The sequence below is a fragment of the Treponema zioleckii genome, assembly GCF_014737315.1.
GTDB lineage: Bacteria > Spirochaetota > Spirochaetia > Treponematales > Treponemataceae > Treponema_D > Treponema_D zioleckii.
The window spans coordinates 1-57671 of the sequence record NZ_JPUF01000010.1; the positions used below are offsets into that span (position 1 = coordinate 1).

Here is a 57671-nt window from a genome sequence, read left to right on the forward strand (position 1 = left end):
TTTCCATTTGGAGCGGGGCTTGGAGACGCTGACGCTGCACCATTTTCCGGCATCGGGGAAGGCTCCTCTGAATCCGATTTCTTTTTCTTAGAAAAATCTGGTTCCGCATAGGAATTCCCAAAATGATAGATGTCGTCATCGCCATAAACAGTGTACCCAGATGATGATGGTTGGTCATAGTCACAACTTTTACATAATAATGTAACACAAAGCCCTATAATTATAGGAATAACTGGTATCGCAAACTCGCCCGTCGGGTCCACATACCTTACCGGGTTGTTCCCCGCGTAGTGATAACAATTGAGATTGATTGGACTGACAGCCCGCAAATCTCAACGGATTTCAGGTACTTTCGTGCCTTAAATTCCCCTTTTTGGCTCCAGAAAGACAAAATCGGCTCAGGTTTTAAAATCCTCCATCAAGAATTTTATCGGCGGAAAACTTCCGTCCGCGAAAAATTCTAAAACCACTCGTCAGAAAATTCGAGCGGTTTTAGAACGGCAAAAACTACGCTATATGTAGCGTAATCCTTAATTTTCCCCGAAAAAGGCGCTTTTTGTGGCGGGCTTTCCGGGGAAAAGTGGATTTTTTTGTTCTTCCTACAAATCGCGATTTGTTGGGGGGAAGAAGCGTTGGTACTATTTTTTCATCCAAAAGTTTTTGCAATTCCGAGACAGGAATCAACCAAGTTCACTCAGAATTCTTTTATTGAAACAGACTGAGTGAACTTACTAAACAAAATCGATTGCCTCCTCTTAACTATAAATCTTATAAAGTCTGCAAATATTTTATTGCCATATATTCATAAAGATATTGAAGGAAATCGGTTTTATAATAAACTTTCGTTTGCAGGTCTTGCATTGCTTGGAAATTCAAAATACGGAATTTTTGCGTTGTATTGTTTTCATCTGTCGTAATATATACAGTGTATATACCTTCGGACGGAAGTGACTTCGGAACTAACAGAGGACTAAGTTTCGGGCAACCATTTTTTTTACCCCAACCAGTCAATGAGTCTCTAAAAATCACAAAAGGATAAGCAGCAGGCTCTTTCTCACTGTCATAAATGACAATGTTTTTACCTTCGTTTCCTCTTTGATTTAGTTCAACTTTTATTGATTTAATTTCGTTTGAGAAACAGAATGTACATGACAGCAATAAAGAAAAAAATACGATTATCCGTTTGTTAATCACAAAACGCCTCCTTAAAAAAATTATTAAGATTATTCCATGCATTTTCAAACTTATCCTTCCAAACACAAGCTCTAATATCATATAAATAATCTGGCAAACTTTTCTCTTGTCGATCAAATATACCAATTGTGTTAAAGGATATAGTTTCGAGAGTATCAGTAGTTCCTTTCCAGCCAACCACATCAACGTTTCCTCCAAAAGCCTTTTCCCACGATTCTTCAAAGTTCCCCTGATGGCAATTTTCAAATATTACAAGCTTAAGATTTTTACTAAGTTTACTTTTGTCAATATCACTTGGTGAAAAATCCAAATTATCTGAAGTGCAAATGCTACCATTCTTACGGCCATGGCCGCTTGTAATTACGGCATAACATTCAGGATCTTGAACGGCTTGTACTATATCATTTCGGGTTCCACGAATTATCATTTTTGCACTAACACCAGACAAAATTGAACCCGTAAAATTTCCAAATTGGGACCATATTTCCGACAGCAACATTTTGTCGTTATCTTCGCCAAATGTAAAAATGAAATAGACATTTTCCCTTCCATCCGGGTCGGTATACCTCACCGGGTTGTTCCCCGCGTAGTGGTAACAATTGAGATTGATTGGAGTGACAGCCCACGAATCTCAATGGATTTCAGGCATTTTCACGCCAAAAATCCGCTTTTAGGCTCCATAAAGACAAAAATCAGCTCAGGATTTTAACTCCTCCATAAAAAATTTTATCGGCGGAAAACTTCCGTCCTCGAAAAATTCTAAAACCACTCGTCAGTTGATTCGAGCGGTTTTAGAACGGTAAAAACTACGCTATATGTAGCGCAATCCTTAAATTTCCCCGGAAAAGGCGCTTTTTGTGGTGGGCTTTCCGGGGGAAAGTGGATTTTTTGGTATTCCTACAAATCGCGATTTGGGGGGAGAAGAGACTACAGTTTCGACGATGACAATATTATTCATAAAAAGGAATATCCTTTTTTATATTCTCTGGAAGAGGTTTTCCAAAAAAAGAATAATTCAATCTATCTATTACTCCTGACTCCATCCATGCAGCTGCTAATTCCAAACCAAAACATTGTTCTCGGTCAACCTTAGTAAACACTGCATTATTTACATTTTTGAAAATAAAAAAATCAGTTCCGCCTGCTGGATTATTATATTTATAGAAAATTGTTTTTCTTTTTTCCGCAAGTTCCTTATTACAAATAATTTTCCATTTATCACTTTTTAAGCAATCTCGGTCAAGCCAGATTCTAAAGACCTCGTCCTTTTCAATCACTTCATTTATATCGTCATCTTCAGAATCTGAATAATAATTGAAAAAAGCCACATCATCTGCTTCCAAAATTTGACAATAACAATGAAATTTTTCATCAAAATCAAATCTGTATATATCGCCAACTTTCTTTCTTCTCGCCATTTTTTTACTCCTGAACTTTTCCAAATCCTGTATAAGGTGCAATATTACCAAAAGCTTTATTTGATGCTTCATGATATGCTGGTCCCAGTGGATTAAATTTGCTTACACCCCTGATTGCATTACCAGATGTACCTTTGTGACCATTTATCGTATCAGACTGCGCACCGCCATTTTTATCTATAAGCTGCTGCTCCCGGCCTCTTATCGCAAGTCTGCCTTGTTCTCCATAGGCAAATTTATCAATCTGCACATTCTTAAATCCTTGCTTTGCCATATGATGATCTTTATGCCGTTTCGCTAAAACTTCAGAAGGAGTTCCATATCCACTAGCTCGTCCTGAATATACAACCCCTTCATCATTGGTCATTGTGTATGTCAGATAAAGTTTTGTCTCTTGCTTTGCTTTAACAGCAGTTTTTACCGCAGCCCCGGCGCCTACTACTGCAGAAGCCTTTAAAACTGTTTGAGGAAGTTGGATATTTCCACCGTAGGCCCCTCCGCAAATGCCACCAAAACAAGTTGCACTACCTGTGTATCCAAACCCCATATCGGAAGAAAATCTTGAATAAGCAAATACGTTAGCTTCAGCCCTTCCATCCGGGTCGGTATACCGCACCGGGTTGTTCCCCGCGTAGTGGTAACAATTGAGATTGATGTGATTAAACACACCGCCCATGCCCGGCAATTTGGAATTATGCTGTTTTGCCTCGTCATTTGTAGGCGCAACAGGGATGTGATCTCCCAAAGCAGGGTCTGTGCTAATCCACATGCGTTTTTTATACTAAATTACAATTCTTAAATGAGTATTAACAGTATAAAACTTGGTTGATTCAATTCTGCAGAACTTAACTGGATTGGCACCGATTTGCGCAGATTCCGAATCAAGTTCGGAATGACAGTACCGCTAAGGAGAGTTTGTCTAAAAAATTGCGTCATGCCGAATTTATTTCGGCATCTATACTGCACATTTTGTATGAAGGACTTCGAAGCAGGTTTGGAATGCCAACGGTCACACACGACTGGCTAGGATGGTCACACATTCCTAGCCAGGATGGTCACACATTCCTAGCCAGGATGGTCACACAAACCTGGCCAGTATGGTCACACAAACCTAGCCGGGATGGTCTCACAAACCTAGCAAGGACGGTCACACAAGCCTAGCTAGGATGGTCTCACCTGACTGTCTAGAACGGTCGTACAAATCTTGTCGGTCAGGCTGAACTCGATTCAGCATCCACGTTTGCCGAGCAAAGTCCCGCACATCGCGCTAAAAGAGTTGGTGATTTTTCATCAAGTCTTTTTTTATGCCGTTTTGATTTTTGGGCTTTTTGGAGAAATAAAAAAAATCAAAAAATTTTATTTATTTTGAAAAAATCTATTGACACTTTTATTCAAAGAGAATAGTATATCTATCGTTCGCTAGCGACTAGTAAACAACAAAATAAAATCTGATCCCTTAGCTCAGTCGGTAGAGCAACGGACTGTTAATCCGTGTGTCGCTGGTTCAAGCCCAGCAGGGGTCGAAAGTTAAGCCATCCAATCGGATGGCTTTTTTATTTCCCTTTTACTGTTTTACAAATACAGACCTTTACATATTCGGTTCAATTTTTTGGGAAAAATTAGACCAAAAATCTAGGGCGGACGCCCTAGATTTTTACAAGGCAAGTTGTTAAAAAAATCGACATTCGACCTGTTAGCTGAGGTATTAAATGCTGGTGCGCAACAAGGCTGATTCGGTGGCGACAAAATCAACTTTTATGTCGTGGGAGTCGGTCGGAATGCTTTGAACGATTTGGCAGTCGAAACAAAGACCGCATAAAGTGAGTTTTTTTGCGATTATTGTCGGAATGTAGCGGTCATAAAATCCCTTGCCTTTGCCGAGTCTTTCGCCGTTTTTGGTAAAGCCGAGACCTGGAATTACGGCGAAGACGTTTTTTTCTGAAAGATTTTCCGGCTCAATTTTTTTGAGCGTGGTGAGCGGCTCCAAAATATTGTAAGAGCCGATTTCTGTTTGGGCGTGGAGCGGAACATCATTTTTTAGGACGAAAAAATCCATTAGGGAAGTGCCGGGGCGAATTCTTGGGACTGCGAGAATTTTATTTTGCTTGCGGGCCTCTTCAATGATTTTGGAGCAGCTTATTTCGTTTCCGGCCTGCAAGAAAGCTAGCACGATGTGAGATTCAGAAAAACTTTTAAGGTTTATAATTCGCTCGTTTGCGGCAAGTGAATTTTCTGTTGGTGCGCCAAAGGAAAAAAGATTTTTTAGGGCGAGCCTGTTTTTTTTTCGCAGAGCGTTTTTTTCTTCGATAACATTCAAACAAAAATCATTTTCCATAAAATTTTACTCCCCAATTTTTTTATTTCCTATTTTCGTGAATCTGCTGAATAAATTCGGATTGGCGGAATCTTTTCGAGCCAAGCCTGCGCGATTACGAAATAATCGTCCTGCAGAGCTTTGTCTATGGCTTCGTACTGGTCAAGATAGAGTTTTGGGTTTTTAAGCTCGCATCCTTTTTGAATCAACTTTACGGTGCCGAGCGCAGACTGAACGTCCGAAAGATTGTTCAGAATCCAAAGATTTTCCATCCGTTCGACAAGTTCGGCTTTTTGAAGGTCGCGGGCTTCTTCATCTTTTTGCGCGACGAGTTTTCGTAAATCCTCGGTCAGTTCGCTCACCGCGTCTTTGTATGCTTTGTCAACGGAATTTGTGCGCTCCACGTTCAAAATCGAAATCCGTGCGAAAGGCAAATCTTTTTCCGGCGGATAAATTTTTACGCTGATTTCTGGATTTTGCTTTTTCGCCTTTTTTGCGATTCTCTCGGAAAGCTCGTAGAGAAGGGCATTGAACAGTGCCGAATCCGTGGAAGAAATTTCTGGCGACGGAAGAACGTACAGAACCGGGTCTAGGAATTTTGTGGTCGGAATGAGAATTTGAGGGCGCGGACCTGCGTCTTCGGCCGCAACGTCAGTCAAAAATAGGTGCGTGAGCTGAATCCGCTTGGTTTTTGCGGAAAAATCCGGCTCCGGAATATTCGCTGGCTTTGCCGCAGTTTCTTCGTGCGTTTCAAGAATCCCGAATGCGTTGTTCAAGATTTCTTTTAGCTCGGAATCCTTTTTTATTCCGCCCGCAAGCGCAATCGAAAATCTTGAAGAATCGAGGTAGAGCGGGTAAACTTCGGAAATTTTGTAAAAATCCATTTTTGAAGGCTTGTCGTTTTTGTCATCAAAAAGCATCGGATAATTTGATTTGCTGTAAATTTGTTTTATCGCTGCGCTCAGAAGCTGAAATTCGCTAGTTCCTTTTTTGAGTCGCCACTGCGTTCGTTCGTCGTAAGTGATTCCGTCTGCAAGGACTGGAGTTATGTCTCCGTAAACGAAGGCGCCCGAAGTTGCATTTATGATTTGAACGAATTCCTCGGCGGCGCAAGTAACGTTTATGTATGCGCTTGAGCTGCCTGTTTTTGCCGAAACGTCGTATTGGCCCTTTATAAATCCGTTCATGTAGAGCAGGTCGATTTGATTTCTGATGTTCACCGCGATTGCGTCGATTAAGACGGTGGCAAGACCGATGTATTCTGGGGCAAACATGTAGTCTCCGCCCTGAATCGAGATTGTGAAAGAAACCGTTTTTGCGGATTTTGTGCGTTTTGCCACGACTGGAATTCCGTTTTTGAGCGTGAATGTTGAGAATGCCTTGCGGTTTTCTTCTATAAATTTGCTCGCCGATTTTGAAATTTCTTTTCCAAAATCAATTGCCTCGATTTTTTCCTGCGAAGGCTGATTGATTTTTTCTTTTAGAAGATTCTGGTAGAAATCCTGCCTGTACCAGGCTCCGTTTTTTGATGTTACGGCTTCGTAACCAGCCTTTTTAAAATTCTTGGCGTATTTGTTGTATGTTCTGCTGTTGACGATTACAAAAACGTAAGGCTCGCTTGAAGCAAGTTTTTTCGCGAGCGAGTCCGCCGAAAGTTTTGCAAGGTCGCTTTCCCGCGAAAAAAACGAAGATTCGTCGTTTTGCGTGGTGAGCCAGAGCGAAAGTTCTTCCATAAATTCTTTTGAATCGTCGCTTTTTTTTGTTCGCTCTGATTTTATTTTTGAGAGTTCAAAATCAAGATAAAATTGGCTCAAAAGATTCTGCGCGTTGATTTTTTTTAAGAAAAGCTCGCTTTGCTCGGCAGGATTCATTTTTGTTTTTTCTAGGAGTGACTGAAAAATCAGGCGCGATGAGCCTTTTTTTTGCGCGCTTGCCACGTTTGCGTATTCGGCTCCGCGAATCGCGAGGTTTTTCTCGCTGATTAAAGACTCTTTGAACGCGGAAAAATCTTCGTCCAGCGTTGCGGCAAGAATATCGCACTCGTTCCGTGAAAAATCAGTGTATTCAACGACAATTTGCGTGATTTCGTCGCTAAAATCCGTGTCGTGAAGAACGAATTTTTTTGCGGACTTTGTATTTTTGTATTTTTTAAGAGCGTTTCGATTTTTTTTGTAGAGAAAGTTTTCTTCGTCAGATTCTTGTGCATTTGGCAGCGAACCGAAATATTTTTGGGCTAGTTTTTCTGCCGCAGATGCTGAAATGTTTCCGCTCACCAACAAAATCGAATTCCTTGCGGTAAAAAAGTTTTTTTCGATTTGCAAAAGTATCGTCCTTGTTGCGGCAACTGAACGTGCGGCAAAAATTTCTGGCGAGATTCCGCTGTCGCTTTTCCACGGAGTTGTCGGTGACATTTTTGCTTCGATTGCGGAATTTATGAATCCTCCGACGCTCGAAGAATATTCTTTTAATTCCTCGTTCATTTTTTTTGTTTCTGCCCTGATTTTTGCGTCACTCGGATTGAGCGGGCTGAGCGCTTTTGAAAGTTCGAGAAATGCTTTTTCGCTGTCGGTGGGAGCCACTGTTTTTACGAGTCGGATTGTGTCCGAACCGATTTCGAGATTTTTGAGTCGGGCGTAAAGCGTAAAAAGTCCCTGATTCTTTTCGTTTTGAGAGCTGATTCCAGTTCTGATTAAAAGTTCCGTGCGAACCGTTGCGCTGGAATTGTCTTCCAGAAAGTACATTACGAGTCCGTTTTCGAATGTGAATTTTTTTATGTCTTCGTTCGAGAATGCGAATATTTTTGCGGCAATAAAAATTGATGCCATTAAAAGAAGAAATTTTTTCATACAAGGATTATAGGATTTATTCGTAAATTTTTAAATAATTCTGTGGGGCTGTTTTTATGGATATGTTGACTTGTCGTTTTTATGTGATTAGTGTAGTATACATTATATAAGGGACGTTTGCGATTTGTGGCGGCTTGCCTCCGATTTCTCATGGATGAAGGAGGCTGTCTATGACAAAATATGAGAAAGCTATGCTAGTCATTGCTGTTATCACTTTAGTTATAGAACTGCTCTCTTTCCTGTTCAAATAGGTTTAAGAGCAAAAAATAGCCCGCCTTGCAAGCTACCAACTTCGGTGGGCAATTAAAATTAACTCTACGGAGGCGGTCGCTCATTCGCGAACGTCCCTGTTTTATATATTACGCTACTTGCCTTTGTTTGTCAATTTTTTGAAATTCGGAATTCAAGAAGTGGAACTTTGCTAAATTGACAAAAAAATCTGTAAGTCTTAGGATTTCTACAAAAATCAAAAAAACGGGATGAATTATGAAAAAGGGCTTTACGATTTTGTATCCTGAATTTGAGGGACTTTACATCAATTTGACTAACAGGTGCCCGTGTGCGTGCACTTTTTGCATTCGTAACAGCGAAAGGGCTGAGTTTGACAACGTTGACACTCTTTGGCTTGAACGAGAGCCAACCGCTCAGGAAGTTATTGCGGCCTTAAAAGAGGAGTCTAAAAAGCCAGAGTTTGCGGATTACAAAGAAATAGTTTTTTGCGGTTACGGCGAACCGACCGAGCGTCTTGATGTTCTTCTTGAAGTTGCGGCGTTTATAAAAAAAGAGCTAAAAAAGCCCACAAGATTGAACACTAACGGCCTTGGCGATTTGGTGAATCAAAAATCGATAGCTCCGCTCTTGGCAGGAAAACTTGACGTAGTTTCAATCAGCTTGAATTCGAGCGACCCCGATATTTACGAAAAGACCGTTCGCCCAAAATTCGGAAAAAAATCTCATGCCGCTCTTATAAAATTCGCCAGCGACTGCACGAAATTTGTTCCGCGAGTCGTTCTCTCCACCGTTGCGACCACGATTTCTGCCGAGGACGAAAAAAAATGCACAGAAATCTGCCACAAAATCGGTGCCGAACACAGAATCCGCGAGTTTGAAATAATCGAAAAATCCTAACCTTTTCTCGGCTTATAGTATTTTCATCTGCTTTCGGCTATAATTTCTAGGCAAAAAGCAGGGGCTTCCCCTTTTTACTTGGAGAAAATTATGTCGCGAGAAAAAATCGTTGTTCTTGACTTTGGCTCTCAGTACGCACATCTTATTGCAAAAAGATTCCGTGCGCTGGGATATTATTCAGAGATTGCGTTGCCTTCCGCGGAGCTTTCCGTTTTTGAGAATGCTAAGGGCGTGATTATGAGCGGCGGACCTAGCTCTGTTTATGAAGAGAACGTCCCTGAATTCAATGAGAAAATTCTTGACTTGGAGATTCCTGTTTTGGGCTTGTGCTACGGACATCAGCTCATGGCAAAAACTTACGGCGGAAACGTTGGCAAAGCCGAGGTTGGGGAATTCGGAATCGCACATTTGACGCAGACCGACGCAGGAAAGTCGTCTCCGCTTTTTAAGGGCATCTCGCCGGAGACTCAGGTTTGGATGAGCCATCAGGACGGAGTTCTTTCTTTGGGCGAGGGATTTGAAGTAATCGGAACTACGAAAGACTGTCCTTTTGCGGCCGTGCAGAATCTTTCAAAAAAGCGGTTCAGCTTGCAGTGCCACTGTGAAGTTAAAGACACGCCGGAGGGAAACAAGATTTTTGAGAATTTCGCGCAAATCTGCGGAATGAAGAAAAACTGGGACGAAGACACCGTTTTGAACGTAATTCTTGAGAATATCAAAAAGGACGCCGGCGACAAGAACGTTCTCTTGTTTTTGAGCGGCGGAGTTGATTCTACAGTTGCGTTCGCACTTTTGAACAAAGCTCTCGGACAGGAGCGCGTGCTCGGCCTTCACATTGACAACGGATTTATGCGAAAGAACGAGTCTCAGAACGTTGCAAAGGCTTATCACGACCACGGATTCAATAATTTTATTGTTGAGGATGCCAGCGAGAGTTTTCTTGCGGCGATTCGCGGACTTACCGACCCGCAGAAAAAACGTATGGCGGTTGGCGAGAACTTTATTGCCGTTCGAGACGCTGTTGTAAAAGCACAGAATCTTGATGAATCAAAATGGATGCTCGCTCAGGGAACTTTGTACCCGGACATCATCGAGTCGGGCGGAACGAAAAACTCAAAGACAATCAAAACGCATCACAACCGCGTTGACGGAATTCAAAAACTTATTGCAGCCGGAATGATTATCGAGCCGCTTAAGGACCTTTACAAAGACGAGGTTCGCTCAATCGGAAAGAAAATCGGGCTTGCAGACGAGCTTGTTATGCGTCATCCTTTCCCAGGACCGGGGCTTTCAATCAACGTTCTTTGCAGCGACGGAAACTTCTCCGAAAAAGACAAAGAAGAGTTTGAAAAGGCTCAGAAAGAGCTTGACGGAGTTCAAATCACTCAGTTCTGTCCAAAATGCACTGCCGGCATGAAGCGTTCGGTTCTTCCTGTTCGTTCTGTTGGCGTTCAGGGGGATTTTAGAACGTACAGATTCCCGGCTTGCCTTACTTTTGCGGATGAGGGCGACGGTTTCTTCCATTATCCAGAGAAACGTGAGAAGGTTGAGTCTGCTTCTTCTAGCATTACGAACAGTGCGACTTACCTTAACCGCACGGTAATCAAGTTGTACCAAAAGCCAGCTTTGAAGGACGAGGATTTTAAATTGCAGGAAGGATATTGCGACAAAGCTCGTCTTGACCAGCTCCGGGAAGTTGATAACATCGTTTTGACGGAACTTCACAAAAACGGATTGTACCACGAGATTTTCCAGCATCTTACGATTGATTTGCCTTATGCGGCTCAAAAAGATCACGCAAGCTTCGTGCTTCGTCCAGTAATCAGCGAGGATGTAATGACAGCGCGTTTTGCTTGGTTCGAAAAGAGTGTGATTACAGAGATTGCAAGAAAAATTTCTGAATTGCCTTTCGTTGACGCATTGTTCATCGACGCGACCAACAAACCGCCTGCAACTTTTGGCTGGGAGTAGGCGCGGAAGAGTTTACTTTGAGATTTTAAGTTTACTTTGCCGCGCTCCGCAAGTTTTCGTTAGAAAACTTGCGGGTGAGCCCGTCTAAAAACTTCGTCATGCCGAATTTATTTCGGCATCTCGTCTATAATATTACAGCACAGTTCTCAGCCTTCATGCCAGAAAACTCAAAATTCAGCCTGATAATTATTAATTTTCTATACGTCCAGGTTTTCTTTTGCCACAAATTCGTATTTCTGAATGCCAAAAAGATTTTTGCACAAGCCCTTAACGTATTCAAAACCGCCGTTGTAGTAGATTTTGCCGCCGGCTGTGGTTACGTAAGTGATTTTTTTTGCTTTGCACAAGCCTACGGCTTCGTTCTGCTCGTTGTAATAAAAAGTAAGCCCCGAGACAGAGACGTTTTCAAAATAAATCTTTAAAATCGCAGGAAAAGACATGTCCCAGAACGGGGTGGCGATTACGATTTCTTCGGCTTTTGCAAACTGTTTTGCGTACTTAAAAATTTCGTTTGAGTAATTGCCTTTTGAAACTAGCTCGCTCCTAAAATCAAGACTTTCCCGTTTTAGCGGCAAGATTTCTTCTTTTTCAAGATTCACTTCCTCAATTTCGTCCTGCGGAAACTTCGCCAAAATCGGGCGAGCCAATTCAAGCGTCCGTGAGTTTTTCCTGACGCAAGCATTCACAAAAAGAATCATATAAAAATCCTCCAGTCAAATTTTCCAATGCCAGTAATTTACTTCTGAATTCCGCATAATTTCCATTCTCCGCTTTCCGAATCCTTGAGTTCGTGCGGCTTAAAATGGGCTTTGTAGCTCATCTCTTTGCAGTCTGCTATCCAGTAGCCAAGATAATAAAAATCAAGGCAGTTTTTCGCGCAATAAAAAATCTCCTGCAGAATCGAAAAAGTTCCAAGACTCCGCTTCATAATTTCTTCATCTGTATCGTAAAAAAAATAATTTGCCGAAAGCGAAGTTTTTCCTTCGTCAAGAACGCTTGTTCCCACGAGTTTTCCGTCAAGAAAATAGTCCATGTTGAACGTTCCGCAAAAAATCGGTGAGTCCAATCGTTTTCCATCTATAGACATAAGTCCGTTCATCATCAAAAGTTCTTCTTCAACTTCCCTGAGCGTTTTTTCTTTGTTCGGCTCGTGCCTTTTGTCATATTTTTGAAGCAGGCGAATTTTTTCTGATGAATAAAAATCGTTTGGATTTTTAGTGATTTTTATTTCGATGTCCTGATTCTTTTTTAGCACGGCTTTCTGACTTTTTGACGGAATGAAATCTTCCGGGCGCACCCTGATTCCTACGCACTTTTTGCAGTTCGGGCAGGTTTCGCGGTAAATTATGTCGGCATTCCGCCTGTAACTTTCGCTCAGTAAAAAATCAAAAGCTACTTTTTGCGGTTCTGCCACATTTCCCACGATATGCAACGATTCGTCGGGGGCCGGAAACAAAAAAATATCAGCTTCGGAGGTTTTTCCCTCAAAATATCCGCAAGGCGACTTGTATAAATTCATAACTATCCCCAAAACTTAAAATTAAGTGAAAAAAAATCTGAAAGTATTTGTTTTATATTAATTCATAGTTTATAATAAGTCGATGTCAAATTTTTACGTTGATGGCATCGTGATAAAATAAAAATCTGCAAGATTCATTTTTGGAGGAGAACATGCCTGTTAACGAATCTGAGACCGCGATTTACGGAAAAAAAGTTTTCTTCTTGAACCCATCTTATACTCTTGAGCAATATATAATCGAGCGTCTTCGTACAATGGAATATGAAGTTTATGTTTTGACTGACTATAAAATTACGAAAAATGTTTTTTTGAAAAATCCTGATTCAATATGTTTTATAAATCCTGATGCTCAGTTGACTTACACTGGTTGGGCAAATTTTGTAAAATCTTTTGCAAGAAATCCCGGACTTGCGTCTGTAAAATTCGGGGCGATTTCTGAAAAAATGAAGGCGAACGCAATTGACAGTTTTAAGTCTTCTTTGCCGCTCGAAGCTGGTTTTAACATGCACGCGGATGGCGAGGATGAGGAGACTTTTAGATTTATAGTCAAGGCGATGGATCAGCTAAAAGTAAAGGGCTTAAGACAGTATCTTCGTGCGTCGTGCAAAGATGATAAATCTGCTGAATTTTTCTGGACGGAAAATACTATTATGCACAAACTCAAGCTGATTGATATTTCGGCGGTTGGCGTTGCAGCGTTGCTTCCTGGAAAAAATTATAATATTCTCGCCGGAAAACAGGAAATTTCCCATGCAGTTCTTGTGCTTGCTGGCAAACAGTACAGTGTTGATGTTGATGTAAAGATGCTCAAGCCTGATGGCGTAAATTTTACGGCTGTCTTTATGTTCAGAATGAATATTGACAAAAAAGTTCTTTCGCACATAAGAAATTATATTTCTGTATCTCTCAATAAAAAACTTTTTGCAAGCATTGAAGGCCTTCCTGTAGATAGGCACGATTATAATAATGAGCAATAACGGGGGCGGCGAAACTTAGTTTTAGAGTTTAAGTTGATTTTGCCGCCCCCCGCCAGTTTTTGAAAAAAAACTGGCGCTTCACTCCGAATCTTTTCTGAAACGACAAAGTTCACCTTTAGAATTTAAGTTGATATTGTCGTTCCCCGCAAGTTTTCATAGAAAACTTGCGCTTCACTTTGAGTCGTATTTGAGGCGGCCGAGTTTGCTTTTAGAATTTGAGTTTTGTTTTATCGCACCCCACCAGTTTTCAAGGAAAACTGGTGCTTCCCTTTGAGTCGTTTATGAAGCGGCCGAGTTGACTTTTAGAATTTAAGTTGATATTGTCGTTCCCCGCAAGTTTTCATAGAAAACTTGCGCTTCACTTTAAATCTTTTCTGAAGCGGCGGAGTTTGCTTTTAGAATTTGAGTGAATTTTGCCGCCCCGCAAGTTTTTTACTTGCTGTCACCCCGAACTTGATTCGGGGTCTCTTTGCAATTTTAAAATTTAAACTGATTTACCGAATCTTTTCCGCTCAGAATAATCCATCTTATGTGATTCGGATTTTCGCCTTCCTGCGAAAAATATTTTTTGTAAACAGCCAAAATCTGCTTTGCCGTTACGGCCTGAACCTCTGCAGAGCGATGCAAATACTGCGTTGCTGAATCCCTGTAAATCAAACTTGAGCTAATGTTGCTTGCAATTCCAGACGAGTTTTGTGACGAACTGAACAAACTCGTAATGTACTTGTTTTTGTAATTGTCGAGTTTTTCTTCAATTTCTGCTTCCGTTTTTGGAAACGAGTTTAATGCATCGTATACAATCTTTTTGATATTTTCTTTTTCAGTCACTTTGTAAAGCGAAATGGCTCCGAGCAACTTTCTTCCGCCTATAATTCCGCAGCCGACCGAATAAAGCGCGCTGTGTTTTTCTCTAACTTCGGCAAATAAAATATCGTCAAGATACATTTCTGTGATTGCAAAAGGAACATATTCTTCGCTCGTGCGCTCTGGGCATTTAAAAATTCCCGCAATGTAGCCGATTTCGCCGGCTTGCTCGTTTGAAATATAAACATTTTCACCGTTGCACGTCAAATCTGAAATTTCTGGGCGGGCGTAAGGTTTTTCTTGGAGAGAGCCAAAATATTTGTCCAAAATCGAAGTGATTTTTGACTGTTCGTCAGAAGAAAAATTTCCTACAATAACGAAACTTATTCGCTTTGAATTCAAAAGTTCTTTGTGAAGATTTTTTACGTCGTCGAGCTTGATATTTTTGAGCGATTCTTCCGTTGCGCTCGTGAACGAAGCGTACTGATGATTTTTGTATACGTTCTTTGCAATTGAAAGGCTCAAAAGGCTTTCCGGCGAAGCGAGTGTTCTGTGCACGCTTGCTTTTTCGTCGGTCATTTGCTGTTCAAAATCTTTTTCAAGGAAAAGTGGATTTAAGATATTGTCCGCAAAAATTCCGAGAGTCTCTTCAATATCGCGTTTGATGCAAACTAATGCCACCGCAGAAAAATCTTTTCCGCTTGAAGCCCCGATTGAAAAACTCTTGTCGTATGAAAGTTTTTGCAAATCGGCGTATGGATAATTTTTGCTTCCGTGAAGCATGAGCTGTAAAGTGATGTCTTCAAGACCGCTTTTTTCTGGCGAAATAAATGGAACTCCGCCTTCAATCAACATTCTTGCAACTGCAATTTTGCTTCCCACATTTTTTTTGAAAACAACGTTGATTCCGTTCGAAAGTTTTGCGTATGAAAAATCGTTGATGTTGTTGTCGTAATACGGTTCTGATTTTGGCGACGATGCGCACGAAATTGAAAGCGCGGAAACTAAAAATGCAGAAAAAGCAGCCAAAATAATTTTTGAGATTTTCATTTATTTTCTCCTGTCAAAGCGTTCTTTTGATTTCCCCACCAGTAGGCATTTTCTTGGGTCAAGATTTCGTATCCGTCTTTTTCAAATTCTGCTTTGTATTTTTCAAAATTTGCAGGATTCAATGAGACAAGAAGGATAGCCGAATCATTCAGAATGTATTTTGAAATAAAATCCTGAATGTCTTTTTGAGTGACTTTTGAAATATTTTTCGTGTAGTCAAAAAAATAGTCTGCCCCGCAAGAAGCCCAAATTCCAGAGAGGGAGGCAAGAATTCCTTCCGCTGTTTCTGTCTGATAAATTTGTGCGTCTTCCATTCTGCGCACCGTCATTTTTATTTCGTCTTCCGTAAAAGAGTCCGCCTGCAACATTCTAGGAATTGTTTTTTGGCGGAGTGTCTTCAAAAATTCATTTGCTTGCTTGACCGGCGTTAAAGCTTGGTTTGGAAGCATTGCCGCATAAAAGCCGATTTGTCCGCTTGCCCGCTGCGTTGAATAATATCCGCCTGTGTAGTCGGAGTCTTGAATCATAAGCGATTTCTCTTCCGTGAGCGAGTTTGCAAAAAATCCGCTCGGATCGTTCAGAAGCGTGCTCCAAACGTCTGCGCCGTATGTGTCTTGCTGGTCGGTTTCGCCATCTGGTCCACGAAGAATATAATTTACGTTTATGTAGTGCGGAGATGTGTTCGGATTTGCGTAAACTATCTTTTTTACGTTGTTTGTTGGGTTTTTGGTCGGCACCTTTATTTTTGGCACGTCCGTTTTTGGATTTTTCCAATCGCCATAAATTTTTTTTACGTATTTTAAGATTTGTTCGTGATTTACGTCTCCGCCAACAAAAATCGCCGCGTTTTCTGGAACGTAATACGTATTTTGGATTTCTTTCAGCTGTTCTACAGTAGCATTTTTTACGACTTCTGGAATTCCGCTTGAATCGAGTTGCCACGGATAATCCGGGAATAGATGTTTTGAAAGTCCCGCAAAGAGAATTCTTCCTGGCTGTGTGTAGTAGCCCATGATTTCTGCAAGAACTACGCCTTTTTCGTTTTTAAGCTCGGTTTCGTCCATTTTTGGAGTTCGCACTGCATAAGACCAGAATTCCAGTCCGTCGTAAACGGATTCTGCGGGAATCGTAAAGAAATAATTTACGCGGTCCAGCCCCGTAGTTCCGTTCCAATCCGAAACGCCGAGTTTGTTCATTGCTTCTGTGCATTCGCGTTCGTTTGCGTATTTTGCGTTGCCTTTGAACATCATGTGCTCGTAAAGATGGAAAAGTCCTGCACTTTCTGGAGTTTGCGTTACGGCTCCGCCGCGGATTGCGATTTCAACGTATGCGAGTGGGGCAGAGTTATTTTCTGCCACAAAAAGTTCAAGTCCGTTTTCAAGTTTGTAGCGGTAAACTCGTTCAAAACTTGTTTTTTCTGCAAACAAAAATGAAATACTTGAAATGACTAAAAATAATAATAAAATTTTTTTGATTTTTTGCATGATAGAATTTTAACACAATTAAACTTTAAAAGTTATAGATTGCGGAAAAATTTTCAAAGTTCCGAATGGCTCAAAATATTTTTTTTAGATTTTTTGATGTAACCCTTACGGAGAAGTGCGGTTTGTATTAGTGATTGCAAGAGCAAGAAACACAAAGTGTTGCTTTGTATTTTTCATAACAATCATTGCAGTTTTCACGATGACAAATTTTTCATCATTTTCTGCATCCTCCTCTCCTTTTGGGAGCCTGCCGTACGTTGTGCGACAGGCTCTTTTTTTGTTTTGTAGAATTAAGGGAACCTCTAAAAAAAATTCAGTTTTTAGAGGTAGCTTTGAAACTTAAACCTTAAACTGATTCAGTTTTTCGCTCATAACATCAATGTTGCCTTTTGTTTCTTTTGCGAGGTCGGCAACATTTTGAGTCGCATTCCTGATTTCTTGGGCACCGGCCGTCATTTCGTCCATGCTTCCGAGAATCGTTGAAGAAATCTGCGTTACAGTATTCATGTCGTTGATAACATTTTTGATTCCGTCCTGCATTCCGCGGGCTTTGTCTTGAACGCCAGCCGACTGTTTTTTTATGCTGCCGAGAGATTTAAAAACCTGCTCCGAAGCCGTTTGCTGCTCTTCCATTGCATTCGTGATTTCGTGGATAATTCTGTCCGTAGTGCTGAGCTGCTCTACAATTGCACCGAAAGCCGTCTGAGATGACTGTGAGAGCGAAACGACATCTTGAATCGAACTTGTGATTCCAGAAAGCTCGGCTGAAATATTTTTTGACTGCACTCCAGAATTTTCCGCAAGTTTTCTGATTTCCTCGGCAACTACGCTGAATCCTCTGCCGGCACTTCCTGCGTGTGCAGCTTCAATTGCGGCGTTCATCGCGAGAAGGTTTGTTTCTGATGCAATTTGAGAAATAACTTTGTTCGCGTCCATGAGCGTCTTTGACTGTTCCGCAATCTGGTTTACTTTTTCGCTTACGTTTCCGAGTTTTCCCCTTCCGTCGTTTACGGTGGCTCCCAATTCAGAGAAACTGCCTGACATTTTTTTTACGGAAGTGGTTACGCTCGAAATGTTTCCGAGCATTTCTTCTATAGCGGCCGAACTTTCGTTGATTCCCGACGTCTGATTTTCGATGAGCGAGAACAATTCTCCGACGTTCTCGGAAGAAATATCCAATACGGAAGATGTGTTCTGAACCGCGTTCGACTGGTTTTCTGACTGTTTTCGCACCGATTCAATGTTTGCAAGAATTTCTGCCGTGGCGCTTGCCGACTGATGCGCGTTTGAGCCGAGATTGAATGCGGCTTCATCAAGATTTTTGTGATTTTCTTTGAGCTGAATAATAATTCCGTTCAAAAGTTCTATAAACTTGTTTACGCCCCAGGCAAGGTGAGAATATTCATTGTTGCCTTGCACCGGAATTCTGAACGTAAGGTCTGCCGTGCCGGACGAAAGGTCGTCGATGGCTTTGGAAACGTTGTTCATTGGTTTTATCATATATCGTATGATAAATAATAGAAGAAGAATTAGGATTATGGACGTTCCAGCCACAACGCTTATAAATACTCTTGAAAATATGTGTTCTTTTACCATATTTATAAGCTCGACTTTTTTTGCCATGAAGATTGTGGTCAGGAAGTTGTCTTCGTTGTCTTGTATCGGAAAGTAAACTCCGATGTATTTTATGTTGTTGATTGTTGTGACTTTTGAAGTGATTTCACCGTTTTTTGCCGCGAGAATCGGGCTGTTGTCTTCGATTTTTGTTCCAATCATGCCTTTGAGCGTCGTGTAGATTCTGTATTCACCGTCAAAAATTGTGGCTTCGCAGGCCGTGTATGAATGAATTGTATCTAGAAGCTCAGCGTTCGTTACGGTTTTTACTGCTATTAGCGCGCCGAAAATTCCGTTTTTGTTTTTGAGCGGCACTCCGACGTATGTAACTACATCTTGTCCGAGCTTAAAAAAATCACTTTTTACGTTTCCTTTGAGAACTTCATCTACGATTTCTTTTTTGTCGAATGTTCCGTAGCGTGAGTCTGAGACCTGATTTCCGTTGATGTCATAAAATACAGAAGCCCTCGTGCCGTAATAATAGGTTGCCCGAAGAGCTAGCACTTGCAGAACCTGCTGATTCCATCCTTCGTTTTCATTGTGGATTTCAGCATAAAAATCAGCCATGAGCCGAACGTCTTTTGTAAGGACTTCGCATGAGTAATCGATTTCTTCTTGTGCTATAGAAAGCTGGGATTCAATTTCATCCGTAAAATAGCCCGAAAGCTGACCGGTCAGTTCTTTGTTTACAATCAAAATTAGAACTGCAGAGTAGACGAGTAGGGCAATAGCGATTAAAAGACAGATTAATTTTGAAATGGATTTTCTTTTTTTCATATTTATGGCTCCGTGTTTTAAAATTTTTTATTTGTGTATTTTGAAAATAGTTAAAATTCTGTTTTTTCTATAAGATTGTCTTAAAAGTGACATTTTTTCAATTTTCAGAACAAACCTATGTTAATTATCGCACCGTTTTGTTAGTATTTCTATTATTTTTTTCGGTTAGATTTTACCTAACTTCGAAAATCTTCATGTCAAGCACATTATTGTGAACTTGTTGTGTCAAAAAATCGTATGGCGATTCGCTTCGGCGTTTCTATAAAAATAGATGACGACCGTAATGGGTATCCGACTCCCTACGGTCGCGAACGGTCGAAATTATTTTTCTGCCCCGCCTACGCTACTGCCCATACGATTTTTGGTCAGCTTTTTCGGGAATGTGGTTGCCATGAGAAAAGTTTGTAGACAGGAGTTGAAAAAATTATGAATTTTATTGATGTTGAAATGCCTAAGGCGGGCGACACTGTTGTTGTAGGAATGAGCGGTGGCGTTGACTCAACTTTGGTTGCGACTCTCCTAAAAGAGAAGGGCTGCAATGTGATTGGCGTTACGATGGCTCTTTGGAAAGGCGATTTGCCTCCGCTTCCGAACGGACAAAAGCTTCACAGTTCGTGTTACGGACCTGACGAGAACGAGGATATTGAGCAGTGCGAGAAATTCTGCAAAGAGCATGGAATCGAATATCATGTGATTGACGTAAAAGATGAGTATCACAATCAGGTCCTTGAATATTTTAAGGCTGAATACCGTGCCGGAAGGACGCCGAATCCTTGCATTCGCTGCAATTCGCTCATAAAATTCGGCGCGCTTTTAAAAGGCGTTGAGAACATGGGAATTCATTTTGACTGGTTCTGCACTGGCCATTACGCAAAAATCGTTCATCCAGAGACAGGACTTTGGGGAACTGACGAAAAACCTGCGATGATTGCTTGCGCGACTGATATTACAAAAGACCAGGCTTATTTCTTGTACAGAATTCCTAGCAAAACTCTTGAAAAAGTTCGCTTTCCCCTCGGATTCACCGAAAAGAAAAAGGTTTTTGAAATGGCAAAGGAACGTGGACTTGCTGCGGCTGAGCGAAAGGAAAGCCAGGATTTTATTCCGCCTGAATTCTTCAATGAACTTTTTAAGGACAAACCTGGTGTTCCTGGCGACATAATCGATTTGGACGGTCATGTTCTCGGTCATCACAAGGGAATTGAGCATTATACTATCGGGCAGAGAAAAGGACTTGGAATCAGTTCTACCAGGCCGCTTTACGTTCATTCGATTGACGCAAAGAAGAATCTTGTGGTTCTTGCCGACAACGACGATTTGCTTTGCAGCGGTCTTATTGCTGATGATTTTGTTTGGCCTGCCGGCGTTGCTCCAAAAGAAAAATTTGAGGGAATGGTAAAAATCCGTTTGGCTTCAAGACCCGTAAAATGCACGATAGAGCCTTACACTCCGCTTGAAGGTGAGTCGTTCAACGGAGATGCGTACAAGTTTACTTTTGCGGAATCTCAGAGGGCCGTGGCACCTGGACAGAGTGCCGTAATCTACATAGACGGCGTGATTTCTGGCGGCGGAGTTATAAATAAGAGTCTTCAAGAAAAATAAACTTTTGTTATAAACAAAAGAAAAATCGGAAATTCTGCTGATTTTTGGAAATTTTTGGACAAAAAACGGAAGTAACCAATATAGATGCAAATCTGGAGGTTATTTTATGAAAAAAGTAAGTGGAATTTTCCGATTTTGGAGTATTGTTGCAGGAATTTCTTCGTTCGTGCTGGCCAGTTTTCTTCCTGTTTCGTGCAAAATGACCGAAGACGGAATTACGATTGACGATGCCGACGTTGAAGCTCCTGCAATTGTTTCTTTTCGTGTAGAAAGTGCTGAGCGGGTAAAAATCGTCTGCTCCAAAAAAATTGAATTTGAAAGTCTTGCCCTTTCTAAGTTTGGAAGCAAAGAGCCTGCCGGGGAGGTTTCTGTTTCTTATGATGAATCTGGTGCGTCTGCGGCGATTTTGTTTGCCCAACCGACTCTCGTCGGCTCAAAATATGTTCTTTCGGGCATTATAAAAGATTCTCGCGGAAATACATTGGAATTTACTAAGCCGTTTGTTGGTTTTAACGCAAATCCTGCTCGTTTGGTTTTGAGCGAAATTCGGCCTGGCTCATCTGGAAATAAAGTTGAATTTGTGGAAGTTTATGCTCTTTCGGACGGAAATGTTTCGGGGCTTTCGATTGTGAGTGGACTTTATGGCGAAAAAAAGAGATATCATTTCCCTTCTGTTGAAGTGTCTAAAGGTGAGTACATAACGGTTCACATGCGCACAAAAGATACTGAAAAAGATAAGTGCATTAATGAGACGGGAAGTGAGCTTTCGCGTTCGTCAGCTACTGATTCGTCTTCATCACGTGATTTGTGGAAGTCTACGAGTGAGCGTTATGTGGCTTCAAAGGATGTTCTTGCCCTGATGAAAGACTCAGACGGAACTCTTCTTGATGCGATTTTGTATTCTCAGAGCGGTAATAACGAGCCGTGGAAAAGTAATGTTCAGAAAGCAATTGCTAAGGCTGCCGTTGAGTCTGGCGTTTGGACTGGTGGCGTAGAGCCTTCTGAAAATGGTTTTGCAGACAACATTACGAACGCCGCAACTAGTCGCTCACTTTCAAGACAGAATATTGCGGAACTTTCTAAAATGAAAGAAATCCCTGATGTTATTCCTGCAGGTCCGTCTGATTGGCTGGTCGTAAAAACAGTTACTCCTGGAATGAAAAATAGCAGTGAGCCTTACGTTAAGAAATAAGGTGACATTCTAAAAACTGTGCTGTCGAATGAAAATCTGTTTTTAGATTTCTAACGCAGATAAACACGGACATTCGCAGGTGGGGCGGAGATAATTATTAAAAATATGTTCTCTTTTACGGTATCTGCGTCCTATCTGCGTGTTTCTGCATTCATCTGCGTTAAAAACTTATTTTCATTGGCTGTCATTCCCGTTCTTGACTTGGTGACTTTGCTTTTTTAGCATAGGGGCACCTCGAAAAACTGAAGTTTTTCGAAGTGTCCATAGTCTATTTTAAGAATGGGTTGACTTTGCCGTTTCTCATAGTAAAATGTATTCGTAAAAAGTATGAAAATTCAAAAGTTATTCAAATTTGTGCCAGACGAATACGACGTCACAAGCAAAAAATTTATTCCGTGCTATGATGATTTTTATGGAACTATCACTAAAATGATAACTTCCAATATCAGTCAGCCTGGGTCAATTCTTGATTTAGGAGCGGGGTCCGGGCTTCTTTCGCGGTTTTGGTTTCAGGAATTCCCTAATTCAGAGTTCGTGCTTCTTGACCGTTCCGAAGATGCGTTAAAAACTGCCCGAAAGCGTTTTTTTGAATTCAACAACGTAAGCTATCGCACGATGGATTACACAAAGGACTTTCCTGCGGAACTTTTTGATGCTGTAATTTCATCGCTTTGCGTAAATAATATCGATAACGAGCGCAAGCCAATTCTTTTTAAGAAGATTTTTGAAAAACTCCCGGAAGGCGGAATTTTTGTTGATTATGACCAGTTCACTTCAAAATCAGAAAAAGTTTCTGTAATGGCCGACAAATATTGGGAAAAGCAGATTTCATTCCGTGGGCTTTCGGCTCAGGACGCTTTTCGCTGGAACGGAAACAGAAATCTAAAAAATGAGTGTTCCGTTCATCAGATGATTGAAATGCTGGAAAATGCAGGCTTTAAGGAAGTTGATTGCATTTATTCTTACGAGAAATTTGCGGTCATAATTGCAATAAAATAGAAGATTCCTTTCCTGATTTACTGACGAATCTTAATAATTCTGATATTATCGGCATGAGATATTTTTTTTATGAGGATAATTTATGTCAGAACTTTTAGCACCGGCAGGAAATATTGAAGCTTTGGACGCTGCAATCGGCGAAGGTGCGGATGCAGTTTATCTTGGATTGAAAAGTTTTAACGCTCGTTTACGCTCATCAAATTTTGCATGGAATCAGTTTGAGGCTACCGTTGAGAGTCTTCATCGTCAGAACAAGAAAATTTATGTTACTGTAAATACCGTAAGTGAAGAGAGGGAACTTGAGAGACTTTACAGATTCCTTTCCTATTTGAACAAAATTGGTCCGGACGGTCTTATCGTACAGGATTTTGGCGTTGTTCGAATGTGTCAGGAATTCTTTCCGAACCTTGAACTTCACGGTTCAACTCAGATGAACGTTGAGAGTGCGGCTGGAGTGAACCTTTTGAGCCGAGAGGGACTGAAGCGAGTCGTTGTTGCACGTGAGCTTGGCCTTGAGGAAGTTAAAAAAATCAAGCAGAGCACGAACGCTGAGCTTGAGATGTTCGTTCACGGCGCACTTTGCGTAAGCGAGAGCGGTCTTTGTCTTTTTTCAAGTTTTCTTGGCGGAAAATCTGCGAACCGCGGAATGTGTACGCAGGCTTGCCGACGTTTTTATACGGCTGATAGCGAAAGCCGTGGCGAGACTCAGGGATATTATTTTTCTCCGTGCGACTTGCAGCTCATTGAGCATATTCCGGATCTTATGGATATTGGAATTGACTCATTCAAAATCGAAGGCCGCATGAAGAGTGCGGAGTACGTTGGCTCTGTCGTTGCCGCTTACCGATACCTTATGGATCACTATCAGGAAGACCGAAAAGGCGCGCTTGCAACTGCAAAGCGTATGCTTTCGACAGATTTTGCGCGCTCAAAAACAAATTATTGGTACAACTTTAAGACGAACGATGAGGGCGTTGAAAAAGCCGGCAGTTTGATTCTGAACCCGAATCAGGCGGGCGGAACTGGAATCTATCTTGGAAAGATTATTGCGGTTGAAGCTCCGAATGATGAAATAAAAAGTAAGGTCCGAGAATCTGCTGTTTTGCAAGAAGGTATTGATGCCGAGCCTGATGTTCCGCAGGTTGTAATGGCTCGTGTTGAGGGCGGAAGTTATGAGCCTGATCCTGGCGATTCAATTCGATTGCACAAAAACGATGATACTGGTCGTGTGAGCCACAAAGTTCGCGGTGTTTACATTGATGATGACGGTCGTCGCTGGATTGACATTCCTCGCGGATTCAAGCACGGCGACGAGGTTTATCTTCTCCAGACAAAGGCTATGTCTAAACGCTATCCTCGCGTGCTTCCTCGCGACATTGGAAAGTATCGTCAGCAACCGGGCGCGGAGGTGCTTCCTGTTCTTGACCTTACCCCGATTCAGAAGAACGAACTTTCTTATTTTCCTGCGGGCGTTTATATTCAGGTTTCTACCGTGGAAGATGTTTTTGCGGCTTTGCCGTTCCATCCGGTTCGCGTGGTTCTGGAACTTACAAACGAAGTTCGCGAAGATTTGATGAACCACAAGACGACTTTGCCGTTCTCAAAAAAGCAGATTGTAATTTCGCTTGACCCATATTGCCCGGCTTCAAAAGAAGATGAGCTTTCTCAGACTCTTGACCAGCTTGTTGCTGATGGATTCAAGACTTTTGTGGTAAACAATGTTGCTCACATTGCAATGCTCCGTGGAAAAGGTGCGAACGTTATTGCGGGACCATATCTCTACACTTTCAACCGTTGGGCAGTTTCTTGGCTCGAAAACCAAAACATCGGTGCGTTTATCACACCTCTGGAAAATTCATGGGACAATATAAAGGCAACTTACGAAATGAACGTGCGAGACCGCGTTATGATTACGGTTTACGCATATCCGGCATTGTTCCGAATGCGTTTTAAATTGCCGGAAAGCTATGATTTTATGTACTTTAAGGATAAGGAAGAAATGATTTTTAAGATTTCTACAACTTCCGATGGTACGGTTGTAATGCCAGAGAATCCGTTCTCGGTTGCGGACAAAGTAAGTATGCTGAATACGGATGGATTTAACAGAATCCTTATTGATTTTTCAAAGACAAAGTTGACTCGCCAAGAAATGAAGGGCATTACGACTTCAATGTTGAAAAAACAGCCTGTTCCTGAAACGTCAAGATTTAATTGGCGCGACGGTTTTTATAATCCTGAGCGGATTGAAGAGTACAAAGCCATGAACGAGCGAGCTTCTGAACGAAAATCTCAGGAGCGTTACGGCGGTTATGGAAAGAACCGTGGTTCTTATAATTCAGGTGGATACGGCCGTGGCGGAAATAAACGCGGAAACGCGACTGGAGGAAGAGGACGCTCTCCGCGTTCATCAAAAAAACGCTAAGATTCTATTACATCGAATAACGGAATCTGTAATTCTCTGACACAGATAGCCACAGATACACACAGATAGGACACGGATTTTCTATTCTATCTGTGTCTTATCACTGTTCATCTGTGTTAATCTGTGTCAATAAACTTCAGACGAAATCTTGTGTCTGTTTAGAATACAGCCTCCTCTTCTTCTGGAATTTCAAATTGGTCGTAATCTTGCTCAATTTCGTTTCGTATTCCTGCAGCTGCTGTTGCAAGGTTTTCCATTTCTTTGGCTTCCTGGGAGAGAGGTGCGTTTTGGTTTTGTTCGTCAGCCTTTTTGTTTTCTGCCTTAAAGTCAACGTGTTCCGCAACGATGTAGGTTTTGCTAAAATTTTTTCCGTTGGTCTTCCATCGGTCTTGCTTTAACTTTCCTACGATTCTTACGCCTCGTCCTTTTACACCATTTTTTATTACGCGCTCGCAAAAGTTCGGACCGTTCGCATAAACGTCGTAATATCCTACTTCGGAAGCGAAATTTCCGTTGCGGTCTTTGTAATATTCGTTAATGGCTACGGACATTACTGCGTATTTTGTGCCCCAAGGTCTTTCCTTTCCTTCGCTGTCACGGGTGAGGCGACCTTCAATAATTACTTGATTCAAACATGCCATTTAAAACTCCATTGTACTCGGCCGAGTTTTTTTGATTTAGAGGATTCCTTTTGTAAGCGTTTTTTGCTTACATAATAGTTACTTCCGTTTTTGAGGATGGAATTTCAAAAAAAAGATAAAAAAAAATAAAATAATAACGAGAAGTTATATTTTATGTCGAAAAATGCAAAAAAAATACCCAAAACGCGATTAAGTTCACTTTTTGGGATTCATGCTTATTTTATGTTCAGCGTAGGAATGTTTTTAACCAGCTTTACGATGTAAAGTTTTGTGTACATTAGAAGTGCGTCATGCTCACCGATTTTTTGCATTGCAGGTGCTTTGCAAAGTGTTGCTGCAATTGCATTTACACGGTCAGGTGTAAAACCAGAAGGCTTCATTGTTCGCAAAACCGTTCTTATGTAGTCGCGGATAAGGCAGTTCACGTCTTCCGTAAGGTTGTCGCTCTGGGTTTTTCCAATCAACTTGTTCCACATATGAAGATATGAGTCAAGCTCGCGGTCGAGAGTTGACGATGCAGGGACGAATGAACTTTCGGCTTCGCGTGCGGCTTCTCTAAGAGCTACTTTTTTAGAAACGCTTGAATGCTTTCCTGCAATCATTGCCATTTCTGCATCTTCATCACTCTTCTTTGATTCGTTTTCATGGTAAATCTCAGCACTTGTTTTTTCTGCTTTTCGGCGCTTTGATTTTGGCGGCCGCAAAATAAGTTTTGCAATCCAAGAGAAAACCGGTAGCGTATACCAGAATGGAAGCAAGATTTTTGTGTCGTTGTACAAATCTTGTCTGCTCATAAGCAAAAGTTCGCTGTACGGCATTAACGAGCCGCCTGCAAAAAGCGTGATGCGTTCTTCGCTGTTTTTTTCGTAACTGAGCAACGGAAGGAATGATGCCGTAAGGAGCGCGTGGAGAATCGGAGACTGAATTTCAATCTCGTTTTCAAGGCAAGCCTCAAAAGCCGCCTGCTCGTGCATTTCTGGAAGAACTTCGAAATTCTTCATGGCTGTCTGCCACTTTTGTTTTATTGCTTCCCGGACTGATGTTCTTGCGTCAGTGCAAAGACGCAAAATCAACTGTAAGACTTTTGATTTTAAGATAAAATAGCGTTTTTCGTTGTCTGCGACTTTGAAAACCAAAAGTTCTGGAAGTTCGTGAGAATCTCCGCCCTGAGTTTTTTCGTGCAAGAAATCTTTTAGTTCATCCTCGCTGAACTGTCCCAAAAGTGGAATTCCGTTCGTGTCTGTAAAACTTGCGATTGTTTCGTAAGTAAAATAATACGGAGGCTTGTCGAGAAGCTGTTCGAGGCACTTCAACGCGTTCTGTTTTTTTGTATTTACGACAGCTTTGTTCTTAAAATAGTTCGAGGCGATTTCAAGGACGTAAACTGCCTGCAAAAGTGCCGTGTCTTCCTGGGTAAAATCCTTTACTTTTTCAAAATCCTGTTTGATAAAATAGCAAAGTTGGTGCCAGAGATAAAAATTGTCCGTGGATTCGCTAAGAATGTCGATTGTCGCATCCTGTCGGTCGATGAACGCATTCAAGAAATTCTTGGAAGTCATCTCCTTGCCAGGGTTTGAAATACTTATTTTTTTGATGAAATAATCGTGATATTCATCTTTTCTCAGCATGTACTGAAGTTTTGCTAGAGAATCTTCAATGAGTATTTTTATTGAAATTGATGACGGAAAGAGAATTGCCGGAGCTTCATGAGGAAGTACCAGTCCGTAAAGAGTGCTGTCATTCAAGTTCTGATGGTCAAGGAATTTTCCAATCAAGTCTGACGCACTTTCTCTCGTTACGACTTCGCGCGGGGTTTTTTTAGGAAGGTCTGTCTCAGACGGAAACGGAAGAACCGGGCTGCCTGCAATTTCTGTGTAGCGTTCCGCAACTTTTTCGATATAAAAAGGAATTACGATGATTGACTGCTTTGTAGCTCCTGAATCAAAAATTACGATTTGTTTTGACAGGATAAGCTTGTCAAATTCGTTTTCAAGAGAGCCTGAAAGGTCTCGCAAGTACATCTCCAGCTGAGGAACTTCTTCAATATGATGCTCTGCATATTTTCTTATATATTCAGAGAACTCGTAATAATCAATAATTGCACTTTTTTGTTTTGATGCAAAGAATTTTAGCAATGAAAGAATGTTTGTTGTCGTAGCCATAATTTTTATTGTAACGAAACTATTTGGAATAAGCAATTTTTTGGAAACTAGTTATTAAAAAAATCTTTAAATTTTCTGTTATATTTTTAAGAAATCTTCAAAAATTTGCGCTTTTGAATTTTCAGTCATATACTGATTTCAGCTGCTAAATACTAGGAGGTAAATAATGGCTAACAGAATCATGCTGAATCAGACTTCTTACTTTGGTAAAGGAGCGATTAACGAGATTGCAAACGAGGTAAAAAATCGCGGATGCAAAAAAGTTCTTCTTGTTACGGACGAAAGTCTCATTAAGTTTAAGGTTGCAACGAAAATTGCAGATTTGCTGGATGCTGCCGGAATAAAATATGAAATCTATGACCGAATAAAACCAAATCCTACTATAGAAAATGTAAAAGATGGTGTTGAGGCCTGCAAGAAGGCCGGTGCGGATGTTATCGTTGCTGTTGGCGGTGGCTCTGCAATCGACACTTCAAAGGCAATCGGAATTATCGTTACGAATCCTGAGTTTGCGGACGTTCGCTCGCTTGAGGGCGTTGCTCCAACAAAAAATCCTTGTCTTCCGATTATTGCTGTCTCAACAACTTCGGGAACTGCGGCTGAAGTTACGATTAACTACGTTATTACCGATGTTGAGAAAAACCGAAAATTCGTTTGTGTTGACCCTCACGATATTCCTGTCGTTGCAGTGGTTGACCCTGACATGGTTGCCTCAATGCCTGCCGGACTTGCCGCTTCTACCGGTATGGACGCCCTCGTTCATGCAATCGAAGGCTACATTACGAAAGGCGCGTGGGAAATGACAGACATGATGCACTTAAAGGCAATCGAAATTATAAGCCACTGGCTCCCTCGTTCTGTAAAGGGTGATGCCCTTGCCCGCGAAAAAATGGCTCTTGGCCAGTACATCGCCGGAATGGGATTCTCGAACGTTGGTCTTGGAATCGTTCACTCAATGGCCCATCCGCTTTCGGCTCTGTACGATATTCCTCACGGAAAAGCGTGCGCTATGCTTTTGGTTCCTGTTTTGAAATACAATGCCCCTGTTGCCGGCGAGCGATACAAGGCAATCGGAAAGGTGATGGACGTTCCTGGAATTGACGGAATGAGCAAGGATGAAGCTGTAAAAGCTACTCTCGACGCAATTCAAAAACTTGCTGATGAGGTTGGAATTCCTCGTCACATTGGGCCTGAGGGCGTTAAAGAAAAGGACATTGACTTCCTTGCAGAGAGCGCAATGGCCGACGCTTGTACTCCAGGTAATCCGCGCGATCCAACAAAAGAAGATATCGTAAAGATTTACACGGAAGCACTGTAAGGGCTTAAGAGTTCCTCGGAAGACGCTGTTAGTTTTCCGAGGTGACCGTCGTCCAGCCTTCGCTCCCTAAGTTCTGGGTGACAAGAAATTGTGGTTACGAACGTGGCTAATGTTTTCTGCCGCGCTTTCGTTTTGCAGGTTTGTCTTTTACGCGGTTGAGCGATTTTAAGTTCATTACGAGATATGCAACGGTCGCGCTCACTACGCACAGAATCGAGAGACAGATAAATCCCGTCCATGATGAGCTGGTGCTCCACGGCAGACGGATATTCATTCCCCAGAAGTTCGTGATGAACGACATAATCATCAATACGAGCGAAATCACGGTGAGTTTTTTCATTACGATGTTCATGTTGTTCGAGATTACGTTCGAGAACGCGTCCATAGTGCCCGCGGTAATCGCGCTGTAGGTGTCGGTCATTTCCATAGCCTGTCGGTTATCGATTTCTACGTCGTCAAGCCATTCCTGGTCATCTTCATCAAGTTTTAGAATCTTTGTGCGCCGAATCTTTTCAAGAAGAAGCTGATTTGCTTTGAGCGAAGTCTGGAAGAACATGAGCGATTTTTCCATGTTCAAAAGCTGGATAAGCTCGGTATTTTCGATAGATTCGTGCAATTCGTTCTGAATAGAATTCGTCCTTCGGTTTATCTCTTTTAGGTATCTCAAAAACAAAATGTCGGAGCGGGAGAGCAACCTGATTATGAACGCAGGAAAATCCGAAAGCTTCAAGCCTTTTATTCTGTTTGCCGACAAATCTCTGAGAACTTCGCAGTCCGTCCAGCAGACCGTTATGATTTTATCTGGAAAAATAATCGCGCCGAGCGGAGTTGTCGTGTAGCTTACGTCGGAATTCGGGTTAAAAACCGGAAGTCGCATAATCACGAGGTTAAAGTCGTCCCACGGCTCGATTCGCGAAAGCTCGTCGGGGTCGATAATGTCCATCAAAAGCTCAGGGTCAAGATTGTACTCAAATTGAAGTTGCTTAATCTCGTCCTGCGTGATGTTTCTTGCGTCAATCCAAATCTTTTCGTTAGCGTCAATTTCTTCTTTGGCTTTTCTAATTAACTGTAATCCGTCTTGCTGCCAATAATTAATCATTTTTCACCTATTTTCAGACCGGATTTTATCATAAAAAAGCGTAATTGTCCTTAAAATTTTCTGTGAGATTTTAGAAAAATATAAACTTTTGTTATAGATAAATTTTCTCCCTCTGTTTTTGAAATTTATTTACAAAAAATGGAAGTAACCATATAGAGCAAGAAGTTTGCAGTCTAAAAGGTAAATCAAAAATCAGCTCTGGCGGTAGCGAAGACGAATAAAAAATGATTCTGACCGTTCGCGACCGAAGGGAGTCGGATACCGCTTACGGTCAGCCATCATTTTTTAGGCGGCGTAGCGAACGACAGAGCTGATTTTTGCACCTGCAAGTTTGTAATGCGGATTTTTTTGCTGTATAGAGGTTTTTATGAATATCAAAAAGTTTTGTTATAGGGCCTTTGCATTGATTCTTTTGCTGGGAACTTTTTCGGGGCGAATCTTTGCGAAGGAATTTGAATTCGTAAATCGTGACATAAAGGACATTTTGTATGCGATTTCGATTTACAAGGAATTTCCTGTTTGTGCGGACGACACAGTTTCGGGCAAAAGTGATTTTAGGATGTCGGGAAATGACTTTGATTTGGCTTTTAATTCATTTTTGCGGCAGTCGCGGCTTTATGTTGAGAAGAATGCGGACTCTTGGACGGTGAGCAAAATTCACGTTCAGCATAAAAATGAGTCTGGCAAGGATTTGTATTCACTTGACGCTTTTGATGTGCTTCCTGTTCAGCTTTTTGAGCGCAGTGCCATTGCGACAGGGCTTTGCGTAACTTACGAGTCGCTTCCGGGCATGAGCGTTAGCATTCATACGGGATTTTGCACGGCAGAAGAAATCTTTAGGCGGATTACCGGGCTTTGCGCTGGATTCGAGATTAAAAAGGAGCCTTCTGGATTCTTTCATGTTTCAAGGCTTTCTGGGCAGGTTCTTGGTTCTGCAGGTGCGACTGGCAAAGCTGATTTTGTAAAAAATGCTGACGGTTCCTGGACGTGCGACGTTCAGAATGCGCTTCTTTCGTATTCAATCGAAAAAATCTGCGAGATGAACGGTTCCGAATTTTGTTTTGCGTTCGGCAATGAGTCTCGAATCTTTCGCTCGTACTTTACGGCACCTTCGTTTGAGGAAGCTCTGGGCACTTTGTGTGTTCAAGGCGGGGCAGAGTGCATTTTTAAAGATAAAATCTGGTATTTTTCTTCCTTAAAAAATAAGAATCAGCTTGTGAGCGCAGGAAAAAAATGGCAGAGCATAAATTTGCGCTACACAAAAAGTGCGGTCTTACAGCCGTTAATCGCAAAGCGCTTCCCGGAAATCGAAGTGATTTTTGTTGGGGACGAAAAAATCATGTTTCTGAGCGATGAAAAAAAATCCGTGGATTTTAGGAATTTTGTTTTGGAAGCTGACTCGAAGAAAGAAAGCTATTTGGTGAACCTAAAATATATCCGCACGAAAGAATTTTTGGAGCATCTTCCGCCGTTCGTGGAAAAATCTCAGATTGTGGACAGCGGCAGGGGAGACAGTTTTTATTTTTGCGGCTCGGGGGAATCGTACAAATATCTTCTTTCGAGAATCGATGAATTTGACAAGCCTGTTAACCGCATTTCATACGACCTTCTGATTATGCAATACCAAAGTACCGACGGAAGCCGTTGGACACCGAATTTTCGGGCAGAACGACTCGAAATGGGTGACAGAAATGGCGTTACGACTCAGCTCGGAAGCGTTCTTGATTTGAATCTTGATGTGGTGGGTGCCTTCGGAATGAAGTTTGCGGCGGAATTGCAGGCGGCGATTACCGAAACACGTGCGCAGGTTTTTGCGGATACGACTTTGAACGGTGTGAGCGGAAGCACAATCAGTTTTCAGAACACGAATACGTACCGTTATCGCGACAACAACCTGGACCCAGAAACCGGAAAGCCGGTTTATTCGGGCGTGACCAAAGAAATTACGTCGGGATTGAAGCTTGAAATTACTGGAGTTGTTACTGGCGACGGAATGATTACTTCAAAGATTACGGCGTCTGTTTCGCGGCAGGGAAGTGACTTGAGTGCGACCACAGGAAATCCTCCGCCGTCGAGCGAGAAAGTGATTACGACCGAGGTGCGGGCAAAATCCGGGGAGCCAGTCGTTTTGAGCGGGCTTGTTCAGAATGAGGACACGGAGACGGTTTCGCGAACCCCGCTGCTTTCTCGTATTCCGCTTCTTGGACACTTGTTCAAGTCGAACGAAAAATCAAAAGAAAAGACCGAACTTGTGATTTATCTTGTTCCGACTTCGGAAAAATCTTTTGGCGAAAAAGAAAACAATTCTGTGAGTTTTGAGCATTTGCGGAATCTGTACGGGGAGTTCGTTGAAAAATCAGAAAATCAGGACGGTGAAGAAAATGGAAAATCATTATGAAAACAAATTTGAGCTTTCGCTTCCGTTCAGCATTCATAACGGTGTGGTCGTCATTGAGAATTCAAAATCATTCGTAAAGTTTGGCGTAAGGAATTCCCGCGATTTGTCGCTTAAAAAACAGCTTGAAAAGGCTTGGGCTTCTTACGCGCGAAAAAATTATTTTTCCGAAAATTCAGAAAATCTGGAGGCGGGAAAAATTGAATTCGTGGAGCTTTCAAAAGAAGAACTAGACAAGGCGATTCTAAAAAATTACGGGCAGAGCGGGAATCTTTCTCGGCGGACGGAAAAATCTGGGGCAGAAAATTCTGGGACGAATGAAAGCGAGAAAAAAGCGGTTGCTTTGCTTTTTGATTCGTTGCTTTCGGAGGCACTTGGGCGGCAGGCAACGGACATTCATATAGAAGAAAAATGTGTGCGCTTTCGTGTGAACGGTTTGCTTGAAAAAATCTGCGAGCTTTCTGTTGAGCGGAGCGTTGAGCTTGTACGCCGTGTAAAAATCCTTTCGAACCTTGATGTTATGGAAAATCGCCGCGGGCAGGACGGGCAGTTTGTGAGCGAGCTTGAAGACAAAAATGGCGGAAAAACTTGCGTTTTTGTTCGCGTCTCGTGCCTGCCTGCGGTGTCTTCGTCGTTCAGGGGCGAAGTTGGCGAAAATGCGGAAAGCGTGGTTTTGCGGCTTTTGGACGCGAAGCGAGTTCCGCTTGAAGTTGAAAAGCTCGGTTTTTCGCTACGGCAAAGTGATTTTTTAAAGAAAATGTCTTTGCTTGAAAACGGCTTGATTTTGGTCTGCGGGCCAACTGGGGCGGGAAAGTCCACGACGGCGGCGGCTTTGCTCAACGAAATTGAAAAAAGTTTTTTAGGCAAAAAGAAAATCGTGACGATTGAAGACCCGCCCGAATACGTGCTTTCGGGAATGACTCAAATTCGGGTGGATGAAAAAATCGGGGTCGGATTTGACGATGCTTTGCGGCTGGTTTTTCGGCAAGACCCGGACGTGATTTTTGTGGGCGAAATCCGTGACGAAAAAACGGCTCTGACGGTGATTCGGGCGTCTCTTACAGGGCATCTTGTGATTGCGACTCTTCACACTTCTGATTTTTTTGGGGCGTATGCGCGAATGCGAAATCTTGGCGTGAATTTTGAGGAACTCAATTTTGTTTTAAAAGGAATCGTTCTTCAGAAACTTGATTTTTTTGTTGGCGAAAAAAATTTGAATGCGAAGATTCTTGATTGCCAGAAATGTTTTTTTGATTTTTTTGAGACGGATTTTACGGAGAAAAATTTCTTAAAGGTTGCGGAGAAAAATATTTTATGACTGAAAAAAAGTGTGTTTTGATTTTTACGGAAAATCTTTACGAACTAGTTTCGTCAGGAATCGAACTTTCAAAAGCGGTGCATATTATTGAAGAAATTAACGGAATTCCTAAAAAAGTTCGTAAAACTTGCGCGGAGATTCGAGCGGAACTTGATTTTGGCGAGAAATTTTCTTCGGCACTTTCTTCGTGCACAAAAATCAGCTTTGGAGAATCCTACATTGCATTCGTGGCGGCTGCGGAAATCTCCGGGAATCTTTCTGAAACTCTCGGCTATCTTTTGCGCAATATTCGCGAGCAATGCGAAAGTTTTGAGAAATTCGTTGTTGCGGCAGTGTATCCGCTTGTGGTGTCTTTGCTTGCGGCTTTGGTGAGCTTTGGGGCGATTAATCTCATGCAAGGAATTTTATGTTCTCGGCAAACTTCCTCTCAGGCGTTTTTTGCGTGGATTTTGGGCGGGGTTTTTATGATTTTTTGTTTGTGTTCGTTCGTTTTTGCGCTTCGAAAAATCATTGAGCCGGATGCGTGCGTGGTGTTTTTTAAGTCGATCGCATTTTTGGCGGAACATGGGATTCCTCTTGTTGCGGCGATTGATTGCTCGCTTCAATTAATAGAAAAAAAATCTGCGTTGTGTTCGGCCGTTCTTGAGATAAAAGGCGGAATTTTGAATGGCGAAAAAGTTTCTGATGTTTTTGGCACGTGCCTCGAAAATGCGGGTTTTAAATACCATTCAATGATTCTTTCTTCAAATTTGGCTCTTGCGGAATCTTCCGGGAATGCGAGCGCTTTTTCTAAAACGGCGGCGAGCCTTGAAAAGCGGCGTGAAAAAGTTCGGCAAGTTTTCTTTTCGCTGGAACAGCCGCTTTTGATGACCGTAATTTCGGTTTATCTGGTCATCGTTCTAAAAAATACAGTGATTCCAATTTTAACAGGTTTTGGAGGTGTTTTATGAAAAAAATAATTTTGAGAGCAAAGAAAATATTTGAATCCGCTTCGCTTAATCATGCCCGACGTTTGAAGGCTCAGGGCGTGAGCGACGGCAAAAATGCAGGATTCACCTTCGTTGAAACTCTTGCGGTGCTTGTGGTTACGGGGCTTCTTGCCTCTCAGGTTGGAATTGCGACAAATTCGCTGATTCAGCGGGCAAAAGTTTCGTCGGCTAAAAATCAAATCGAAATGTTCAAGGTGGCGCTCCAGTCCTATTACATCGACTGCGGGCGCTTTCCGACCGGGGAACAGGGGCTTTCGGCGTTGTGGGAAAAGCCTTCGATGTATCCTCTTCCCGAAACCTGGAACGGACCTTACGTTGAAAAGAAAATTCCGCTTGATCCGTGGGGAAATCCCTACATTTATTTTTCGGCGGACGGAGTGGCTTTGAGCCTTGCGGGAACTTCGGCTCCGGAAGGCCTTCCGTATGCGATTGTCTCATACGGCGCGGACGGGGTTTCTGGCGGCGAGGGAGCGGAGCGTGACGTTGTTTCGTGGGAATAAAAAAATCGACGCGGGGGCAAAGGATTCTGCGTTCATTCTTGTGATGACGCTTGCTGTGCTTCTTGGACTGTCGGCTTTGTTTTCGGCAGTCGCGTGTCTAATTCAAATGAAATCAAAATTGATTGAAAAAAAATCAGCGTCATTTTACGAGGCGCTTGAAAGTGAGTCTTTGATGATTCAGTCGGAATGGAAAAATGAGATTGATTGAACTTGTTGTTTCTGTGTTCTGTGTTTCGCTTTTTTTAGGAATCTGGGGAAGTGCTTACAAACCGATGCGGGGAATTTATGAAGATTTTAGTGAAAAATCTGCCGTTTTTGAGCGTGATAAGTTTGTTGCGGATTCTTTTAAAAAATTGTGTTCTGAAGGAAAAAACTGCGTTGACGACTTTGAAGACTGGAAGTCAATGTGCGCTTTGATGTGGAATTTTGAAAACTTTGAAGTTTGCGTTGCGGGGCGGAAAGATAATCACGTTCTTTTTGTTTGCAAATTTGACGGACATGAAGTGTCGGCGGTTTCTCATTCTGAATGACGGAGAAATGACAAAAAAGTAAAGATTTTAAAATCGAGGTGAAAGTGAAAAAAGTTCTTGTGAAAAATTGCGATTATGACAGGTATTCGATTGCCTTGCCCCTAAAAATTGCAATTAAACGGCACGGAAAATCTTTTTTGTTCAAGGAATTGGAAAAAAGGCATCCGTGTTTTTCAACTGGCTGTTGCACGGATACGCATTATGCCCTTCGCGGTGGCAGACTTACCGCGGAAGTTACCGTGATGGAACGTGCTCGGCTCTCGGAATACAGGCGGCTTAATCCGGGGCGGAATCTGTATCTGGAGGATGAGCCGTCTTTTGCGGTGTTCAAAACTCAGGGCGAGAAAATTAAAGTTGCCGCATTGTTTTTTTTGCTTCTGATGGGAGGTGCGTCTTTGATGTTTGTAAATCGAAATATTTATGGCAGTTCAAAAAATGCGGTGCAGGCTTTGGCGGATTCTGGGGCGGCAAAAATCGAAAATTCGACCGAGACGGATTCGGTTTTGCTTGCACCGACAGAAATTTTTAGTTCAGTTTTTTCTTCAATAAAAAATGCTGGCGGAAAAATCACTAGTTTTGTCTGGAAAAATGGCGAGGCGAGCATGAATATTCGTGGCTGCAATATTGAAGAAATTGCAGGTGCCAGAAATTGCGTCGTTTCTTACAAAAATGACGAGCCGTGTTTTTCGCTCGTGCTTCAAACGCCAACTCAGAAGAAAAATCATTCGGCAACGGCGGCGGGGAGCGTGTCTTTTTCGCCAGAAAAGCAGCTTGCGGAATTTGAAAAGACGCTGTTCGTGCCTCAAATTCGCACGATGCTCAGAACCGAAAACGTGGAGCTGGTTTCCGAGTATCGCTCGGAAGATTTTGTGGAGCTGTCGTTCAGCGTAAAAAATTCTTCCCTTGCAAAGGCACTTAAATATTGTGCGGGGCTTTCCAGCGGAAACGGCTGGCAGGAAGATTCCCTTTCGATTTTGTGCGGGGAAAATTCCTGCGCGGTAAAAGTGAGTTTTGTGCCGGTAAAAAAAATCGGCTCTTCACAAACCGACTGTGAAAACTCGCCTTTGATGCAGGCTTTTCTTTTTGCGGAAATATTTATTCCAGAAGAGAAGTGTGAGCCGATTCCGTTGGCGCGGAGAGCTAGGTCTTCTGCAACTGCTCTTCAAAGAGTTCCCGTTATCAAAGCGGAAAAATCGGAAAATCCCACCGAGTCTGATTCTCAGGGAAAAATTGGCGAGATTCGGCGTAAGGACGGTTCGGTTTTCGTTTATTACAGAAACAAACACGGTCAGTTTGGCCATGAAGTAAAAAAAGAGGCTAGTAATGAATAAGTTTTTTAGATTTTTTAGCGTGACAATTGTTTTGACAGGCTCGCTTTTTTCTTTTTTGGGGTGCGCCACAAAAGGTTTTGAAGGAAAAGCCGTCTGCTCTGGGCGAGTTTGCAGTCCTGACGGAACGGCGGTTTCTGGGTATCACGTTTCGTTTGGGGACGGTCTTGAGGCTGTTACCGGAATTAACGGCGTTTTTATGATTCCCGACATGAATGCCGGGGAATACGTTTTGACTGGCGGCGGAAAAGGCTGGGCTTCTGTGTCCGAGAAAGTTGTTTTTTCGGACAGAAAATCCATCGTTACGGTGCAGGTTTCTTCGATGAACGACGTTTACAAAAATGTGGAAAAGCTGATTCGTTCTTATTCTTTTGATTCTGCGGAAAATCTTTTGGCTTCACAGAAAAAATACAATCAGGATGACGATGTTTTTGATTTTTATTGTTCGTTGGTTTCGTTCTGCAAAAATCAGTCCGAACAGGAAAAACTCACAATGAAAAAGATTCTGGAGGCAAAATGATGAAAAAAACTTTTTTTGCAGGTTTGATGCTTGCGTTTTTCGCGTTTTCGGGTTGCTCGACTTTTGCGGCGATGGAATGCCCGTATGTAATCGAAAAGCCACATGTTGTTTTGGGCAAAGTTTCGGGAAAGCACAATTTTGCGGGCGCGTATTTTAACGTTTTTAATGATTCTCAAAAAAGGGTTGATTCGCTGACTTTTTCGTTCATGGTTTATGACAAAGACGGTCAAAATCCCTTTGTTGGCAGCAACAATATTGTTTCGAGGTGCGATGATTTTATTGAAGCGAGTTCGGCGAAAGAATTCTGTGTGAATCTTGATTCTTATTTGAGCGTGGTTCCGGATGAGCCTTATTTGATTGATTTTCTTTACTTGCGGGAAATCCATTATTCGGACGGTTCATCTTGGAGCGACCCGTTCGGAATGTATGCTTCGAGAGAGGTTTTTGAATGATTTTCGTAAAAAAAATGACTTTTCTTAAAGTTTTTCATTTCGTTATGCGTTTGGCTTTTGGGCTTTTGGCAAGTTGTCTTCTATATTCTTGTGCAATGGAAGCTGATTCTTATGCTTCTAGCGCGCCGGTGGTTTTTCAGGAAAGCGAGGCTTCGCAACGGGAAAAATCTTGGACGTTCATCGTGTACATGGCGGCGGACAACAATCTTGAAGGAGCCGCAATCGACGACCTTAACGAAATGGAAGAATCCTTGGGCGCGGCTTCTATGAATGTGCTCGTTTTGCTCGACCGGGCGATGGGCTACGATTCTTCAAACTACGACTGGACTTCCACGCGGCTTTACAAAGTCAAAAATGATGATGAGCACAACAAAATCAACATTGCGAGCGAACAGCTTGAGTGCCCGAATTTGTGTCTTTCACTCGAAAAAGAAACTGAACTTGATATGGCAAAAAAATCCACGTTGGCGGGGCTTCTTTCCTTCGCGTGGGAAAATTATCCTGCTGACCATTACGGCTTGCTTGTTTGGGGCCACGGAACTGGCTGGCGCGCGGAAAATGGCAGCAGCGATTCTGCCGGAAAAACAGGGGTTTTCCGAGCCTTTGCGGTGGATTCTTCCTCGGACTCGTACATGACGATTTCGTCTATGCGCGAGGCGATTGAAGAAGGTATGGGCGGGCGAAAGCTTGATTTTATTGGCTTTGACACCTGCTTTGGCGTTTGTGCGGAATCTGCGTATGAATTTCGCGACGTTGCGGAAATTATGGCAGGCACGCCGTCTATCGTTTCTTCATCGGGCTGGAATTACACGAAGGTTTTTGATTATTTTGCTTTAGAGGATTCTGAATTGGTGGATTTAAGCGATTCTTCCCGCGGGAATGCGAAGGATTTTGCGGCGGCGTGTCAAAAACAATTCCGCGAGCAATATCAGCGCGAATCCTCGTCGGTGTTCTGCCAGATAAAGCTTTCAAAAATTCAGAAGGCAATAAATCTGTTTGACGACTTTGCAAAATCTGCGGCGGATTTGATAGATTCCTATGAACTTCGGGACAAGTTTACGGAAGTCTTTCAGAAAAAATCAGTTTCGTATTATTCATCAAATTCTTCCACGGATTTTTACGTTGATTTGCGGAGTGTCGTTCAGAACGTCCTTGAAATCGCCCCGGAACTTTCAGAAAAAGGAACTGCGTTCTTAAAATCCCTTGACGCGGCCGTTTTTGATTCTTGGTCTGCGAACGGACGTGAGACTTCGCTTGGCGTTTTTTATGCGACTTACGCATCTTACGGCGTTTGTTCGACGAGCCATCCAGATTTGTACATAAACGGCGGAATTGAGACCGGGGCAAGTCAGTTTGTAAAAGATTGTTCAGGCTATGTTCCGACAAAAGAAAATTCTGGAAGTCTTTTGGACAAAATTTTTTATGCGACTTTCGATTGATTCAGTTTGCCATATCATGCTGAGCATTCAATCTTTGTCATGCAGAGCTGTCAATCTTTGTCATGCTGAGCTTGTCTCAGCATCTGCATTTTGAGATTCCGAAACGAGTTCTGAATGACGTTTTTCGGTTCGGGATGGACTTTTGAAAGTTAAAAAGATTAAAAAAACGAATTTAAGGATTTAAAGAAGATTATGATAAAAAAACTAAAATCGATTTGGGCGAAAGGGATTTTTTTCTGCGCGTTCGCTTTTTTTGCATCAGGCGGGCTTTGCGCGGAGGAATATGTTGAGGACACCGGCGAGGATGAAGGCTGGCCGGATAGCTATTATGAAGACGGCTACGCTGATTTTTACAGCGGAAATTATGATTACTCAACGCCGTATAATGAAGATTCTTCCTCGTATGCGAGCTGGCTTAACGAGGCGCTTTCTGCTTACGCGGAGGCTGTGGCGGCAAACGCACCTGCAGAGGAATTGGCGGCTTTGCAAACGTACGTGGATGCGGCAAAAGATGCCATGGATAATTATTGCAGTTCCCACGGGCTTACTTATTCAGTGGGCGGGGACAATGCCGTGACCGTCTACAATTTTGACGGAATGCCTGTAGGTCGAGCAGGCGACCCTGTAATCATTTCGAGCGGAATTTTTATCCTTGAGGATTCCGATATTTCCTTGCAGGCTGGAAACTGTTCTTTTGATGTAAAGCGGGCTTTGTTTTCAGGAAAAACTTTTGATTCTGCGGATTTTGGGCGATTCTTCGGGCAAAATTGGATTTCAAATCTTGATACGAGAATTATTCGCGGGTATTCGCAAAAATTAATCGATGAATATCCGAATATTCTTTCTGCGATGGAGACGCTTCGCCAAAAAGTCGATGTGATAAAAGGCTATGCTGATGAGGATTCAAACTGTACGGAGACTTATGAAAAGGCAAAGGCTCTGCTTGAAGAGGCCGAATCGAATCTTTGTCTCATTGAAGCCGAAATCAGTCGGTCAAAAAGTGCGCTTGAAAAAAATGCGCATGTTCTTTACGGCGTGCCAGGAAAACTTGGCGGCGGACTAAAATCGGGTTGTTTGATTTTTGTGGATGAGAGCGGAACTCCAATCATTTTTGAGCGAGTTTTGAATGATGAAAGTGAATATGGCGATTACGCACCGAAAAACAAAAAGTTTGTTCAAAAATATTCTCTTTTCTGCGATTCCAATGGATTTTGCCTTTCAAACAAACTAACTGGCGAAAAAAAATATTTTGATTCCTGCGGGCTTCCTTCAAAATTTGTTTCGATGAATAAAGGTTCGGTTTTCTTTGAATATGATTCCGAACACAGGTTGAAGGAAATTTCCCTCGACAAAAAACGGACTTTTAGGCTCTTGTGGAGTGGTGACCGCCTTTCTTCGGTTTCGGACGGACTCAGGTCTGTTTCGTATAAATATGCTGCGGGCAAACTTTCCGCCGTTACGGACTGGGAGTCTGACACAAAAAGATTTGCTTATGACTCAGACGGAAATCTTTTAAAACAGATAAAAGCCGACGGCAGTTTTGTCGGTTTTGCCTACACGAAATTTAACGACGGGCTCAGGACTGTTTCGACAACCGATGAAAATGGGGCGACGGAACACTTTGCATATAATATAGAAGGAAAACAGACTATTCATACCGACCATGACGGAGTTAAAGCCGAATACAAGTATGATGAGCGCGGGCTTACCGTTTATGAGCGATTTTCGGACGGTTCTGTTTTTTACTATGAATATGACGAGAATGACCGTCTTTCCAAAAAGCGCGACAACCATTCTGCGGAGTCTTTCTCTTACGATGCCGACGGAAATTTGCTTTCAAGAAAATACAGCGACGGCTCAAGCGAAGAGTGGACTTATTCGCAAGGAAAAATTGCCTCCTACAAAGACCGTGACGGCGTTTCGATTGAGTTTTCCTACGATTCAAACGGAAACCAAACAGGCGTTTACAGAAAAGGGCAGCTTGTAAATGCTTTCGAGTATGATTCAAACAACCTTCTTTGCGTTTCAAAAGATTGCTTTGAAAATCGCACCGTTTATTCTTACAATGAATGGGGCGACCTTGTTGAAAAATCTTTGTACGCAAAAAATTCTATAATTTCCGCTGCCACCGAAAAATGGGTTTATGATTCAATCGGGCGCATTCAAAAATACACCGATGCGGCAGGGCGAACCTTTAACTACAAGTATGCTCCACATGCAGTGAACATTTCTGTTTCAACCGGGCTTGAAGTAAAACTTTGCTATTCATCAAGAAAAGATTTGATTTCTAAAACTGTTTCGGACACAAAAACTGGCGAAAAACGCGTTTATGAATATGAATACGACAAAATGCATCGGCTCGTTTGCAGTTATGTTTCTGGAATCGATTCTCAAAAAAATCAAGTTCCAAAAACCAAGCTGAATCAATTTGCCTACACGCCGGAAGGCAGGCTTTCTTCCCACAGGATTTTTGACGCACTTACCGCAGCCGGAGAAAATCCTAAAGATGATTGTTGGTTCTTTGATTACAGTTTTGATTTTACGGGCAATGCCTCTCAAGTTGATTTTGGATTCGGCGAGTCGGCAGAAAAATCATTGCTTAGTCGCAGCAAAGATGAGCGTGGAATTTTGTTTACTGAAACGCTTTGTGGCGGACGAAAAATCACACAACTTTACGACAAGCAAAATCGGCTTGTGAGCGAAACTGAAAACGGCACCGAAAAATACAAGTATGATTTTTCGCCGGCGGGCAGACTTTTAAAAATCTCTTGGGACGACAGAGAATCGATGCAGTTTGCTTACGATTCTTTGTCTGGAAGGGTTGCCTCTTTGAAGGCAGTGTACGGAAACTATGCTTCCCACGAAAACAGTTTTTTCCCGAATGGTTTTGTAAAATCTTCTAAAGGTCGGGATGGGAAAACTTGCGTTTACGAATACGATGTTTTCGGCAATGTTTGCAAAATCAGCTCTGAATCAAAATCAATCGAGACTGCTTACGATTCTGTTGGAAGAGTCACTTCGCACAGAATTAAAAATGCGGAAGGCAAAATTGTAAGCAAGGAAAGTTTTGAATACAGTGATGATTTTAGGTTTGTAACGCGGGTAAAAGGCGGACTTTTTAAAGAAAAATTTGTTTTGAACGCATTTTCTGAAACTGTGGCGATTGTCGATGCGGACGGCAATAAAAAATCTTTTGATTACGACGTTTTGGGCCGACTTTGCCGCGCGACCGACGCTTATGGAAATTCAACTTGCCTCGAATATGACGGCATGAATCATCTTGTAAAAAAGACGTTCGCAGACGGCTCTTTCAAAAAATATGTTTACGACCATCGCGGAAATTGCGTCGAGATTCGGGACTCTCTCGGAAAAAATTGGTGCGGAACTTACGACGCGTCAGGAAGGCTCGTTTCGTCATCTTCCCGTCCGTTTAGTGAAAAAGAGTGCTACGAATACGATGAGCTTGACCGCGTTGTTAAAGTCCGACGGGGAGGTTCAACCGTTTTAACGAACTCTTTCGGTAAAAAAGGCAAGTCTTACGTTAGAAAGGATTCCAGAGGAAATGAGTCTTTCTTCGGCTTTGACGGATACGGTCGCCTTGTTTCAAAAAAAGACAGGCTCGGAAATCTTTCTGAGTCAAAATACAATTCGGACGGCACTCTTTCTGAGGAAGTCGATTTTAACGGAAAAAAGGCTCTTCACACTTATTCTGCTGGCGGGCTGACTCACAACGTAACATATTCGGACGGCACTTTTGAAAAATTCACTTTCGATGCCGCCGGAAATCTGCTTTCTGCCATCAATTCTGATTCTGCACTTTACTTTTCTTATGATTGTGCGGGGCACCTTGTTTCGCAGTATGACGAAAAAACTTGCGAGACCGTAAATTTTACTTACGATGCTCGCGGCTTGCTTTCAAAGATTCATGGAGCAGGACGCAACATCACTTATATCTACGGAAAGAATTCTGAACTTCTAAAAATCGTGGATTCGATAAAGACTTCGCTCACCGATAAAGTCACGGAAGTGGATTTTTCTTACGACAAGCTTGGTCGCGAAATCTCAAAGAGTTTTTCGACCGGTGAATGCGAAAAATCTTTTTACGACGGCGCAGGTCGGCTTGTCCTCAAAACCGGGTATTCCGCTGACTCTAAACTGATTTTTGTGGACGGCTCGGTTTATGATGCAAGCGGAGCTAAAATTCTTTCCCTTGATTCAAATCTTGGGCTTACGCGCTTTGAGTATGACAAAATGGGACGCATTGCGTCTGTTTCGTACCCGTATTCAGAAAGCGTGGCGGGGCATCTAAAAAAAATCACTTCTGACGCGGGTTTGCATTTTAAGGATTCGGATTTGGTTTCTTCAAGGCTTTCTTTGAATCCTTCTGAAATTTCAGAAATCGAAAAACTCTGCAAAATGGCTGGCCTGCATTTTTCTTCAATTTCGCTTTCGGTGAATCAGGCGGTTTTAAAAGAGTCGTTCGTTTATGACAGCGAAGGCAATATGATTTCTCGGACGACACCTTTCGGAAAAATCGATTATTCTTACGACAAGGAAAATAGGCTTGTGGGCTGGGGGCGTGGTTGCACGGCGTCTTACGACAAAAACGGCAACATCGTTCAAAAAAAATTACGTTTCAAAGACCGAGCAGTATGCGTATAATCCGCAAAACCGAATCGCCTATGCGACGGTTTACGATTACGCTGATGAAAAAAAATTCCAGCTTTCCTACAAATATGACGCGCTTGGCCGCAGAACAGTAAGTTCTTCTAATGCTGACGGAGACACTCGAACGGTTTACGAAGGGGTGTCGCTTAGGGAACTTTGCACCAAGCAGATTCCTTCGTCAGAAGCGTGGTCAAGCGAAAATTTTAACGGAGACTCGCGCTATGCTTGGATTTCAGATTCTGCCCAAACCCGATCCGTAAAGACTTCAAAACCGGTTGAGCCTACGCGTTCGCACTTTATAGCGGAAGCTCCGCTGTACGGAAATGGTTTTTCGCCGATTTCTTTCGCGTCTGCGGATGCAGTTTACGGCTGGAACAAAAACGTGCTTCTTTCTGACTCGCTTGGCAGCGTCAAAATGAATCTTTCGGAAATAAAAGCCGCTGAACTTTACGGTTATGATGTGTTTGGCTCTCCGTTGGAAGAACCGTTCTCGTTTGGTTTTGCAGGAAAGAAATTTGATTCCGTTACTCAAAAATACGATTTTGGATTCCGTGATTACATGCCCGATTCTTCAAGATTCACTTCTGTGGACCCGATTCTTGACGGAAGAAACTGGTACACCTATTGTGCCGGTAATCCCGTGAACTATTTGGACCCGGACGGACTAAAAACAATTTCGCCACAGGCGATTATAATGCAGGATTCTCCGTGGGGAAGCGAGAGCTTAGGTTGGGCTTATGAAACTTATATAGACAAAAATGGCGTTGAACAGCCTATGACTGTTGCGACTCATGGGTGTCTTGTTACGTCAATGTGCGAAGTTATTTCGGAACTTTTCGGGGAGAATGTTACTCCGCACGATTTAAATTCGCAAACGTCACTTTTTGACGCGCAGTATCTCAATACAATAAAGACTGCTGATGAATACGGTATGTTTAGAACCTCTGTTGGGTCTGCGCCAAGTTGTGCTTTTACAGACTCAAGGTTTGCTTCAAAGCTGTCGGAACAGGGCGTTAACCCTACTGGCGATAGATGGGCGGACGTAATAAATTATTACAATGGCGTTAGCAGGGATGTGGGGCAGATTCTGCACGTCGAGTGGAATACTGCAGGAAAGATGCATTTCGTCGGCACTACAGGAGAAATCATTAATCGGAACGGAACAAATTATGCAGTTATAGTTCCGACGTCAAAGTCGGATACACTTGCGAATAATATGAAAGATGGGAAAGAAAAGCAAACTTCTCGTATCGTGGCAGGCTGGCATGTTATTGATGGAAAAATGTGCGTTCCGACATCGCTCATACATCGTGTTGACGTTTATACCCAAAAGGACTTTGACAAGGTATATCAAGCAAATAAAGCAAATTAAGATGAAATTAATTCTTTTTTTAGACATTTTTAACATTTTTTTTAGATTTTGTGTGGACTTCTTAAAAAGACGTAAAATTTATGTTTTTTTTAAGAAGTCCAATAACTGGAATTTATAAAATGAAAGAATCAAAAAATCATAAAACTAAAAAGAGGAGATTTTATGAAAAAAAGTATTTTTTTAGCGGCCTGTGTGTCAGTCGTGTATCTTGGGATAATGAGTACGATTCCCGTTTCCGCCCAGGAGAGTGAAAGTCAAACTGAAAATAAACTTTGGGCAGGCGAAATGAGTGGTCTATATGTACGCAATGTGTATACAGATTCCGTTGCATTATTGGTGAGACCTAACAAAGATAATGTAAAAGTGTACTCAGCTCCATCATTGAATGGAAAAGTTGTTGGAGTCACCGACAAAACTTGCTTTTTCTTTATACTTGGCATGAAAGAAACTGAAGATGTCGTAAACGGAGTTAAAGGTAACTGGTTGAATGTTAGCAGAGGCTTGTGGCCAGAATGGGAGGCTACGTATTGGATTTTTTCTGAGGACGTGGATATTGGTGACAAACTTAAGCCTAGCAAAATGAGTTTTGTTGAATTTTGCCCTATAGTAGAAAGACACTGTCCTATGGTGAAAATCAGTATAAAACGAAATGCCGATAGAAAACCTGTTGAGGTTGAGATTCCGGTGGGAGGACGTGAATTTGTTTGGAATTTTGATAATGATGGTGCATTTTTTACGGATCCTGTAGGAATTTTCAGAGTTGAGGAAGATGGTACTATAAAGCATTTGTCACATTTCGGACATTCTATGGAATCTGATTTCTTTTTGTCAGAAAGCGGAAACTATATCATAAGCCCTCAGGGTACTTGTCCTGGTGTATGTGGCGTTGTGGTTTTTGATGCTCAGACCTACCTTAAAATTTTTTCAGGTGATTACTACATTGGAAAAAATTTTCGTCTTTTTGAAGGCGATACTCTTTATTGCGTCCATCCGTATAACATTCTTGAACCTAAAAACGAAAAAATTGCCGAGTACATAAAAAATAATCCCCTGCCAGAGGAAAAGAAAAACTCAGGATTTGACTGGATTCTTGTCGAGCATTATACACATAACCTAAAAACTGGCGAAGAAAAGTCGTTAGGTTATGAGTACGTTATTACTCAGTAGAATTTACTTGCAGAACGGACAGGTGGTTGTCTTTTTGCATTCTTCGCTTGCTTTTTCGCAGCGGGGTGCGAATGGACAGCCTGGTTCTGGATTTGCCGGGTCGGTGACGCGCCCTGAAATCGAAGCGAGCCTTTGCGTCGTATAATGCGTTCCGAATTTTGGCGTGGAGGCGAGCAGTGCTTTTGTGTACGGATGGCGTGGCGAGTTCATAATTTTCTCGCTGGTGCCTTTTTCCATTACGAGGCCGCCGTACATTACTATTATGTTGTCGCACAAATCCGCAACGAGGTTGATGTTGTGGCTTATAAATATGATTGAAAGCCCGCGTTTTTGGCGCAGTTCTTTTAGCAGGTCCACGATTTGCGCTTGAATCGTAACGTCCAGCGCCGTTGTCGGCTCATCGGCGATTAAAAGCTCGCAACCTTGTGCCAGAGAGAGCGCGATTCCGATACGCTGGAGTTGCCCGCCCGAAAACTGGTGAGGAAAGTTTTTGAGTCGGTTTTCGGGATCTGGAAGCCCTACTTCGGTAAGCAATTCAACAGCTTTTGCATGGGCAGAAGTTTTCGTGATTTGCGGATTTGAATTTCGTAAAGTTTCGAGGAATACGCTTTCCATGTTTTGGAGCGGGTCAAAGGAGCGTCCCGGCTCCTGAAAAATCATTCCGATTTTCTTTCCGCGGTATTCGCGAAGTTCTTTTTGCGTAAGAGAAGCTAGATTTACAGTTCGTGGAGAATCGTTTTCGTCGTTTCGGCTCGTAAAAAGAATTTCTCCAGTTATCGTTGCGTTCGCGGGGTGTAGTCCTGGAATTGCCGTCGTTGTTACGGTTTTTCCTGAGCCTGACTCACCTACGATGCCGAGAATCTCGCCCTTGTTCATGCTGAAAGAAACTCCTCGCACAGAATTTACGATTGTCTCTGTGTTACCGCGTCTGATGTTAAAGCTTACGTGCAAGTCTTTTACCGAAAGAAGTGCCGATTCTGTGTCATAGATTTTTCGTTCATCGGCACGAGATTTTTTTGGCTGCTTTTTTCGCCTAAAGAAGTCTCTGAGCGACGGAACGTAGGCGTGGTACGGGTCGTAAAAATCTCGCAACGCGTCTCCTATAAAGTTGAACGCCAGCGTTACGGCAAGTAGAAGCCATACAGGAATGAGCAGCCACGGAAAATTCTTCAAGTTGCTCAGAGTCGAAATATCGCGGTTTATGAGAGAGCCCCAGCTTACTGCCGGGTCTGCAATTCCGAGTCCGAGGTAGCTCAAAGTCGTTTCGCTCATAATGAAGCCTGGGATTGCAAGCGTTGTGCTTACGATTAAAAGACTTGTTATTTGCGGAATTATGTAGCGGAAAATTATTACGAATTTTGGAACGCCTTCCAAAAGTGCGTCCTCAACGAATTCTTCGCGTTTGATTGCGTGCACCATTCCTCGGAGCGTGCGTGCAGTTCCCGGCCAGCCTACAAGGCTCAGGATAATCGTAATAATCATGTAGCTCTGCCCCGAATCCATATTCGTGTTTAGGAGGGAACGCAGGAACAAAATAAGGTAAAGGCCCGGAATGAGCATGAAGAATTCTGAAAAGCGCATTATTCCCCAGTCGGTGAGCCCGCCGTAAAAGCCTGCAAGCCCGCCGAAGACTATGGCCAGGAACAGAGAAATCGCACTTGCCACAAATCCGATTGTGAGCGAAATCCTGCTGCCGTAGATTATGCGCGAAAACAGGTCCCGACCGAGATTGTCTGCACCCAAAAGGAAGACTGGATAGATTTCTCCTGTTTTTTCATCCGGGAGAGTGCCAAAAAGATGAGTTTCGCAGGGAATCAGACCGAAAAGCTTGTACGGCTCACCTTTTACGAAAAAAGAAACTTCGTGGTACAAGCCCTTTACTCGGGCATACCGCCAAGTTATGGGATTCAAAACACGGTGTTCTTGGACGCACACGCCCCGCGAAGTTATCGTGAGGTTCGCCGGATGAAAAGAATTTTCTTCGAACGAGCGAGTCTGTGAGTATGGCGCGATGAATTCCGCAAAAATCATAAACAGGTAAAGAATTGCCAGAACTATGAGCGAGGTTAAAGCCATTGGTCGTGATTTTAAGTATCTAAAAATCGTCTTCATATCTATCCAGATTTTGGGCAGCGTATTTTGCCGCCCGAAAGATTAGACCTGTTCGGAAAACTATGTTTCCTACATGTCTATGCGAGTTTTTCAGGCTAAAGCCTTGCAAAAACTCAGTTTTTAATGGAAGAAGTTCGAAAAGCTGAAGTTTTCGAACTACTCTATTTATTTTGTCAAACCGAAGTTGCTCAAAGGAATTTCTTTTGAGTATGCGAGCGGAATGTTCGAGATTCCAAGCTCCGAAAATGAAACTCCGCTGTCGAGAGAGAACGTCGGATTCGTTCCGGATTTGTTTAGAATCTGCGTGATGAATTTTCCGGCTTTGAGCGTGTTTAGCGTAGCCGTGAGCGGAATCGTTCCGCTTGAAGAGGAAATTGAATTCGCGCCGGAAGAAACGTCGAGGTTTATGAGCGAACTGTCAGCAGTTTTTATTGAGCATGATTTTAAAAGATAGTTCCATGCCGCTCCGCCTTCGTTTTTTACGCCGAGATTAAAGTTGAGCTTCATGTTGAGATTTACGTTGTCGAATACGTTAGAGTCAACTTTTTTGCCAGCAAGAATATTTGCAGCCATCGAAGCCGCCGAAGTTGCGTTCATTCCGCTGGATTTGAACGCGCTTACCATTTCCGAGAGCGTCGGAAGAACCAGTTTTGGGTTTGAAAGCGAAAAAGTCGGTTTTATGACCGGAACGTTCACTGTTTTTGAGAACGGAAGCGTCATTGTTGAAAGCAAAGGAATGTTTTTGAGCGAAGCATTTCCCGTAACTTTAAAAGGAAGAGTTTTGCTTGAATTGTACGATTTTGCAAAATTCAGGAGAGAAGTGTATGGAACTTTAAAATTGAAAGAATTAGACGATGATTTGTTTGCAGAAAGCGAAACTCCCTTGTTTGCCGTGAGCGACGTGAACGGAGATTCGTTGCAGGTGATGTTCGCATCGACTTTTGCGAGCGAAAGCGAAACTGGGTATGGATTTTTAATCGCATAGTTGCACTTTAGCGTAACGCCCTCGGTGTCGAGCGAAGCGAACTGAATCGAATTGAACGAAAGTGTCGGTTTTGCAATCGATTTTGTTAAACTTGAGCAAGAAATTGCAGCAAATCCTGTTGCCGCAAAAAACAAGCCCGCAAGAAGATAATTGATTTTTTTCATAAAAACTCCTGTATGGTTGTTGAAAGCCTAAAAAATCTTTTTAGAGTTTCAGTCTATTTGTATCTGATTCGAGGGTCCACGATTGCAAGAAGAATGTCTGAAATCACCATGCCCGCAAGAACCAGCACGCTCATGAACATGGAATTTGCGAGTACGAGATTTACGTCCTGCTGCATTACGGCTTCGTACATGAGCCGCCCGATTCCCGGGTAGGCGAAGATGATTTCGAGAAGTAGAGAGCCTGAAAAAAGACTTGCCAGAAGATTCGCGCTTCCCGTAATGTAAGGATTCAGCGTGTTCCTGAACGCATGGTTTAGATAAACTCGCCGCTCAGAAATTCCTCGCGCGCGCAGGGCCGTAATGTAAGGCATTCCCATTTGGTCGAGCATCGTTGAGCGTATCATCCGCATAATCGAGCCGATTCCGCCAAGAAAAGATGCCAGAAGCGGCAAGAAAATATGATGCGCGTAGCTAAAAGCGAATTGCGCCGGTGCCGAGCTGAACGGAAAATCCGGGTAGCCTTTTACCGGAAAAAGCGACGTTGCCGAAGCAAAAAGCTGAAAGAGAATCAGAAGGAGAATTCCCGGAAATGCGTGAAAAAACAAAGCGAAGAAAGTTGCCGCCACATCGATTTTAGTGCCCGCCTTGCTCGAAAAATACACGCCGAGCAGGAACGAGAAAATCGTTATGAATATGAGCGAAATTATGTTCAGAATGAGCGAGTTTATGATTCGGCTTTTTATTAAAAATCCTACGCTGGTCCTTGAAATAAGGCTGATTCCCAAATCGTGATGAATCAGAACGCGGTTGAGCCAGCTGAAATACTGGAGCGTGAACGGCTTGTCGAGTCCGAGTTCTTCACGGAGCTTTGCCATTTGTTCCTGCGAAAAGTTGTTGTCCCCCGTCGTGGAAGCTGCGTTCATGCTTTGCGAGGTTGATGTTTGGTTCAGGAGCTGCTGCGTCATCATCTGGTCCACAATGTCGCCCGGAGCCAGTGCCATGAGCGCAAAAAGTGCCCAGCCGAGCATAAAAAGTATCGCAATCATCGTGATGACTCTTCCGATTATAAAAGATGCCAGCGGTGACTTTGCCCTGAACGCGCGCCACGGGGCCGCCACCGTCGCAAAAAGTTTTCTTAAAAATGCCATAGAAATCATCATATCACAAAACAGTCTGAAAGTGTTGAATTATGCGGTAGTTTTATTTTACGAATTTGGTGATTTTACTAGACTTTTTTCATTGTAGGACAACTTGTACTATAGCAGGATTGTAAAAATTTCATAAGCTATTATGAAATTTTTCGTGGCATTACAGCTGATGGTTCGTGGAATGACAGTAAACGAAACGTGGCATTACAGCTGATGTTTTGTGGAATAATAGTAAACGAAACGTGGCATTACAGCTGATGTTTTGTGGAATAATAGTAAACGAAACGTTACATTACGGCTGATGGTTCGTGGCATTACGGCTGAAGGTTCGTGGAGAGACTGGCTAGTTCAATAAATTTTCTTTTGTAATAATTGTGATTATCGCTACCTCATGTTATATTTTACGAAATAGGAGATGCAATTATGGTTACAACTTATACAATGTGGCCGTCAGAGCTGACGATGGATTTCATTCGCTCAATACAGGCAATTTTTCAGAACAAAGAAATCGAAATCAGTATTCATGAAGTCGCTGATGAAACAGACTATTTGCTTTCTTCTCCTGCCAATAAAAAGCATCTTTTCGCTTCACTTGCAGAAGCAAAAAAACACGAGAATTTTGTTAGGGTCTCAGAAGAGAGTTTATGATTATTTCTTTTACACAAACAGCCTTTGAAGATTATCAAAATTGGTCAAAAGAGGATGATGAGGTTCTTGTCGTTTCCTGCATGTATCATTATAAGTGATAAAATTATCTGCACGTTTTCTTGATTTCTTCTATATTGTATACTCAAAATTGTTGCCAGTTGTGAAATACTTATGCAACGTTCGTATACGAAGCAAAGTCCACCACAGAAAGTTTCTACATGCGTTGTTCGGTTTCTCAAAAAGCAATTTTTGCAATGCGGTGGAATAAAGTAAAAAACATTTTGCCACGCACGAATATGGCTGAAGGTTTTTACTCATTTCCAAGTTTGTTCACAAAAAAATCAATGCATTCTTTGGCTGGAAGAGAAAGCATTTCGATTTTTTTAATGAGCTGACGGTATTTCTGAAATAATTTGATTTCCTGCTCAATAATCCTGTCAGAAGATTCGCTAGTTTTTCCTGTTACAAGGTATTCAACCGTAACACCAAGAACCTGAGCGATTTTTACAGCATTTTCTGCAGAAGGCATTTTAGCGGCAGATGAAAGATATTGGTCGATTGTTCTTCGGCTTATTCCGCTTTTTGCGGCAAGCTCTTTTACTTTTATATCTTGAAATTCCAACTCACTTTTTAAGTTTTCCCGAAATGCCATGAATATAGATTACTTCGATTTGCGTAAAGTTTTTCTTGAAATACCACAATAGAAAAGATAAAATGAAGATTACGCAAATAGAGGTTAGAAATTTTGCTCTGACTTCTATCGAAATAGTTTTTTATCTATGAAGCCTTGAAACACGGAGGAAAGTGGTAATGGCAAAAAATGAGGTATCAAAAACAAACCGTAATCTGCCTGCTTATAAGCAGAAAGATTCAGATACGAAGGTAACGACAAGTTTCACACATGGGGAACGTAGGACTTACGGTAAAGATGTGTTTATACAGGAGTCCTTTGATCAGATGATTGTGACTCAGGAAACAAAGAACAGTAAGAAAAAATAATACATGGAGAAATTTGAATGCCTAAAAAAACTACAGATACAGTGACCCAAACTCAAACCCATACCGAAGAAAACGTAGACCTCACTAGAGAGGAAAAAATTGGACTAGGTATGAGGCGTCATCATTTTAAACGCGTAAAAAATGAGCGCGACAAAGCTAGAGATGAGATTGACCGATTAAAAGCTGAGAAAAAGGAACTCCAAAAACAACTTCGCGCTCTGAAGAAAGAAAAGTAAGTTTTTTGCAATAACGGACATCTGCAAATTGTCTCATGTCTGGAGAAACTTCTATGCCGAATTTTCTCCAGATTTATTCGTGACTAGGTAAATAAACTTTAAGGAGATTTTTTTATGGAAATCGTTATAGTGAATGCAACCCGGACTCATATGCCTTCTGGGCTTTGGAAGGCAGATCCTGTGCGTGCGAGTAAGGCTGATTATCTTGTAGAAGAGCGGAATGGAAAGGTTTATGCGGTATACGAATTTACTGGCGTAACACGGCCTAATAATGATGGGCGCTTTTCATTTCAAGGTCTGAAAGATGTATCTAATAGCCCAGTTGGAAAAGATATAAAACAAAAGTTGAATTTGTCTAGGCAGCAAGGAGAAGCTAATCCAGTTCGATATGCAAAAATTTAGTTCTTGAAAACAAGTGCGTTATAGTTTTCAATTTTGAGTTTTTGAAAATAGGTCATTTGTAAGTTCGAAATGACCTATTTTTTCAATCTTCTCGCTTTAATTATCCAGTTCTCGCCCTCAAAGCAAAAAAGCAAAAAATCGCGACGACGATTTTCTCTGATTTGAGCGCGGAGAAAGTCACCGCCGAGGATTTGATGGAGTTTCTTATGTGAGTCAGCTAAAAATCCTAAAAAAAATTCAAAATTCCATTTCACTCTGTCACGTAATGACATACTGGGACAGTTATAATGCGCTTACAAACTAAATCAAAAAAAGGAGAAAATCTTATGAAAAAACTTGCACTGTTTTTGCTCTTGCTTGCACTGTTCGTGTTTACCTCGTGCAGCTCGGACTCGGAAAGCGAGCCTGAGAAAATTTTTTATACCGTAACGTTCAACTCGGCAGGTGGAAGCGAGGTTGCTTCTCAGACTGTTGAAAGCGGAACTCTCGCAACACGCCCGGAGGCACCTTCAAGAACTGGTTACACGTTCTCTGCCTGGCTCTGCGGCGACGCTGATTTTGACTTTAACTCAAAAATTACCGCCGACACCACGCTCACCGCAAAATGGACTGCGAACACCTACACGGTTACGCTCGACAACAACGGCGAAACAACAGAGATTCTCGCGACTTACGGAGAAAAGCTTCCAGACCTCGAAGAAGTTCCAGCATTAGCGAACAGCAACTTTGGTGGATTCTACACCGAAAAGTACGCAAAAGGAACGAAGTTCATCGACTCTGAGGGCGAAGGGTGCAAAATTTGGGAACTCGTAGAAGATGCGACCTTGTACGCAGCATGGGGATACAAAATCAGCTACGAGAACATTAAAGACGTAGAGAACCCAAATCCGGAAATTTATACTGGCGAAGACTATGTTACGCTCACCGATTTGAAGAATATTGTGGGGTTCGTGTTCTTAGGTTGGTACGATGCCGAAACCGGTGGAAACAAAGTCGAATCGATTGCGGCGGGCAGCACTGGCACAAAGACGCTGTATGCACGGTGGCAGGAATACAGTTATACAGTAAAGCACCTTTTGCAAAACATTGAAAATGATGAATATACGCTAGATACAGAAGAAAAATTTTATCTAAATCCTAACGAAACAACCTCAGCCGCTGCAAAAACTATCGAAGGATTTGACGCACAACCTTTCGAGCAGAAAACTCTTACCGCTGACAACTCGATTGCTGTTATCGAAATCAAATATAACCGCAAAACCTACAACGTAGAATTTGACGCAAAAGGAGGAAGCGAGGTTACCACGCAAACAGTACGTTATGGGGCAAAAGCCACTGCACCAACATCGGAGCGAACTCCGTACGATTTGATTGGCTGGTACACTTCCAACGACGGCGGAGAAACACTTGCAGAAAATTCATTTGATTTTACCACACCGATCGCAGCTTCTGTAAAGCTATATGCTAAGTGGTATCTGGATTTATCAAACTGCACGGCGGATAATGTCGTCGAAAAAATAAACGCAATGACAGAAAGCGATACTGTTATCTTTACAGGCGAAATTTCTTATTCAACCATTAATGCTATAGGAACTGCAATCAATAAAAAAAGTTTCGGAATCGGGCTTGATTTGAGCGGAACGACAGGATTAACAGAAATTTATAGCTGCGCGTTCTGGAACTGCAAGGGACTCACCAGCGTCTCTATTCCGGCCAGCGTAACCTCTATCAAATACGATGCGTTCAATAACTGCACGGGTCTCACGAGCGTCACAATTCCTGCCGGCGTCACCTCAATCGAAACCCGAGCGTTCGCTGATTGCACGGGTCTCACAAGCATCACGATTCCTGCCAGCGTCATCTCAATCGGAAACACCGCGTTCGCTGATTGCAATAAGCTTGCAAATATAACTTTTGAGGGAACTGCAATACAGTGGAATGCGATTGAGAAAGGGGACGACTGGCACTCTGAAGTTCCAAGAACAACTAAAGTCTCGTGCAGTGACAGGGATGTGGCTTTATAGTAGAACCACCTTCATGGTCACTGCCCACGAAGAACCAATCTTATTACGAGGAGGAAAATTTTATGGCTAAAAGAAAAACAGTATGCGTAAAAAGTTCAAAGCGGAACGAAAGAAATACCAGACCTAATGCATCGAAAAGCAGAAGTTTCAACAAGGCTAAAGAATTTGATGACGAAGATGAAGTCGATGAAGATGACGGAGATGATTCTGAACTTCCTGATATTTTCTCCAGTTATAATGGGTGGAATGTCTGGATTGAAAAAGATCCTGTTCATAAATTTATAGTTACGGCAACTCTCGACAGTGAAAATGAAATTGAAATTGACAGAATCGAAATTTATGGCGATGAAATTGATGAAGGGGCTGATATTGAAACCATCGTTGCTGAGAAAATCGATGAACGCGACGAGGAAAGAGCGTCAATGGAGGATTGGAACAGGCATTATGGAAGTTACATGGGGTTGTCTGAGGATCCTGATTGGTTTGATTCTTACGCTCCAGACTAATTTTGTTATTCCTTTTCCGAACAAAAAATTCGGCTTTGAATAATCTAGAATTTTGATTTTGCCTGTTTGAGAGATTTTCCCGAATAGGCAAAATCTGCGGGAAGCTCTATTATGGAAATTGATATGACGAAAACTTCTGAAAAGACGGACTTCATAATACAAAGAATGCGGCTGCGCAACAGCGAAAAAACTTTTCTCTTGCTCAGACGCTACAAGGGGAATGAGAGCGTCGTTACGATTCCCGACGGTGTAGAAAAAATCGGCGACAATGTTTTTGCCGACGACATCGAGCCGAACGAGACAATCACAAAAATCATCATACCAGATTCTGTTCTGGAAATTTCTGAAAAGGCTTTTGCTTGGTGCAAGAGTCTCAAAGAAATTGAATTTCCAAAGGCTATCAAGTCTTTCTGCATAAGTTTTGCGACCTGTCCAAAAATGAAAGAAATTTTTGTTCCAGAGAGCGTCGAAGAAATAGGATTCCCGTCAACGAAGCAGAATTATCACATTGGGGAGAACATACGGAGAATTCTTTTCGTCAAAATGATAAAGCAGGATTCAGTTCTCTCGTCTCTCAAAAAATGGATATGCGCTCAGTTCGCCAATAATCCGGCATACATATTGCAGAATGATTTTTTTGTGAACAAAAAACATCGGAGCACGCTTTTTTACATGAATACGAGCGAAGAAGCGAACGTACCCGAAGGAATTGAAACTGTCTCTACCACCACATTCTACGAGTTTCTTTTGGACAAGGATTCTGTTCCGGTCAAAAAAGTGTATTTGCCTGGCAGTGTCAAAAAAATTGAGTATGCCACGTTTTTAAGCTGCTCACATCTTGTTAATGTTACTTATGACGGTCTTTTTGCTGATTTGGATATATGTAAGTGGGGATTTTTTACTTGCCTTCACTTTGGCAAGGACGGCAGGGAGATTACCTGCAAAGACAGAAAGCCGAAAGTCGAAAAACTCGGAAAGGGGCTGCAGTTCGAACGCATAATCTTCATTCATCACGTCTTCAAAAATGGCGGTTGCATGAACAAGAATCAATTGCAGAAGCTTTTAAAGGACACTTTTGGCGAGGAAAAACTTTCTATTTCTACAATCGGCCGCGACATCGATTTTCTGCGCGACCGCTTCAAGGCACCCATCGTCTTCTCCCGCGACCGAAACGGCTACTACTACACAGACCTAACTTTCAGCATCGACGCCGATTAGTGAACTTTCCTCACACCCCC

The 57671-nt window shown here is 42.3% G+C and carries 45 protein-coding genes, 1 tRNA gene and 1 pseudogene; 29 read left to right on the forward strand and 18 right to left on the reverse strand.

All coding sequences use genetic code 11. The features are described 5' to 3' along the window. Window positions 1–768: 768 nt before the first annotated feature. From JI65_RS03980 to JI65_RS17740, 4 genes and pseudogenes are all read right to left on the reverse strand, one after another. Window positions 769–1194 (reverse strand): hypothetical protein, encoded by a 426-nt coding sequence (locus JI65_RS03980; RefSeq protein ID WP_191014090.1) that lies wholly within the window; start codon window positions 1192–1194, stop codon window positions 769–771. Beyond that, window positions 1187–1765 carry a hypothetical protein gene (locus JI65_RS03985; protein ID WP_191014091.1) on the reverse strand — a complete coding sequence of 193 codons (579 nt, stop codon included), beginning with the start codon at window positions 1763–1765 and terminating at the stop codon, window positions 1187–1189. Before JI65_RS03985 ends, JI65_RS03980 begins: the two co-directional genes overlap by 8 nt. Window positions 1766–2144: 379 nt before the next feature. Continuing rightward, window positions 2145–2612, reverse strand: coding sequence for an Imm26 family immunity protein (locus tag JI65_RS03990; RefSeq protein WP_191014092.1), 468 nt, complete (start codon window positions 2610–2612; stop codon window positions 2145–2147). Window positions 2613–3201: 589 nt separating this feature from the next. Beyond that, a pseudogene (locus JI65_RS17740) lies at window positions 3202–3390 on the reverse strand (RHS repeat domain-containing protein); the annotation flags it as partial. Between the two features lie 672 nt (window positions 3391–4062). On the opposite strand from JI65_RS17740, the gene JI65_RS04000 reads away from it, so the two are divergent. After that, window positions 4063–4135, forward strand: a tRNA-Asn gene (locus JI65_RS04000). A gap of 182 nt (window positions 4136–4317) precedes the next feature. On the opposite strand, the gene JI65_RS04005 is transcribed toward JI65_RS04000, so the two are convergent. Both JI65_RS04005 and JI65_RS04010 read right to left on the reverse strand, forming a co-directional pair. Then, on the reverse strand, window positions 4318–4947 hold the full coding sequence (locus tag JI65_RS04005; RefSeq protein ID WP_191014093.1) for a 5-formyltetrahydrofolate cyclo-ligase: 630 nt from the start codon (window positions 4945–4947) through the stop codon (window positions 4318–4320). A gap of 29 nt (window positions 4948–4976) precedes the next feature. Then, entirely contained in the window at window positions 4977–7772 is a 2796-nt protein-coding gene (locus tag JI65_RS04010; protein WP_191014094.1) for an insulinase family protein, read from the reverse strand. 486 nt (window positions 7773–8258) lie between these two features. Here JI65_RS04010 and JI65_RS04015 point away from each other — a divergent pair, with 486 nt between their 5' ends. Then, window positions 8259–8900, forward strand: a complete 642-nt coding sequence (locus JI65_RS04015; RefSeq protein WP_191014095.1) for a TatD family nuclease-associated radical SAM protein — start codon at window positions 8259–8261, stop codon at window positions 8898–8900. A gap of 90 nt (window positions 8901–8990) precedes the next feature. Continuing rightward, the gene (gene guaA, locus JI65_RS04020) at window positions 8991–10871 is read left to right on the forward strand and encodes a glutamine-hydrolyzing GMP synthase (protein ID WP_191014096.1); all 1881 of its coding nucleotides are present in this window, start codon (window positions 8991–8993) and stop codon (window positions 10869–10871) included. 197 nt (window positions 10872–11068) lie between these two features. On the opposite strand, the gene JI65_RS04025 is transcribed toward guaA, so the two are convergent. Further along, window positions 11069–11569 (reverse strand): NAD(P)H-dependent oxidoreductase, encoded by a 501-nt coding sequence (locus tag JI65_RS04025; RefSeq protein ID WP_191014097.1) that lies wholly within the window; start codon window positions 11567–11569, stop codon window positions 11069–11071. A 38-nt stretch (window positions 11570–11607) separates the two neighbouring features. After that, complete coding sequence (locus JI65_RS04030) at window positions 11608–12390, reverse strand: arginyltransferase (RefSeq protein ID WP_191014098.1); 783 nt, start codon at window positions 12388–12390, stop codon at window positions 11608–11610. 152 nt (window positions 12391–12542) lie between these two features. Between JI65_RS04030 and JI65_RS04035 the strand changes: the two genes are divergently transcribed. Continuing rightward, a complete protein-coding gene (locus tag JI65_RS04035; RefSeq protein ID WP_191014099.1) occupies window positions 12543–13367 on the forward strand; it encodes a hypothetical protein in 825 nt (274 codons plus the stop codon). Window positions 13368–13844: 477 nt separating this feature from the next. Here the strand turns inward: JI65_RS04035 and JI65_RS04040 are convergent, their stop codons facing one another. The 3 genes from JI65_RS04040 to JI65_RS04050 form a co-directional block, all read right to left on the reverse strand. Then, window positions 13845–15221: a M16 family metallopeptidase gene (locus tag JI65_RS04040; RefSeq protein ID WP_191014100.1), complete on the reverse strand. Its 1377-nt coding sequence runs from the start codon at window positions 15219–15221 to the stop codon at window positions 13845–13847. Next, window positions 15218–16648 (reverse strand): M16 family metallopeptidase, encoded by a 1431-nt coding sequence (locus JI65_RS04045; protein ID WP_191014101.1) that lies wholly within the window; start codon window positions 16646–16648, stop codon window positions 15218–15220. The genes JI65_RS04040 and JI65_RS04045 overlap by 4 nt, the downstream gene beginning before the upstream one ends. A 396-nt stretch (window positions 16649–17044) precedes the next feature. Further along, window positions 17045–19096: a methyl-accepting chemotaxis protein gene (locus tag JI65_RS04050; protein ID WP_191014102.1), complete on the reverse strand. Its 2052-nt coding sequence runs from the start codon at window positions 19094–19096 to the stop codon at window positions 17045–17047. A 426-nt stretch (window positions 19097–19522) separates the two neighbouring features. On the opposite strand from JI65_RS04050, the gene mnmA reads away from it, so the two are divergent. From mnmA to JI65_RS04070, 4 genes are all read left to right on the forward strand, one after another. Next, window positions 19523–20698: a tRNA 2-thiouridine(34) synthase MnmA gene (mnmA, locus tag JI65_RS04055; RefSeq protein ID WP_191014103.1), complete on the forward strand. Its 1176-nt coding sequence runs from the start codon at window positions 19523–19525 to the stop codon at window positions 20696–20698. Between the two features lie 106 nt (window positions 20699–20804). Continuing rightward, entirely contained in the window at window positions 20805–21890 is a 1086-nt protein-coding gene (locus tag JI65_RS04060; protein WP_191014104.1) for a lipoprotein TP_1001-related protein, read from the forward strand. A 327-nt stretch (window positions 21891–22217) separates the two neighbouring features. Beyond that, complete coding sequence (locus JI65_RS04065; protein ID WP_191014105.1) at window positions 22218–22889, forward strand: class I SAM-dependent methyltransferase; 672 nt, start codon at window positions 22218–22220, stop codon at window positions 22887–22889. 82 nt (window positions 22890–22971) lie between these two features. Next, window positions 22972–25311, forward strand: coding sequence for a peptidase U32 family protein (locus JI65_RS04070; RefSeq protein ID WP_191014106.1), 2340 nt, complete (start codon window positions 22972–22974; stop codon window positions 25309–25311). Window positions 25312–25469: 158 nt separating this feature from the next. On the opposite strand, the gene JI65_RS04075 is transcribed toward JI65_RS04070, so the two are convergent. Further along, a complete protein-coding gene (locus tag JI65_RS04075) occupies window positions 25470–25952 on the reverse strand; it encodes a single-stranded DNA-binding protein (RefSeq protein WP_191014107.1) in 483 nt (160 codons plus the stop codon). 215 nt (window positions 25953–26167) lie between these two features. Continuing rightward, window positions 26168–28114 carry a hypothetical protein gene (locus tag JI65_RS04080; RefSeq protein ID WP_191014108.1) on the reverse strand — a complete coding sequence of 649 codons (1947 nt, stop codon included), beginning with the start codon at window positions 28112–28114 and terminating at the stop codon, window positions 26168–26170. A 166-nt stretch (window positions 28115–28280) separates the two neighbouring features. Here JI65_RS04080 and fucO point away from each other — a divergent pair, with 166 nt between their 5' ends. Continuing rightward, the gene (gene fucO / locus JI65_RS04085; protein ID WP_191014109.1) at window positions 28281–29432 is read left to right on the forward strand and encodes a lactaldehyde reductase; all 1152 of its coding nucleotides are present in this window, start codon (window positions 28281–28283) and stop codon (window positions 29430–29432) included. Window positions 29433–29538: 106 nt separating this feature from the next. Here the strand turns inward: fucO and JI65_RS04090 are convergent, their stop codons facing one another. Then, window positions 29539–30531: a magnesium transporter CorA family protein gene (locus tag JI65_RS04090; protein WP_191014110.1), complete on the reverse strand. Its 993-nt coding sequence runs from the start codon at window positions 30529–30531 to the stop codon at window positions 29539–29541. Window positions 30532–30898: 367 nt separating this feature from the next. On the opposite strand from JI65_RS04090, the gene JI65_RS04095 reads away from it, so the two are divergent. The 13 genes from JI65_RS04095 to JI65_RS04155 all read left to right on the forward strand — a co-directional run bounded on the left by JI65_RS04095 (window position 30899) and on the right by JI65_RS04155 (window position 47209). After that, complete coding sequence (locus JI65_RS04095) at window positions 30899–32929, forward strand: type II secretion system protein GspD (RefSeq protein ID WP_191014111.1); 2031 nt, start codon at window positions 30899–30901, stop codon at window positions 32927–32929. Then, on the forward strand, window positions 32913–34244 hold the full coding sequence (locus JI65_RS04100; RefSeq protein WP_191014112.1) for a GspE/PulE family protein: 1332 nt from the start codon (window positions 32913–32915) through the stop codon (window positions 34242–34244). Before JI65_RS04095 ends, JI65_RS04100 begins: the two co-directional genes overlap by 17 nt. Next, window positions 34241–35194 (forward strand): type II secretion system F family protein, encoded by a 954-nt coding sequence (locus JI65_RS04105; RefSeq protein ID WP_191014113.1) that lies wholly within the window; start codon window positions 34241–34243, stop codon window positions 35192–35194. The genes JI65_RS04100 and JI65_RS04105 overlap by 4 nt, the downstream gene beginning before the upstream one ends. Beyond that, on the forward strand, window positions 35191–35733 hold the full coding sequence (gspG, locus tag JI65_RS04110; RefSeq protein WP_191014114.1) for a type II secretion system major pseudopilin GspG: 543 nt from the start codon (window positions 35191–35193) through the stop codon (window positions 35731–35733). The genes JI65_RS04105 and gspG overlap by 4 nt, the downstream gene beginning before the upstream one ends. Next, window positions 35717–35941: a hypothetical protein gene (locus tag JI65_RS04115; RefSeq protein ID WP_191014115.1), complete on the forward strand. Its 225-nt coding sequence runs from the start codon at window positions 35717–35719 to the stop codon at window positions 35939–35941. The genes gspG and JI65_RS04115 overlap by 17 nt, the downstream gene beginning before the upstream one ends. Continuing rightward, entirely contained in the window at window positions 35928–36263 is a 336-nt protein-coding gene (locus tag JI65_RS04120; RefSeq protein WP_191014116.1) for a hypothetical protein, read from the forward strand. The genes JI65_RS04115 and JI65_RS04120 overlap by 14 nt, the downstream gene beginning before the upstream one ends. A 44-nt stretch (window positions 36264–36307) precedes the next feature. Continuing rightward, window positions 36308–37594, forward strand: a complete 1287-nt coding sequence (locus JI65_RS04125; RefSeq protein ID WP_191014117.1) for a hypothetical protein — start codon at window positions 36308–36310, stop codon at window positions 37592–37594. Beyond that, window positions 37587–38111, forward strand: a complete 525-nt coding sequence (locus tag JI65_RS04130; RefSeq protein WP_191014118.1) for a carboxypeptidase-like regulatory domain-containing protein — start codon at window positions 37587–37589, stop codon at window positions 38109–38111. The genes JI65_RS04125 and JI65_RS04130 overlap by 8 nt, the downstream gene beginning before the upstream one ends. Then, a complete protein-coding gene (locus JI65_RS04135; protein ID WP_191014119.1) occupies window positions 38108–38563 on the forward strand; it encodes a hypothetical protein in 456 nt (151 codons plus the stop codon). The genes JI65_RS04130 and JI65_RS04135 overlap by 4 nt, the downstream gene beginning before the upstream one ends. Further along, window positions 38560–40002, forward strand: coding sequence for a clostripain-related cysteine peptidase (locus tag JI65_RS04140; RefSeq protein ID WP_191014120.1), 1443 nt, complete (start codon window positions 38560–38562; stop codon window positions 40000–40002). Before JI65_RS04135 ends, JI65_RS04140 begins: the two co-directional genes overlap by 4 nt. 192 nt (window positions 40003–40194) lie before the next feature. Further along, window positions 40195–44664, forward strand: a complete 4470-nt coding sequence (locus tag JI65_RS04145; protein ID WP_191014121.1) for a DUF6531 domain-containing protein — start codon at window positions 40195–40197, stop codon at window positions 44662–44664. Then, window positions 44582–46042, forward strand: a complete 1461-nt coding sequence (locus JI65_RS04150; RefSeq protein ID WP_191014122.1) for an RHS repeat-associated core domain-containing protein — start codon at window positions 44582–44584, stop codon at window positions 46040–46042. The genes JI65_RS04145 and JI65_RS04150 overlap by 83 nt, the downstream gene beginning before the upstream one ends. Window positions 46043–46204: 162 nt before the next feature. Then, the gene (locus tag JI65_RS04155; RefSeq protein ID WP_191014123.1) at window positions 46205–47209 is read left to right on the forward strand and encodes a hypothetical protein; all 1005 of its coding nucleotides are present in this window, start codon (window positions 46205–46207) and stop codon (window positions 47207–47209) included. Window positions 47210–47212: 3 nt separating this feature from the next. Here JI65_RS04155 and JI65_RS04160 read toward each other — a convergent pair whose 3' ends face one another. From JI65_RS04160 to JI65_RS04170, 3 genes are all read right to left on the reverse strand, one after another. Continuing rightward, window positions 47213–49321: a dipeptide/oligopeptide/nickel ABC transporter permease/ATP-binding protein gene (locus tag JI65_RS04160; RefSeq protein WP_191014124.1), complete on the reverse strand. Its 2109-nt coding sequence runs from the start codon at window positions 49319–49321 to the stop codon at window positions 47213–47215. 165 nt (window positions 49322–49486) lie between these two features. Next, complete coding sequence (locus JI65_RS04165; protein ID WP_191014125.1) at window positions 49487–50470, reverse strand: LEA/WHy family protein; 984 nt, start codon at window positions 50468–50470, stop codon at window positions 49487–49489. 53 nt (window positions 50471–50523) lie between these two features. Then, a complete protein-coding gene (locus JI65_RS04170) occupies window positions 50524–51618 on the reverse strand; it encodes an ABC transporter permease (protein WP_242457158.1) in 1095 nt (364 codons plus the stop codon). A gap of 423 nt (window positions 51619–52041) precedes the next feature. Between JI65_RS04170 and JI65_RS04175 the strand changes: the two genes are divergently transcribed. Continuing rightward, window positions 52042–52266: a type II toxin-antitoxin system Phd/YefM family antitoxin gene (locus JI65_RS04175; protein ID WP_191014127.1), complete on the forward strand. Its 225-nt coding sequence runs from the start codon at window positions 52042–52044 to the stop codon at window positions 52264–52266. A 310-nt stretch (window positions 52267–52576) separates the two neighbouring features. Here JI65_RS04175 and JI65_RS04180 read toward each other — a convergent pair whose 3' ends face one another. Then, a complete protein-coding gene (locus JI65_RS04180) occupies window positions 52577–52918 on the reverse strand; it encodes a helix-turn-helix domain-containing protein (RefSeq protein WP_191014128.1) in 342 nt (113 codons plus the stop codon). 158 nt (window positions 52919–53076) lie between these two features. Between JI65_RS04180 and JI65_RS04185 the strand changes: the two genes are divergently transcribed. From JI65_RS04185 to JI65_RS04210, 6 genes are all read left to right on the forward strand, one after another. Continuing rightward, window positions 53077–53265 (forward strand): hypothetical protein, encoded by a 189-nt coding sequence (locus tag JI65_RS04185; RefSeq protein WP_191014129.1) that lies wholly within the window; start codon window positions 53077–53079, stop codon window positions 53263–53265. A 17-nt stretch (window positions 53266–53282) separates the two neighbouring features. Next, window positions 53283–53501, forward strand: coding sequence for a hypothetical protein (locus tag JI65_RS04190; protein ID WP_191014130.1), 219 nt, complete (start codon window positions 53283–53285; stop codon window positions 53499–53501). A 114-nt stretch (window positions 53502–53615) separates the two neighbouring features. After that, window positions 53616–53903, forward strand: coding sequence for a hypothetical protein (locus JI65_RS04195; RefSeq protein ID WP_191014131.1), 288 nt, complete (start codon window positions 53616–53618; stop codon window positions 53901–53903). A 326-nt stretch (window positions 53904–54229) separates the two neighbouring features. Continuing rightward, window positions 54230–55927, forward strand: a complete 1698-nt coding sequence (locus tag JI65_RS04200) for an InlB B-repeat-containing protein (RefSeq protein ID WP_191014132.1) — start codon at window positions 54230–54232, stop codon at window positions 55925–55927. Window positions 55928–55989: 62 nt separating this feature from the next. Then, on the forward strand, window positions 55990–56433 hold the full coding sequence (locus JI65_RS04205) for a hypothetical protein (protein WP_191014133.1): 444 nt from the start codon (window positions 55990–55992) through the stop codon (window positions 56431–56433). A 123-nt stretch (window positions 56434–56556) separates the two neighbouring features. Beyond that, a complete protein-coding gene (locus JI65_RS04210; protein ID WP_191014134.1) occupies window positions 56557–57651 on the forward strand; it encodes a leucine-rich repeat domain-containing protein in 1095 nt (364 codons plus the stop codon). Window positions 57652–57671 lie beyond the last annotated feature (20 nt).

Bases quoted from the DNA above. Each gene is read 5' to 3' on its own strand.
- JI65_RS03990 (WP_191014092.1), bottom strand. From the start codon at position 2,612: ATGGCGAGAAGAAAGAAAGTTGGCGATATATACAGATTTGATTTTGAT.
- JI65_RS04005 (WP_191014093.1), bottom strand. From the start codon at position 4,947: ATGGAAAATGATTTTTGTTTGAATGTTATCGAAGAAAAAAACGCTCTG.
- JI65_RS04010 (WP_191014094.1), bottom strand. From the start codon at position 7,772: ATGAAAAAATTTCTTCTTTTAATGGCATCAATTTTTATTGCCGCAAAA.
- JI65_RS04015 (WP_191014095.1), top strand. From the start codon at position 8,259: ATGAAAAAGGGCTTTACGATTTTGTATCCTGAATTTGAGGGACTTTAC.
- guaA (WP_191014096.1), top strand. From the start codon at position 8,991: ATGTCGCGAGAAAAAATCGTTGTTCTTGACTTTGGCTCTCAGTACGCA.
- JI65_RS04025 (WP_191014097.1), bottom strand. From the start codon at position 11,569: ATGATTCTTTTTGTGAATGCTTGCGTCAGGAAAAACTCACGGACGCTT.
- JI65_RS04030 (WP_191014098.1), bottom strand. From the start codon at position 12,390: ATGAATTTATACAAGTCGCCTTGCGGATATTTTGAGGGAAAAACCTCC.
- JI65_RS04035 (WP_191014099.1), top strand. From the start codon at position 12,543: ATGCCTGTTAACGAATCTGAGACCGCGATTTACGGAAAAAAAGTTTTC.
- JI65_RS04040 (WP_191014100.1), bottom strand. From the start codon at position 15,221: ATGAAAATCTCAAAAATTATTTTGGCTGCTTTTTCTGCATTTTTAGTT.
- JI65_RS04050 (WP_191014102.1), bottom strand. From the start codon at position 19,096: ATGAAAAAAAGAAAATCCATTTCAAAATTAATCTGTCTTTTAATCGCT.
- mnmA (WP_191014103.1), top strand. From the start codon at position 19,523: ATGAATTTTATTGATGTTGAAATGCCTAAGGCGGGCGACACTGTTGTT.
- JI65_RS04060 (WP_191014104.1), top strand. From the start codon at position 20,805: ATGAAAAAAGTAAGTGGAATTTTCCGATTTTGGAGTATTGTTGCAGGA.
- JI65_RS04065 (WP_191014105.1), top strand. From the start codon at position 22,218: ATGAAAATTCAAAAGTTATTCAAATTTGTGCCAGACGAATACGACGTC.
- JI65_RS04070 (WP_191014106.1), top strand. From the start codon at position 22,972: ATGTCAGAACTTTTAGCACCGGCAGGAAATATTGAAGCTTTGGACGCT.
- JI65_RS04075 (WP_191014107.1), bottom strand. From the start codon at position 25,952: ATGGCATGTTTGAATCAAGTAATTATTGAAGGTCGCCTCACCCGTGAC.
- JI65_RS04080 (WP_191014108.1), bottom strand. From the start codon at position 28,114: ATGGCTACGACAACAAACATTCTTTCATTGCTAAAATTCTTTGCATCA.
- fucO (WP_191014109.1), top strand. From the start codon at position 28,281: ATGGCTAACAGAATCATGCTGAATCAGACTTCTTACTTTGGTAAAGGA.
- JI65_RS04090 (WP_191014110.1), bottom strand. From the start codon at position 30,531: ATGATTAATTATTGGCAGCAAGACGGATTACAGTTAATTAGAAAAGCC.
- JI65_RS04095 (WP_191014111.1), top strand. From the start codon at position 30,899: ATGAATATCAAAAAGTTTTGTTATAGGGCCTTTGCATTGATTCTTTTG.
- JI65_RS04100 (WP_191014112.1), top strand. From the start codon at position 32,913: ATGGAAAATCATTATGAAAACAAATTTGAGCTTTCGCTTCCGTTCAGC.
- JI65_RS04105 (WP_191014113.1), top strand. From the start codon at position 34,241: ATGACTGAAAAAAAGTGTGTTTTGATTTTTACGGAAAATCTTTACGAA.
- gspG (WP_191014114.1), top strand. From the start codon at position 35,191: ATGAAAAAAATAATTTTGAGAGCAAAGAAAATATTTGAATCCGCTTCG.
- JI65_RS04120 (WP_191014116.1), top strand. From the start codon at position 35,928: ATGAGATTGATTGAACTTGTTGTTTCTGTGTTCTGTGTTTCGCTTTTT.
- JI65_RS04130 (WP_191014118.1), top strand. From the start codon at position 37,587: ATGAATAAGTTTTTTAGATTTTTTAGCGTGACAATTGTTTTGACAGGC.
- JI65_RS04135 (WP_191014119.1), top strand. From the start codon at position 38,108: ATGATGAAAAAAACTTTTTTTGCAGGTTTGATGCTTGCGTTTTTCGCG.
- JI65_RS04140 (WP_191014120.1), top strand. From the start codon at position 38,560: ATGATTTTCGTAAAAAAAATGACTTTTCTTAAAGTTTTTCATTTCGTT.
- JI65_RS04145 (WP_191014121.1), top strand. From the start codon at position 40,195: ATGATAAAAAAACTAAAATCGATTTGGGCGAAAGGGATTTTTTTCTGC.
- JI65_RS04155 (WP_191014123.1), top strand. From the start codon at position 46,205: ATGAAAAAAAGTATTTTTTTAGCGGCCTGTGTGTCAGTCGTGTATCTT.
- JI65_RS04160 (WP_191014124.1), bottom strand. From the start codon at position 49,321: ATGAAGACGATTTTTAGATACTTAAAATCACGACCAATGGCTTTAACC.
- JI65_RS04165 (WP_191014125.1), bottom strand. From the start codon at position 50,470: ATGAAAAAAATCAATTATCTTCTTGCGGGCTTGTTTTTTGCGGCAACA.
- JI65_RS04170 (WP_242457158.1), bottom strand. From the start codon at position 51,618: ATGGCATTTTTAAGAAAACTTTTTGCGACGGTGGCGGCCCCGTGGCGC.
- JI65_RS04175 (WP_191014127.1), top strand. From the start codon at position 52,042: ATGGTTACAACTTATACAATGTGGCCGTCAGAGCTGACGATGGATTTC.
- JI65_RS04180 (WP_191014128.1), bottom strand. From the start codon at position 52,918: ATGGCATTTCGGGAAAACTTAAAAAGTGAGTTGGAATTTCAAGATATA.
- JI65_RS04185 (WP_191014129.1), top strand. From the start codon at position 53,077: ATGGCAAAAAATGAGGTATCAAAAACAAACCGTAATCTGCCTGCTTAT.
- JI65_RS04190 (WP_191014130.1), top strand. From the start codon at position 53,283: ATGCCTAAAAAAACTACAGATACAGTGACCCAAACTCAAACCCATACC.
- JI65_RS04195 (WP_191014131.1), top strand. From the start codon at position 53,616: ATGGAAATCGTTATAGTGAATGCAACCCGGACTCATATGCCTTCTGGG.
- JI65_RS04200 (WP_191014132.1), top strand. From the start codon at position 54,230: ATGAAAAAACTTGCACTGTTTTTGCTCTTGCTTGCACTGTTCGTGTTT.
- JI65_RS04205 (WP_191014133.1), top strand. From the start codon at position 55,990: ATGGCTAAAAGAAAAACAGTATGCGTAAAAAGTTCAAAGCGGAACGAA.
- JI65_RS04210 (WP_191014134.1), top strand. From the start codon at position 56,557: ATGACGAAAACTTCTGAAAAGACGGACTTCATAATACAAAGAATGCGG.